Source organism: Solwaraspora sp. WMMB762, assembly GCF_049179115.1.
In the GTDB taxonomy this organism is placed as follows: Bacteria; Actinomycetota; Actinomycetes; order Mycobacteriales; family Micromonosporaceae; genus Micromonospora_E.
Genome location: NZ_JBMHMD010000001.1, coordinates 56,037 through 112,391, shown reverse-complemented (window position 1 = coordinate 112,391; position 56,355 = coordinate 56,037). Strand labels below are relative to the sequence as shown.

Below are 56,355 nucleotides of genomic sequence, written 5' to 3'. Positions count from 1 at the left end.
ATCGAGGTGCCGCGAGCGGCCCTGACGGCCAGCGCGATCGCCGAGGTGGCGGACTTCTTCTCGTTCGGCACCAACGACCTCACCCAGCTGGGTTGGGGCTTCTCCCGCGACGACGTCGAAGGGGTGTTCTTCGGCCGCTACCTGGAGCTCGGCATCTTCCCGGTGTCGCCGTTCGAGTCGATCGACACCGCCGGTATCGGACGGCTGGTCCAGATCGCGGTCGCGGACGCCCGGGCCACCCGGCCGGACCTGGAAATCGGCGTCTGCGGCGAGCACGGCGGCGACCCGGACTCGGTGCGGTTCTTCCACGACGCCGGGTTCGACTACGTCTCCTGCTCGCCGTACCGGGTGCCGCTGGCCCGGCTGGAGGCCGGACGTGCGGCCGTGCGCCTGGCCCACCGGTCCGACACCCGTTGATCAACCGCTCGGTGGGCCGGAGCGCGTTCCGGCCCACCGGGCACCGTCGAGGAGGTCCACGATGATCACAGCCCCGGTCGGCCGTACCCGGTCAGCTCCCCCGCCCGGTCCGGGGGCCGTCGTCGCCGGTCCACAGTCCGGTCCGTTCGGCCCCGTGATCGGCACCGGAGGTCCCGACCCGGCCGTGCTCATCCCGGTGAGCAGCGGCGGCCGGCCGCTCGGCGCGTTCGTGTGCACCGCCGGCCGGGTCCGCTACCGGCCGGTGGTCGCCGCCGACCGGGTCGCTGCGGCGGCCGCAGCGGTGGTGGTCGCGACGGTGAGCGCGGCAGCGGTCGCGGCGGTGGCTCGCCGCCGTCCCTCCGCCGTCGGTACGGTCACCATGGGACCAGGCGGTTGGGTCAGTTTCAAAGGGTTGCCCGGTCCGGCGCCACGGGTCGTCGCCGACAGCCGTCGGCCCTGGTGGGCCCGGCTGCTGGGGGCCCGACGGTTGAGTCGGTGAGCCGGCCCGCCCGGTCGGGACACGGCAGTCCGGCACGGTCGGGACACAGCAGCCATGTGGACGATGTTCACGTATTGGTACTCATATGATTACGCTGTGACAACCCCCGACACGTGGCGCCTTCCGCCCTGGACCCTGCTCAGCAACCACGGACACGTCCTGCTCGCCATCTCCCGCGACCCACGGGCCCGGCTGCGGGACGTGGCGGCGCGGGTCGGGATAACCGAACGCGCGGCGCACACCATCGTCGCCGATCTGGAGGAAGCCGGATACCTCGCCCGGCACCGGGTCGGCCGGCGCAACGAGTACACGGTCAATCCGCACGTGCCGTTCCGACATCCGGCCGAATGCGACCACCTGGTCGGCGAACTGCTCGCGCTGTTCACCGGCGGCCAGCCGGCATCGGCCGGGCCGCCGACGCCGACGCCGACGCCGACGCCGACCGTATCGCCGCCGGCCAATCCACATCCAACCCCGGCCGGGCCGCCGACGCCGGCCGGTCGACCGACGGGACCCCAGTCCCGCAACGGCGGGTCCTTCGCACCTGTCCCCCAGCCGTCGACGGAGGTGGACTGTAGTCAGGTGCAACTGAAGGAGTGAGGACAATGAGCGCCAGTCACCTGATCGTCGTCGGTGTCGACGGCTCCGAGGGCAGCCGCCGGGCTCTCGACTGGGCCGCCCGGGAAGCCGCCGAGCGGGGCGGCGCGCTACGCGCCGTCGTCGCCTGGCGGTGGGACGGTGGAACCACGGTCAGCCCCATCGAGGAGCGGCAACGCGCCAGCGAACTGCTGGACCAGGAGATCACCGCGCTGACCGCCCGGGTCGGATCGGCGTCGCCGGTCGTCGGCGAGGTGGTCGAGGGCCGCGCCGCCGACGTGCTGACCACCGCCGCCCGCGGCGCGGACCTGCTGGTCCTGGGCAGCCACGGACACGGCCGCCTGCAGCACACCGTGCTCGGCTCGGTCAGCGAGGAGTGCATCCGCAAGGCCACCTGCCCGGTCGTGGTGATCCCCGTTCCCGCGCTGGTCTCCTCGGCCGCCGACCCCACTAGCTGAGCCGGAGGTGATCGCCGTGATCAGACCGATCGTCGTCGGGTACGACGGCTCGTCCAGCGCCGACGCCGCAGTCAGCTGGGCGGTCGCCGAAGCCGTCCGGACCGCCACCCCGGTGGTCCTCGCGTTCGCGTTCGAGTGGCCGACCGGGACCGGTCCGCTGGCCCCCGTGGCGACCAGCTGGCCGGACGCGGCCTCCCGGCGCGACGCGGAGACGATGCTGCGGGTCGCCGCCGCCGAGGCCGCCGAGACGCACCCGGACGCCGACATCAGCACCGTCGTCCTCGACGGACCCGCTGCCCTGCGGCTGCGCGAGAAGTCCCGGGACGCGGCGCTGCTGGTGGTCGGCAACCGGGGGCACGGCGGCTTCGCGGACCTGCTGCTCGGGTCGACCAGCGTGGCCGTCTCCGCGCACGCACACTGCCCGGTGGTGGTGGTTCGCGGTGCGGCACACCCCACCGCCCCGGTGGTGGTCGGCGTGGACGGCTCCGAGCCGTCGCTGGCCGCGCTGCGCTTCGCCGTCGAGCAGGCGGCCAGCCGGCTGGTGCCGCTGCGGGTGCTGCGTGCCTGGCACCCACCGGCACAGCGGTGGCAGCCACCGGCCTTCGACCCCCGGGAGATCGTCGCCGCCGAGCGCGCCCTGCTCGACGACGAGCTGACCGGGTGGCGGGAGAAGTACCCCGAGGTCACGATGACCGCCGAGGCGGTCGGCGACAACCCGGGCCGGGTCCTGGTCGACGCGTCGCGTACCGCCAGCCTGGTGGTGGTCGGCTCGCGCGGCCGGGGCGGCTTCACCGGCCTGCTGCTCGGCTCGGTGTCGCAGCAGCTGCTGCACCACAGTCACAGCCCGGTCGCGGTGATCCGCGACACCATCCCGGCCGACGTGCCCTGAGCTGGCGCGCCGACGACCACCCCCGCCGACGCCTACCGCGCCGACGACCACCCGCCCGGCGGGCCGTCCCCGACCCGCCGGGCCTTCCAGCCAATGGAGGCTGACGTGTTCGCCGAGCAGATCCACGATCCGTGGCGGACCTTCCAGGGACGACGGTGGCGGGACACGATCGACGTGGCCGCCTTCGTCCAGGCCAACTACACGCCGTACACCGGCGACGCCGGGTTCCTGACCGGCCCGACCGACCGGACCCGGGCGGTCTGGGACCGGCTACGGGACATGTTCGTCGAGGAACGCCGTCGGGGCGTCTACGACATCGACGCCACGACGCCGTCCACTATCACCGCGCATGCTCCCGGCTACATCGACAAGGACCGCGAGCTGATCGTCGGCCTGCAGACCGACGCGCCGCTGCGTCGGGCGATCATGCCGCACGGCGGGCTGCGGATGGTGGAGAACGCCCTCGCGGCGTACGGCTATCCGGCCGACCCACAGGTGCACCGGATCTTCACCACGTACCGCAAGACCCACAACGACGCCGTCTTCGACGCCTACCCGGCCGACGTGCTGCGGGCCCGCCGCTCACACATCGTCACCGGGCTGCCGGACGCCTACGGGCGGGGGCGGATCATCGGTGACTATCGGCGGGTCGCCCTGTACGGGGTGGACCGGTTGATCGCCGACCGCCGGGCGCAGCGCGAGGCGCTGGACCTGGTCCCGTCCACCGACGACGTGATCCGCGACCGGGCGGAGCTGGCCGAGCAGATCCGGGCACTCGGTGAGCTGGTCGAGATGGCGGCCGCGTACGGCCACGACGTGACCCGGCCCGCCGCAAACGCCCGGGAGGCCGTCCAGTGGCTGTACTTCGCCTACCTGGCCGCCTGCAAGGAACAGAACGGCGCGGCGATGTCACTCGGCCGGACCGCCACGTTCCTCGACGTCTACCTGCAGCGCGACATCGACTCCGGGCAGCTGACCGAGCTGGCCGCGCAGGAGCTGGTCGACGACTTTGTGATCAAGTTGCGGATCATCCGCTTCCTGCGCACCCCCGAGTACGACGAGCTCTTCTCCGGCGACCCCACCTGGGTTACCGAATCCCTCGGCGGGACCGGCACCGACGGACGGACCCTGGTCACCCGGACCACATTCCGCTACCTGCAGACGCTCTACAACCTGGGACCGGCGCCGGAGCCGAACCTGACCGTACTCTGGTCGCCCGCGCTGCCCGAGGGATTCAAGAACTTCTGCGCCCAGGTGTCGCTGGACACCAGCGCCATCCAGTACGAGAACGACGACACGCTGCGGTCCTGGTACGACGACGACACCGCGATCGCCTGCTGCGTGTCGGCGATGCGCCTCGGCCGGGACATGCAGTTCTTCGGGGCCAGGGCGAACCTGGCCAAGGCCCTGCTGTACGCGATCAACGGCGGCCGCGACGAGGTCACCGGCGAGCAGATCGCCCCGGTGAGTCAGCCGGTCGGCGGGGAGATCCTCGACTACGACGAGGTCCTCGCGGCCTTCGACCGGACGTTGGACTGGCTGGCCGCCACCTACGTCACCGCGCTCAACGTCATCCACCACATGCACGACCGGTACGCGTACGAACGGTTGCAGATGGCGCTGCACGACTACCCGGTGCACCGGTTCCTGGCCTGCGGGATCGCCGGCCTGTCGGTGGCCGCCGACAGCCTGTCGGCGATCCGGTACGCCCGGGTCAAGGTACTACGTGACGAAACCGGACTGGTGGTCGACTACGTGGTCGACGGCGACTACCCGGCCTTCGGCAACAACGACGACCGGGTGGACGAGATCGCGGTCTGGCTGGTTGAGACGTTCATGGCGAAGCTGCGCCGGCAGCCGGCCTACCGCGAGGCCGAGCACAGCCTGTCGGTGCTGACCATCACCTCGAACGTGGTGTACGGCAAGCACACCGGGCACACCCCGGACGGCCGGCGGGCCGGCGAACCGTTCGCCCCGGGCGCCAACCCGATGAACGGCCGGGACCGGCACGGGCTGGTGGCCGCGGCGATGTCGGTGGCGAAGCTGCCGTACGACTGCGCCCGCGACGGCATCTCGCTGACCACCACGGTGACCCCGGCGGGCCTGGGGCGCACCCCGGCGGAACGGGTGGCGAACCTGGTCGGCGTGCTGGACGGCTACACCGACGCTGGCGGCTTCCACCTCAACGTCAACGTGTTGGACCGGGCCACGCTGGAGGACGCGATGGCGCACCCGGAGCGGTACCCGCAGCTGACCATCCGGGTCAGCGGGTACGCGGTGAACTTCGTGCGGCTCACCGCCGAGCAGCAGCGCGACGTCATCTCCCGGACGTTCCACGGAGGGCTGTGAGGTGACCACCGGGGCGGTCCACTCGTACGACGTGTCGATCGGGGTGGACGGCCCCGGTACGCGGTTCGTCGCGTTCCTCGCCGGCTGTCCGCTGCGCTGCCAGTTCTGCCACAGCCCGGACACCTGGTTCCGGCGGGCCGGCACCCCGACCACCGACGACGCGCTGGTCGCGCAGGTACTGCGCTACCAGCGGTTCATCTCGGTCGCCGGTGGCGGGGTGACGCTCAGCGGCGGGGAGCCGCTGATGCAGCCGGACTTCGTCCGCGCGGTGCTGCGCCGGTGCCACGACGCCGGGCTGCACACCGCGCTGGACACCTCCGGGTTCCTCGGCGCCCGCGCTGACGACGCGCTGCTGGACGCCACCGACCTGGTGCTGCTGGACATCAAGTCGTCCGATCCGCTGACCTACCGCCGGGTGACCCGCACCGGGCGGCTCGACCCGACGCTGCGGTTCGCCCGGCGGCTGGCCGACCGCGGCACCCCGATCTGGGTCCGGTTCGTGCTGGTGCCGGGGCTCACCGACGCCGAGTCGAACGTGGCCGGGGTGGCCGAGGTCGCGGCCGGTCTGCCGACGGTGCAGCGGGTCGACGTGCTGCCGTTCCACCGGCTGGGCGCGCACAAGTACGCCGAGCTGGGTCTGGAGTTTCCGCTGGCGGCGACGGCACCGCCGGACGACGCGCTGCTGGAGCGGGTCCGGGGGCAGTTCCGCGACCACGGGCTCACCGTCTACTGAGACTTACCGGCCGCTGAGACCTACCGGCTACTGACCGGCCCACCGGCACTACCCGACCACCAGCCCCACCGGCACTACCCGACCACCGGGCTCACCGGCTACCGACCTGGTCGCCGTAGGCCGCGGCGACCGGGCGGTCGGCCCGCCACGCCGGTGACCAGCGGAACCGGTGGGTGCCGCCACGCCAGCCGCCGCCGGCCGCCGACCTGACTGGTGCGGCGGCCAGTTCGGCGGCGATCTGCCGGACCTGGCGGTAGCCGGTGGCCATCAGGAAGGCCGACGCCCGGCCGTAGCTCTTGATGCCGACGACGAAGTAGCCCGGCTCGGGATGGCGCAGCTCGTCGACTCCGGGTGCCGGCGCCGACCAACCCCGGGCCGGCCCGGGGTCGAGCAGGGTGGCCAGGCCACGGCTGGTACCGAGCACCGGGTCCAGGTCGAGGCGAAGCTCGCCGGCGAGCCGGTGGTCGGCACGGAACCCGGTGGCGACCACCACCCGGTCGGCGACGACGGTCCGTCCGTCGCGGCTGGACAGCCGGACCGGGCCAAGGTCGGACAGCTGCTCCACCCGGTGCGTGACGAATCCGGTCTCCAGGGCGATCCGACCGACGTCGACCAGTTGGCGCAGCCGGGTGCCGATCGCCCCGCGTGCCGGCAACGCGTCGGCGGCACCCGGGGCGAAGATCGGATCGGCGGTGACCCGACGGACCGCCCAGGTGATCCGGGTGCCAGGCTGCTGGTCGGCCAGCTCGATCAGGTCGAGCAAGGTGTTGGCGGCCGAGTGTCCGGCGCCCACCACGATGGTGTGCCGGCCGGCATGTGCCGCCCGGTCGGCACCGAGCACATCGGGCAGGGCGAAGTCGAGATGGGCGGCTGCGGCCGGCTCGCCGAGCGCCGGCAGGCCCTCGCCACCCAGGTGGTTGGGGGTGTCCCAGGTCCCCGACGCGTCGACGACGGCGCGGGCCAGCTGTTCGGTGCCGTCGGCCAGGCGGGCCACGAACGGCGCGTCGACGCGTCCGGGGCCGCGCAGCCGGTCGACGCCGAGCCGGGTGATCCCGGTGACCCGGGTGCCGTAGCGGATCCGGTCGGCCAGCACTGGCAGCTTCGCCAGCGGCAGCAGGTACTCCTCGATCAGTTCGGCCCCGGTCGGGTGGTGCCCGGGTTCGGGTACCGACCAGCCGGCGGCGTCGAGCAGTCGGCCGGCAACCGGGTCGATGTTGTCCCGCCAGCTGCTGAACAGCCGTACATGCTGCCAGTTGCGGATCGCGGCACCGGCGGCGGCACCCGCTTCCAGCACCAGCGACGGGACCCGGTGCCCGGCGAGGTGGGCGGCGGCGGCCAGTCCCACCGGGCCGGCGCCGATCACGACCACGGGCAGTTGCCGGGCGGCGTACTCGATGCTCATCTGTCTCCTCTCGACGTGGTGGCGGCCAGCCGAGACGGCAGCACGCAGCGGGGACGTCCGTGAGCCGGCCCGTCACCCCATCAGCTGAATCGATGCCTGTCGAGACAACGCATCATGCTGTACCGCGCCCTGAGCTCCGGCTAGGCGGACACGCTTCCAACGACCACCCCACCGCAGGCGTTCGCACACCGGGTCCGATTACCGACCGGTCACTTCGTCGCGGCCATCACCCGTCGCGGCCATCACCCGTCGCGACCGGGCCGGCGGCCGGCCGGATCCACGTCAGCGGCCGGTCGGGACGGATCCTCGTCGATGGCCGGCGGATAGGCGTACAGCTCGGTGAGCCGGGTCCGGGCGGCGTGCAACCGGTCGACCACGACCCGCATGAATCGGGTGGTCAGCTCCCGGCCCAGGGCGTCGTCCTGGCTGATCAACCGACGGGTACCGGCCGCGTCGAACTCGATCGTCAGGGTCTGGTCCACCGCCACCGCCCCGAACTCCCAGCGGTACGGCGGAAACAGCCACGACCAGCCCAGCACGCTCCCGGCCGCAACCGTCTCAATGTCGATCTCGCCACGGCCCGGCACCTGGAAGTTCAATACCACCTGCCCGGTCCGCAGCAGCCAGAACCGGTCCGCCGTCCGCCCCTGCTGGAAGATCTGCTGCCCGCTGTGCCGGACCCCGGGGCGCGCCTGGTACGACAGCCGCTCCAGCCAGGGCCGGGGTAGGTCGGCCAGGAACGGGTGGGCGTCGAGCAGATCGATGGTCCGGATCATCGCTCCTCCGTCCGCTCACGGACACGTACCACGGACATCCATCGCAGCCGACGGTCCGCCCTGGGCGACAGGGCCGGAGGTCCCGCCCGGGCGGGACGCAGTGCCCGTAGGTAAGCGGCGCAATGCCCCTGCCCCGACGGACCGATCCGGACGAGAGTGGAACCGGGTGAGAGTGGAACCGAGCGAGGCGTGACGTGCGGAAAGGGTGGTGGGCGGCGATGAACGCCGGATGGATCAGGAACGGGCGGCCCGGTCCGCTGATGGCGGCCTGTCTGGAGGCCGCCGCCGCCGCGCCGTCGGTGCACAACAGCCAGCCGTGGCGGTTCCGACCGCACCCGACCGGCATCGAGGTGCTCGCCGACCGGCGCCGACAGGTCGACCTGGTTGACCCGGCCGGCCGGGAGTTGACCATCAGCGTCGGCGCCGCCGTGTTCAATCTGCGGGTGGCGATGCTGGCCCACGGTCGGATACCGGTGATGCGGCTGCTGCCCGAACCCGACGATCCGGACCTGCTGGCCCGGATCGCGGTCGGACCGCCGATCGAGACGGACGAGACGGTGCGGCTGCTCGCCCGGGCGGTAGCGCACCGGCGCACCAACCGACGCCCGTTCGCCGACCTGGCGGTGCCCGGCGAGGTGCTCGACGAACTCGTCGCCGCCGCCCGGACCGAGCACGGCTGGCTGGCCGTCGTCGACCCGATGATGCGCTCGTCGGTTCTGGCGCTGATCGGCACCGCCGAGGACCGCCGCCGGGTCGACCCGGCGTACTGGGCGGAGCTGGAACGGTGGACCCGGGACCGACCGGGCCGGCTCGACGGCGTACCGCCGCAGGCCTTCGGGCCCTGGCCGGTCCCCCGCACCGTGCCGGTGCGCGACTTCGGACTGGTCTGGCCGGCCCCACGGCGGCGGGTCGCCGCGTTCGAGGAGGACCCGGTCCTCGCCGTGCTGTACACCGTCGGCGACAGCCCGCGGGACTGGTTGCGGGCCGGGCAGGCGCTGCAGCGGGTGCTGCTCACCGCGACGGTACGCGGCCTGGCCACCACGCTGCTGACCCAGCCGCTGGAGTTTCCCGAACTGCGTGACCTGCTCGGCTGCCAGCAGGACGGACGGCGGGCGCAGGCGATCATCCGGATCGGCTACGGACCGCTGAGCCCACCGGTGCCCCGCCGGCCGCTCGCCGAGTTGCTCGAACCCGCGCCGGCCCAGGCGGTCGACGCGGTGGGGGTGGCCGGTGCCAGTTGACACGCGACCGATCGTCGATCCGGGCGTACCTGCCGTCGATCCCGGGCCAACGGTCGACCCGGGTGGGCTGGACGCCGCCGAGGTCGCCCGGCGGGTTATCGAGTACGGGCCGAACGTCGTGCCGGGCGGGCCCGGCCGCGCCGGGCTGATCCGGCGGGTGGTTCGCCAACTGAGCGACCCGCTGGTCGTGCTGCTGCTCGCCGCCGGGGTGGTCACCACGGCACTCGCCGACTACCCGAACACGGTGGTGATCCTGCTCGTCGTGGTGGTGAACACCGGCATCGGGGTGGTGCAGGAGGTCCGGGCGGACCGGGCGATCGCTGCCCTGGACCGGCTGGCGGCACCGGTGGCCCGGGTGCTGCGCGACGGAGTCGACCGGGTCGTGCCGGCGGCCGAACTGGTCCCGGGCGACCTGGTCAAGATCACCGCAGGCGACATCGTCCCCGCCGATCTGCTCCTCACCGCCGCGACCCGGCTGCGCTGCGACGAGTCGACGTTGACCGGTGAGTCGGTGCCGGTGCGGCGCGACGACGGTGACGTGGCCCACGCCGGCACCGTCGTCGTCGCCGGCCGGGCGACCGGCACCGTCACCCGGACCGGCGCCGACAGCTCGTTGGGGCGGATCGCGGCGTTGATGCGGCGTACCCGCCCCGGGCCGACGCCGCTGCAGCTGCGGCTGACCCGGCTGAGCCGGGTGCTCGGGGCGACCGCCGTGCTGCTGTCCGGTCTGGTGTTCCTGATCGGCCTGGGCGGTGGGCAGCCGGTCGCCGAGCTGGCGGTCACCGCGGTGAGCCTGGTCGTCGCGGCGGTGCCGGAGTCGTTGCCGGCGGTCGTCACCCTCGCTCTGGCGCTCGGCGCGCACCGGATGGCCCGGGCCCGTGCGGTGCCACGGCGGCTACCGGCGGTCGAGGCGCTCGGCTCGGTGACCGTCGTCGCCGCTGACAAGACCGGCACCGTCACCGAGGGACGGATGGCCGTGCAGCGGGTTGTCACCCCGGTCGCCGAGTACACCGTGGACGGCTTCGGCTACCGGCCGACCGGGCGGATCGTCCGCCGCAGCGCCGACGGCACCGCCGGCGTACCGGTCGGTGTCGCCCCGGACGACCTTCGGCAGCTGGCCCGGGCCGGGCTGCTGTGCAACGACGCGGAGCTGACCGCGCCGGACCGGGACGGCGACGCCGCAGACCGCGACGCGCAGCACGGCGGCACGGCGAACGGCGGTACCCCGGACTGGCGGGCCGTCGGAGATCCGTTGGAGGCCGCGCTGGTCGCCTTCGCCGGCCGGACCGGCCTGGACGCCGACGAGATCCGCCGGGCCTGGCCCCGGGTCGCCGAGCACCCGTTCGACCAGACCCACCGGCGGATGACCACGGCGCACCGCACCTGTGACGGCCGGTACCTGCTCGTCTGCAAAGGCGCTCCGGAGACGGTGCTGACCGCTGAGGTCACCGACGCCGATCCCGGGCAGCTCACCGTACTGCTCGACCAGGCCCGGCGCCTCGCCGACGCCGGGCTGCGGACCCTGGCGGTCGCGGCGGCGGTCGTTACGACCTTGCCCGATCTGGCCCACCCCGGCGGGTTGCGGCCGCTGGGGCTGCTCGGGATCGGTGACCCGATACGGGCCGATGCCCCCGACGTGGCCCGGACCTTCGCCGCCGCCGGGATCCGGCTGCTGCTGGTCACCGGAGACCACCCGGGAACCGCCGCCGCCGTCGGCGGCCGGTTGGGGATCTGGTCCGCCGGTGACCCGGTCGCCACCGACCCGGCCGCTCCGGAGCAGGCGCGGGTGTTCGCCCGCATCCAGCCGGAGCAGAAGCTCGACGTGGTCGCCGCGCTGCAGGCCCAGGGACATGTGGTGGCGATGACCGGGGACGGGGTCAACGACGGCCCGGCGCTGCGCCGGGCCGACGTCGGGGTGGCGATGGGCGGCGGTACCGACGTCGCCCGGCAGGCGGCCGACCTGGTCCTGGTCGACGACCACCTCGGTACGGTGGCGGCCGCCGTCGGTGAAGGGCGGCGAATCTACGACAACGTCCGGCGGTTCCTGCGGTACGCGCTGGCCGGTGGGGTGGCCGAGCTCGCGGTCATGCTGCTCGGCCCGCTGTTCGGGCTGGCGCTGCCGCTGCTGCCCGGTCAGATTCTCTGGATCAATCTGCTCACCCATGGCGTGCCCGGCGTGGCGCTGGGCGCCGAACCGGCCGAGCCGGACGTGCTGCGTCGACCACCCAGACCGCCCACCGAGTCGGTGCTCGGCGCCGGCCTGCTCACCGGGGTGCTCACCACCGGCGCGTTGATCACAGCGGTCACCCTGGCGGCCGGTGTCGCCGCGTACCACGCGGGCCGGCCCTGGCAGACGATGGTGTTCGTCACCCTCGGGCTGGCCCAGTTGGGCGTCGCGCTCGCGGTCCGGGCCCGCCGGGGCACGGCGACGGAAGGCCTCCGACGGGGTACGGCGGCGGCCGGCGACCGGCGGCGGATGGCGAACCCGGCGTTGGTTCTCGCGGTGGCCGGGGCAGGTCTGCTGCAGCTCGCCGGGGTCTACCTCGGCCCGCTGCGCACGCTGCTGGGCACCGAGCCGCTGGCCCTGACCGAGTTGGCGGCCTGTGCCGCTGTCGCGGCGCTGCCCGCACTGGTGTTACATCTGTCCCGGAGCGGGAACGGACGTGGTTCGGGTCCGGATTCCCCGCGTCCCGTCGGCCACGCGCCGGCGGCGGAGCAGACCCTGACCAGGAGGCAGCAGATGGACGAGGCGACCGCCAAGGGGACCAGCACCGGGACCGGGACCGGGATCGGGATCGGAACCGGGACCACCGCCGACACGGCGGTGCCCGGCGTCGACCCCGCGACCGCCGACCGGCCGTTGGCCGCCGTGCTGGCCGAGGCCGCCGCGGCGGCCGGCTACGCGCCGTCGGTGCACAACACCCAGCCGTGGCAATGGCGGGTCCGGCCGGACAGTCTGGAGCTGCGCGCAGCCCGGGACCGGCAGTTGCCGGCCACCGATCCGGACCGCCGGTTGCTGATTCTCAGCTGCGGTGCCGCGCTGCACCACGCGAGGATCGCGCTCGCCGCCCAGGGCTGGACGGCGCAGGTGCAACGGCTGCCGGAGCCGGCCGAGGAGGACCTGCTGGCGGTGCTGCGGCCCACCGAACGGATCCAGGTTCAGCCCGACACCATCCGGATGTTCCAGGCGATGCAGGTGCGGCACACCGACCGCCGACCGGTCAGCGACGAACCGCTGCCGGTCGCGGCGGTCACCGCGATCACCGCCGCCGCCGGAGCCGGCGTCCAGCTGCAGATCCTCTCCTCCGACCAGGTGATGCTGCTCGCGGCGGCAGCCAGCCGGGCGGAGGAGGCCGAGTCGGAGGACCCGCAGATCCGCGGCGAACTCGACTACTGGACCGGGCTGGGCACCCCGCCCGGCACCGGACTGCCCGAGGAGGTCCTGCCGGAGCGGGCCGCGCAGACCACGGTGCCCGGACGTGACTTCGGCCGGGCCGGTACCCTGCCGGTCGGCGGCGGGCACGACCGGACCGCCGTCTACGCCCTGCTCTTCGGCGACGACGACGAACCGGCGTCGTGGCTGGCCGCTGGTGAGGCGCTCTCGTCGGCCTGGCTGACCGCGACCGAACTGGGCATCTCGGTGGTGCCGCTGAGCGGGGCGGTCGAGGTGGCCGCCACCCGACAGACGTTGCGGCACATCCTCGCCGGGCTCGGCTACCCGTACCTGGTGCTGCGGCTCGGCATCGCCAGCCCGGACCACGCCGGCCCGCCGCATCCGCCGAGGATGCCAGCGACGCAGCTGGTGGACACCAGTGAGGTGCACACCACGAACCCTGAGGAGGGCCAATGAATCCCGAGGGACCCGTGCTGGTCGGTGTCGACGGTTCCGAGGCCGCGGTGCAGGCCGCCCGGCTGGCCGCCCGGGAGGCAGCGATGCGGCGGCGCCCGCTGCGGATCGTGCACGCCTTCCTCTGGCCGGCGGTGCAGGCGCCGATGGCCTTGGCACCGGCGGTGCCCCCGGAGGGCGAGGTCGAGCGGTACACCCGGGAGATCGTCGACGAGGCGGCCCGGGCGGCGGCCGACGAGGCGCCGCAGATCGAGATCGCCACCCAGGTGGTCGACGGGGCTGCCGCTGTGGTCCTGCTCGCCGAGGCCCGCTCCGCCGCACTGGTCGTCCTCGGCGACCACGGGTTCGGACCGATCTCCGGTGCGCTGATCGGCTCGGTCGCCTCCCAGGTGGCGACCCACGCCGACGGTCCGGTGCTGGTGGCCCGGGGCGACTGTGATCGCAGCGGTCCGGTGATCGTCGGAGTGGACGGCTCCGAGCTGTCCGCCCAGGCCGTCGAGTTCGCCGCCGAGGCGGCCGACCTGCGCGGTACGGAGCTGCTCGCGGTCCACACCTGGACCCACCCGCCGTCGATCGGCCCGGGTGACATGCAGCCGCTGGTCTACGACGCGGCGGCGCTGCAGAAGGAGGAGGAGGCGCTGCTCGCCGAGTCGGTCGCCGGGGTCCACCAGCAGCACCCCGATCTGACGGTACGGCAGTTGTCGGTTCAGGGTCGGGCGACGAAGGTGCTGACCGAGGAGTCGGCCCGGGGGCAACTGCTGGTGGTCGGCGCCCGCGGGCGGGGCGGCTTCACCGGTCTGCTGCTCGGCTCGGTGAGCAACGCCCTGCTGTACCGCAGTCAGTGCCCGCTGGTCGTGATCAGGTCGGACCGGCACTGAGCGGAACCGGCCCGGACCGGCAGGCACCCCGAGCCGGGCGTGTCCGGCGGCGGGCCGGTTAGCATCGTCGCTGTGAGCGCCGCGATCCCCCCGCCGGACGAGCACCGCGACGTGCCGTCGCTCGGGCTGACCCCGCTGTCCCGGGTCCGACTGGACCAGCTGCTGCAGGAGATGCTCGACCGGGTCGGCGAGGTCGTCACCAGTCGGGAACGGCTCCGTGCGTTGCTCGACGCGGTGGTCGGCATCGGCACCGACCTGGAGCTGCACAGCACCCTGCGGCGCATCATCGAGGCAGCGTGCGGGCTGGCCGGAGCCCGGTACGGCGCCCTCGGGGTGATCGGCCCGGACCGGCAGCTGGTCGATTTCGTCACCCACGGCATCGACCCGCAAACGCACGCCGCGATCGGTGACCTGCCGCACGGTCGCGGCGTTCTCGGCCTGCTCATCGACGATCCGGCACCGGTGCGAATGCCGGACATCACCCGGCACCCCCGGTCGTACGGGTTCCCGCCGCACCACCCGCCGATGCACAGCTTCCTCGGGGTGCCGCTGCGCATCCGCGACCAGGTGTTCGGCAACCTGTACCTGGCCGAGAAGCAGGGTGCGGCCGAGTTCACCGAGGACGACGAGGAGATCGTGACGGCGCTGGCCGCCGCCGCCGGCGTGGCGATCGAGAACGCCCGGCTGTACGAGTTGGCCAACCGGCGCGAACGTTGGCTGGCCGCCACCGCAGAGATCACCGGGGTGCTGCTCGGCACGGTGCGGCGCACCGACGCGCTGACCCTGGTGGCCCGGCGGGCGCGCGAGGTGGCCGAGGCAGAGATGGTCCTGGTCCTGGTCAACGACGACGAGGCGGCCCAGTTTACGGTCGAGGTGGTGGACGTACCACAGGGGTCGACCTCCGGGCTGGTCGGCGCGGTGCTACCGGCCGGTGAAACCAGCTTCGCCGGCGCGATCACCAGCGGTGAGCCGATCATGGTGGAAAGCCTGGCTAAGGCCGCGCCGTGGCCGGTTCCGGTCACCGCCGGACCGGCGGTGATCTCTCCCCTGACGGTCGCGGAGACGCTGCACGGCGTGCTGGTGGTGGCGCACCGGGCAGATGCCGCCGGGCCGACCGACGGGGACGCGCCGCTGCTGGCCAGCTTCGCCGGTCAGGCGGCGCTGGCCATCGAGCGGGCCCGGGCGCAGGAGGAACGCGAGCTGCTGGTGGTGCTGGAGGACCGGGAACGGATCGCCCGCGACCTGCACGACGTGGTGATCCAGCGGCTGTTCGCCACCGGGCTGCAGTTGCAGAGCGCGATGCCGCTGTGCAATGGCCGGCCGGAGATCGGAAAACGGATCAACACCGCTGTCGACGATCTGGACTCCACCATCCGGGACATCCGCCGGGCGATCTTCGAGCTGCGTACGCCGATGAGCGCGGCGCTGCGCACCGAGTTGCGCGAGGCGGTCGACCTGGCCGCCGACGGGTTGGGCTTCCGGCCCGCCCTGCAGCTGGACGGGCCGGTGGACAGCGCCGTGCCGGACCAGATCCGTCCGGACCTGCTGGCGGTGCTGCGGGAGGCGCTGTCCAATGTGGTACGGCATGCTCGGGCGAGTCAGGTGGCGGTACGGGTGTCGGCACTCGAAGGTGAACTCGCGCTGACGGTGACCGATGACGGTGTCGGGGTGGACCCAGCCACCGCCCGGGGCGGGCTGGTCAACATGCGGGAACGTGCCGAACAGCGCGGCGGGGCCTTCTCGGTGGCCGCCGGGGATCCCCGCGGCACCATCCTGACCTGGAAGGTCCCGTTACGGGACTGATCTCACCCGGCAGAATGCCGCTGGCCCAGGGTCAGTGCCGCGGGCCCAGCAGCCGGGTGGCGAGCACCGCCGCCTGGGTCCGCCGCTCCAGGCCGAGCTTGGCGAGCAGGCTGGAGACATAGTTCTTCACGGTCTTCTCGGCAAGGAACATCTTGCCGGCGATCTCCCGGTTGGTCAGCCCTTCGGCGACGTACTCCAGGATTCGGCGTTCCTGCTCGGTGAGCGACTTCAGCTCGTGCGGCTCCTCGACCCCGCTGCGGATCCGCTCCAGCACCCGGCGGGTCACCGCCGGGTCGAGCAGCGACTGGCCGGCCGCGACCCGGCGCACCGCGTCCACCAGGTCGGTGCCCCGGATCTGCTTGAGCACGTAGCCGGCGGCACCGGCCATGATCGCCGCGAAGAGCGCTTCGTCGTCCTCGTACGAGGTGAGGATGAGCCCGTTGATCGACGAGTCGACGGCCCGCACGTCCCGGCAGACGTCGATGCCGTTGCCGTCCGGCAGTCGGGCGTCGAGGATCGCCACGTCCGGACGCAGGGCCGGAATGCGCCGGGCCGCCTCCTGCGCGGACCCGGACTCGCCGATCACCTCGATGTCACCGCTGCTCTGCAGCAGGTCGGCAAGGCCACGGCGGACGACCTCATGGTCGTCGAGCAGGAAGACGCGGATCATCCCCTGTTTCTACCCTGTCGCGGGGCGCCGCGGCCAGGGACCAAAGTCCCGGGTGCCAGGGCCGGCCAGGACCGGGTGCCGGTGACGGTGGGGTGCGGCAGGCGACGGTGGGGTGCGGCAGACGAGACGGACGGGCCCGGTGGCCCGGGAGAATCCGGGACGTACGACCCTGCCGGTGCCGCCCCGGACCGGGCACCGTGTAGTCATGCTGACCACCACGTTCACCATGGCCCAGCTGCGTACCGCGGTGACCGCGGCGGTCCGCGCTCCGTCGCTGCACAACAGCCAGCCGTGGCGGTTCCGGCTGGTCGACGGCGCGATCGAGCTCCGGCTCGACCCGGACCGGCTGCTCACCGCCTGCGATCCGACCGGCTGGGCCGCCCGGATCGGCTGCGGGGCCGCCCTGTTCAATCTACGGCTCGCCCTGGTCGCCGCCGGCACACCGGCCGAGGTCCGGCTTCGCCCCGAGCCGGCCGACCCGTGGCTGCTGGCCCGGCTGGTGCCCGGACCGCCGCGGCCGGCCACGCCGGCCGAGTCCCGGCTGTACGCCGCGGTGCCACGCCGGCACAGCAACCGGCTGCCGTTGCGGCCGGACCCGGTGCCGCCGCCGGAGCGGCGGCGGCTGATCGAGGCGGCCCGGGCCGAGGGCGGCTGGCTGGAGCTGGTGGTCGGCTCAACCGCCGTCACCGCCGTAGCGGAGATCGCCACCAGCGCCAACCGGGTGCTCGACCGGGATCCCGGGTACCGGGCGGAAGTGGCCCGGTGGACCCGGCACTTCCCGGCACCGGACGGGGTGCCGGCGGCCGCCGGTGGACCGGTCGCGGAGCCGCACGACCTACTTCCCCGACGACCGTTCGGTAGCACCCGCCGCGCCCCGGGACGCGATTTCGAGTCCGAACCGCTGGTGGCGGTGCTCGGCGCGACCGGCAACACGCCGAGCGACCAGCTCACCGCCGGGCAGGCGCTGCAGCGGGTGCTGTTGACGGCCACCGACGCTAGCCTGGCGGCGTCGATGCTGTCCCAGCCGATCGAGGTCGCTCAGGCCCGCGAGCAGCTCCGGCTGGCGCTCGGACGGTTCGGAACACCACAAATGGTCATCAGGATCGGATACGGTCAGCCCGGCCGACCGACGCCACGTCGGGATCCGGCCGACGTGATCGACACGGTCCGGGAGGAACGATGAGTGACCCGATCGTCGCAGGGGTGGACGGATCACCGGCCAGCCTGTGCGCCGCCCGACACGCCGCCGAGGCCGCGGTCCGGAACGGCGCGCCGTTGGTGCTGGTCCACGGCTATCTGCACGCCTTCGGGTACGGGATCCCGATCAATCCGTACGACGGTGAACTGCCCGGGCCGAACGAGGAAGGTGAGCGGATGCTCGCCGAGACCGCCGCGCAGCTGCGCGCCGAGCGGCCCGGCATCACGGTGCAGACCCGGCAGGTGGCGGCCGGTGGGGCACCGACGCTGATCGAGGAGTCCCGGCACGCGGAGCTCGTGGTGGTCGGCAGTCGGGGTCTCGGCGGTTTCGCCGGGCTGCTGCTCGGCTCGGTCAGTTCACAGGTGGCCGGGCACGCGCACTGCCCGGTGCTGGTGGTCCGACCACCGGACGCGCCGGTCGAGGCGGACGGCCCGGTGCTGGTCGGCGTCGACGGGTCGGCGCACGCGGAACAGGCCCTGCACGTGGCGGCCGACGAGGCCGCCGCGCGCCGGGTCGGGCTGGCCGTACTCCATGTCTGGTGGCCGAGCCCGATGCGGGACAGCACCGAAGTCGCGGCGCCGGCCGACAGTGCCCGCCGGGAGGCCGACGAACTGCTCGACGCCGCGGTCGCCGCCGTCCGGCGACGCCATCCGGACCTGCCCATCGAGCAGCGGCCGTTGGAAGGGGTCGAGGCGGACGCAGTGATGGTCGAGGCGAGCCGCAAGGCAGGTCTGGTGGTGGTCGGTTCCCGCGGTCGGGGTGGCTTCACCGGGCTGCTGCTCGGCTCGGTCAGCCAGACGCTGGTGCACCACGCGCACTGCCCGGTGCTGGTGGCCCGCCCGCATTCGCACCGCTGACCGGCCCGCCAGCCGGGTCGGACGTCCCGGCCACCCGGGTCCCGGCCGCCCGGTCAGACGGTGTAACGCAGGATCGCACCGATGCCGTCGGGCACCTGGTCGGCGAGCTTGTCCGGCACCACGACCAGCCGGGCGCCGCCGGCGAGGGCGGCCCGCACGGCGGCGTCACCCAGCGGCACCTCGACGGGGTCCGTCACTCCGAAGACGGCTACCGCGCCGGTCGTGGCACCGACCTGGTCGGGCTGCGGACCTGCGTACGCCGAACGGGTCGTCAGCTGCGGACCGTCGACCAGCAGCAGGGTGTCGACCTGGCGGCGGGCCAGCGTCGCGAGGGTGTCCGACGCCCCACCGGCGGCCCGGTCGGCCTGGCCGATCTCCCGCCGGTACGCCGCCACGGCGGCGGCCACGTCCGCGTCGGCAATGTCTTCCACCACGTCGACGGCCTGTTCGACCGCCGCGTCGGTGGTGTCGTAGGCGCCCTGCACCTCGTGCAGCAGTTCGGCGACCCGGGTCGGTGACTTGTCCCGCAGGAACTGCACCGCCCGGACGTCCCCGGTGACCACGACCGCCCGGGGGCGGACCTCGTCGACCAGTTCGGTGAGCCGCTCGGCCACCAGCGTCGCGTTGGCCTCCCACCGGTCCTCGGCCCGCTGCTGGTACCGCCGCTGGGACCAGCCACCCGGATGCGACCGGGTGATGTGCAACGTCTCCCCGGCGACCGTCTCGGTCACCTCCACACCGTCCGGCTGCAGGGCGACGATCTCGGCGCCGACCCGGTCGGTCGCCACCACCAGCACGGGCAGCTGCCGCTGCTCCCAGCGCAGCAGCGGCAGCAGGTGCGCGGCCGGACCGTAGCTGGCGATCTCCCGCTCCGGTGGTTCCGGCAGTTGGCGTACCAGCCGCACCCGGTCGGCGTCGGCGACCACCACCAGGGTGTCGCCGTCGGGATGGGCCCGCCCGGTCAGCCCACCGATCACGTCGAGCAGGTGGTCGGGCGCGCCTGCGTCGGCCAACCGCCGACGGGCCGCCCGCCAGCGCAGTTGGACCTGCTCGGGGGTGTCTGGGGCCCGGCCGCTGGTGTCCAGGTAGAGCGACACGAACGGGCCGGGGGCGGTGGCCAGGTCGGCAAGGGCGGTATGGGTCATGGTCGAAGTCACCGTTGGTCCTTCCCTTCGTCGTACGGGTCGGTCACGTCGTGACTTCGCGGTACCCGGTCGCCGGCTCGGCTACTCCCCCGCCGCGCCGCCGGCGACCGTGAGTGACCGATGGGTCAGTGCCCGCGCGGGTCAGTGCCCGCGGCCGAACGCGTCGACCAGGCCCCAGCGGCCGGGAATGTCCAGCAGCTCGATCCGGCCGATGTCGCGCGGTAGGTGCGGGCGGACGATCAGGTGTTCACCCTTAGGGTTCAGGCCGAGCATGGAGCGCAGGAACATCAGTACCGCCCCGGCCGACCAGGCGTGCGGGCTGCAGGCAGCTGGAAACTGCACCGGGTACTTGGTCAACGCCCGGTCGTATCCGGTGAACGCGCCGGGCAGCCGGCCGTCGAAGAACTGCGCGGCCTCGATCATCGCTCCGGCGACCTTGGCCGCCTCCTCGTCGAAGCCGTAGCGACGCATTCCGAGGGCGATGAGCGAGTTGTCGAACGGCCAGATCGTGCCGTTGTGGTAGCCGACCGGGCTGTACCGCCCGTCGCCCTCGGCGAGGGTACGGATGCCCCAACCGGAGAACAATCGCCGGCTCATCAGGTGGTCGACGACGTGCCGGGCCTTGTCCCGATCGGCGATGCCGCTCCACAGCAGGTGCCCCATGTTGGAGGCGCAGGCGTCGATCAGGTTGCCGTCGGCGTCCATGCCGAGCGCGTAGTACCTGCCGTCGGGGATCCAGAATTCCTGGTTGAACCGACGCTTGAGCTCGGCCGCCTCGCGTTCCAGTCGGTCGGCGTACGCCGCGTCGCCCCAGAAGCGGCGGGCCAGCCGGGCGCCGCGCCGTTTCGCGTCGTAGGCGTAGCCCTGCAGTTCGCAGGTTGCCCGGGGGCCGACCGGCAGCCGGCCGTCGCTGTAGGAGATGGCGTCGGCGGAGTCCTTCCACCCCTGGTTGCGCACCCCGAGGCGTTCGTTGCGGCAGGCGTACCAGATGTATCCGTCGCCCATGATGTCGCCGTACGCGTCGATCCAGTCCAGGGCGAGCCGGGCATGGAACTCGAGTTCCCGGACCAGGTCCGCGTCGCCGGTCCACCGTTCGTACTCGTCGAGCAGGACGACGAACAGCGGGGTGGTGTCGGCGCCGCCGTAGTAGGGGCAGGCGGCGATTTCCTCGTAGCCGGCGCGTTCGCCGTACCGGAACTCCTGCAGGATCTTGCCCGGTTCCTCCTCGGCGAAGTCGTCGAGCCGGCTGCCCTGCGCGTCGGCGAGGGTGTGCAGCACACCGGGGGTGAGCTGCGGGGCGAACGGCAGTGCCTGCAGACAGGTGATGAGCCCGTCCCGGCCGAAGTTGCCCATCAGCCAGGGCAGCCCGGCGGCGAAGATCATCTCGCCCCGGGTGTTTCCCCGGAACCGCAGTGCGGCCAGGTCGGTGAGGCTGCGGCGGTACGCCTGGTCGAGGCTCGCCGAGTCGCAGGTGAGGGTCGGCGCGTCGGCCAGCCATTCGTCGAGCGCCTTGCCCATCTCCACCTTGGCAGGGGTGTCGTAGGTGGGCACCGCCTCCCGGATGTCCCGCCCTTCGGCTCCCCGGCTCCAGAGCACCACCTGGAATGTGGTGTTCCAGGCGTCGTGCGGACCGACCTGGATCTCGAAGGTCATGCCGTGGTCGTCGATGGCGGCGTCGGCGCTGCTGCAGACCACCACCTCACGTCGCTGGTTGTCCCGCTGGTAGAGCAGGTGCAGCGTGCCGTCCTCGACGGCGACCGAGAGCTTGCCCTTCTTCTGTACGTCGGCGATTTCGGTGATGTCCGCGAAGTCGGTGCCGATGTCGAGACGAATCCGGAGGTCGACCGGCACTTCCTGGTGGTTGAGGACGGTGAGCTGCTCCAGGAACAGGCCGCCGCCGACCGACCGCTGCCGGATCACCGAGAGATTCGCGTCCACGTAGTGGGTCGGTTCGCCGGGCACCAGGAAGTACCGCGACTCGAAGTACTGCAGGTCGTCGACGGACAGGGCGGTGAGCCGTTCGCCGTTGACGGTGAGGTCCCAGGTGGAGAGCACCCGCATGTCGAACGCGAAGAGTCCGGTCGGCAGTTCAGCAGACGGCAGGATGTCCCCTCGACCGTCGCTGATCATGAACATCATGCCGTCGAGGATGCTGGTGTAGTTCAGGTTCCTCACCGGGACCTCCCCCAGCCCTCGGCCAGCTGCCGGGGGTGACGGGCACCGACGGTGTCGGGCAGCAGCCACTCGAACGCCGGCACCTTGGTGAAGTCGCCTTCGATGGTGATCGCGTACCGGACGAACGCCGCGGGCAGCCGGTCCTCGCCGCGCAGCAACCGCTCGAACAGCGGGCCGTCGATGACGGCGACGCAGTCCGCGTCGGCACCGGCCCGTTCGGCCTGTACGCCGCCGGCTGCGAAGCGCAGCAGCCACTGCTCGGTGTGGTCGCGGTACCGCACGTCGAACCGCACCGTGCCGTCGATCGTCGGCGGTATCCGGGGAGCGCGTTCGTCGAGACCGGCGAAGAAGGCCTCCGTGGTCGCTGACAATCCGCCACCTCCGTCGTCCGCTACGAAGCGAGCTTCCCGGCTGGGCCGCCGGGGTGCAGGCGGTTGCGCCGAGAATCACCCGGCCGGCGGACGTGTTGACTTGATCGGTGCATGTCAATACCCTGCGAGGAAAGCGCTTTCTCCTGCCATGGCAGACCTGCCGTGGTCCGTCCCCGGAGGTATCGCACAAGATGACCAGAAGCACCGCCGCCCCCGGCGGCACCCGCCAACGCCGACGGATGGCGATCCTCGCCGGCGCCACCGCCGCGATCACCGCCGCCGCCATCGGCGCGATCGGCGTCACCACCGCGTCGGCCGCCACCGTCGACACCAACGCCACCTACGTGTTCGTCAACCGGCACAGCAACAAGGCGATGGACGTCTACAACTGGGCTACCAACGATGGCGCCGAGATCCGCCAGTGGGCCCGCAACGACCAGGCCGTCCAGCAGTGGCGGTTCGTCGACGCTGGCAGCGGCTACTACAAGATCCGCTCCGTGCACAGTGGCAAGTACCTCGAACTACCCGACGCCAACGACGGCACCCGGCTGGTGCAGAACTCCGACAACGGCACCACCCGCCAGCACTTCCGCCTCGCCGACTCCGACAGCGGATACGTCCGCTTCGTCAACCGGCACAGCAACAAGGTGATCGACGTCTGGGAGTGGTCCACCGCCGACGGCGGCTACCTCGCCGGGTACAGCGACCTCAACGGCTGGAACCAGCAGTGGCAGCTGAACACCGTCGGCGGCGGCAACCCCGACCCGACCACGCCACCGCCGGGTCCGACCCCGACCGGCATCGTCGGCTGGGCCACCCACAACGGCGGCACCACCGGCGGCGGCAACGCCGGCACCACCACCGTCACCACCGCCGCCGCCCTCGAATCAGCCGTCGGCTCCTCCACCGCCGCCGTCATCCGCGTCTCCGGCACCATCAACTGCTCCGGCATGCTCCGCGTCCGCTCCAACAAAACCATCCTCGGCGCCGGCAACTCCGCCACCATCTCCGGCTGCGGCCTCAACATCAACGGCGACCGCAACGTCATCATCCGCAACATCAACTTCCGCAACTGGAACGACGACGCCATCAACGTCCAGGAATCCGCCACCAACATCTGGATCGACCACAACAACTTCACCAACGGCTACGACGGCGCCGTCGACATCAAACGCGGCTCCGACTTCATCACCGTCTCCTGGAACCGCGTCTTCGGCCACGACAAGTCCATGCTCCTCGGCCACTCCGACAGCAACGCCGGCCAGGACGTCGGCCACCTGCGCGTCACCTACCACCACAACTGGTTCGACGGCTCCGGCACCCGTCATCCGCGGGTCCGGTTCGGCAACCCCGTGCACGTGTTCAACAACTACTACTACAACAACGAGTACGGCGTGGCCTCCACTATGGATGCCGGTGTCCTCGTCGAGGGCAACTACTTCGAGAACGTCGACGACCCGACCCTGGTCGGCTACGCCGCCTCGGACCCCGGCGACCTCGTGCAGCGCAACAACCACTTCGTCAACTCCGGTAGCCCGCAGTCGGCAGGCAGCACGGCGGGCATCCCGTACGGCTACACGCTGACCACCGCGAGTCAGGTCAAGTCCGTCGTCACCAACGGCGCCGGCACCGGCAAGATCGGCCTCTGATTCGAATCGGCGGCAGGGACGGGCGGTCCGCACCACCGACCGTCCCTGCCGCCAGCAACCGGCAGGGCTCCACGAAGCCCCATTGACAAAGATCAGTTTCGATGTGATCCTCGGGTGGGACGACTTCGGGAGCCGACAGCTACGGCGGGGAGCAGGGCAACTCTCCGCAGGACCGTACTGAGTAGCGACGGCCACGCGCCCCTTGCGGGCAATCATCCGTGCTTTCCTAACGCGCCGCTCCGGCGCGCACCAACCGATGTTGGAGTCCGTAATGCCCACTCTCACCACCGCCGGTCGCCGACCGCTGGGGCTGTACGCCCTGGTCGTCGCCGTCACCGCCGGGTTGCTACTGACCACGGCGCTGGCCAACGTCGCCTCGGCGCACGGTTCGGTCGTCAGCCCCGCGTCCCGCACGTACGGCTGCTTCGAGCGCTGGGGCGACCGCCACATGGCGCCGGAAATGGCCACCGAGGACCCGATGTGTTACCAGGCCTGGCAAGCAGACCCCCAAGCCATGTGGAACTGGAACGGCCTCTTCCGCGAAGGCGTCGGCGGCAACCACCAGGGCGCCATTCCGGACGGTCAGCTCTGCAGCGCCGGACGCACCCAGAACGGCCGCTACAACGCGATGGACACCATCGGCAACTGGCAGGCCACGTCAATCAACAACTCGTTCAACGTCCGACTGTTCGACGGGGCCAGCCACGGTGCCGACTACATCCGGGTGTACGTGACCCGGCAGGGCTTCAACCCGATCACCCAGGCACTGGGCTGGGGCGACCTGGAGCTCGTCGCCCAGATTGGCAACACGCCAGCGTCGCAGTGGCAGAGCGCCCCCGACGGGGTGCAGATCGACATCCCGGCGACCGCCCCCGGACGCTCCGGCCGGCACATGGTCTACACCATCTGGCAGGCCAGTCACTTCGACCAGTCCTACTACTTCTGCAGCGACGTGAACTTCGGCGGCAGCAACCCGCCGCCGACCACCGCCCCACCGACCACGCCGCCACCGACCACCGCTCCGCCGACGACCCCACCGCCGACCACGCCGCCGCCCAGTTCGGCCGGCTGCACCGCCACCTACAGCGTCGCCTCGACCTGGTCCGGTGGCTTCCAGGGCGACGTACGGGTGACCGCCGGCTCGTCGGCGATCAGTGGCTGGACGGTGACGCTGAACTACCCCAGTGGGCAGACCGTGCAGCAGGCGTGGAACGCCACCGTCTCGGCCAGCGGCTCGACGGTGACCGCCCGCAACGTCAGCTACAACGGCAGCCTCGCCGCCGGAGCCAGCACCAACTTCGGCTTCATCGGCTCGACCGCCGGCGGCACCCCCTCGGTGGCCTGCACGGCCTCCTGACCTGACGACCTGACCCTGACGGTCAAACTGACGGCGGCGGTGCGGTGTCGCGGATCCGCGACACCGCACCGCCGCCGTCGCATTTCCAGCAAGATCGACATCGGTCGAGGGAGGTTGACCACATTACACGTTGGAAACAGTAGGTAACACGGGCATGATTGTCTGCGACCGTCGGCGTCGATACAGTCGTAGCTTCCCGAGGCCGGGAAGCACCAGGTCACCGCCGGTCATCCGGACCAGCCATGTGCTCCGGAGTGGACCCGACCGCGCCGGAAGCCGGTAGCGCAGGGAGGATCAGCCATGCCAGGAGTCGTCCGCGCCGCCATCGTCCAGACCACGTGGACAGGCGACAAGGAATCCATGATCAAAGCGCACGAGGAGTACGTCCGGCAGGCCGCCGCCCAGGGCGCGAAGGTGATCTGCTTCCAGGAGTTGTTCTACGGGCCGTACTTCTGCCAGGTGCAGGAGAGCGAGTACTACGCCTACGCCGAGTCGATCCCCGGGCCGACCACCGAACGGTTCGCCGCCCTCGCCGCCGAGCACAACATGGTGATGGTGCTGCCGATGTACGAACGCGAGCAGGCCGGGCTCCTCTACAACACCGCCGCTGTGATCGACGCCGACGGCAGCTACCTGGGTAAGTTCCGCAAGACCCACATCCCCAACGTCAAAGGCTTCTGGGAGAAGTTCTACTTCCGCCCCGGCAACCTCGGCTACCCGGTCTTCGACACCGCCGTCGGGCGGATCGGCGTCTACATCTGCTACGACCGGCACTTCCCCGAAGGCTGGCGGGCGCTGGGCCTGGCCGGCGCGCAGATCGTGTTCAACCCGTCGGCGACCAGCCGCAGCCTGTCGTCATATCTGTGGAAGCTGGAGCAGCCGGCGGCGGCCGTGGCCAACGAGTACTTCATCGCCGCGATCAACCGGGTCGGCGTCGAAGCCGACTACGGCGACAACGACTTCTACGGCACCTCCTACTTCGTCGACCCGGAAGGCAAGTTCGTCGGCGACACCGGGGACCCGTACCAGCCGGAGCTGATCGTCCGCGACCTCGACCTCGACCTGATCGAGACGGTCCGCAACCGCTGGGCCTTCTACCGCGACCGCCGCCCGGACGCCTACGGCGACCTGGTTCAACCCTGACCCGGCGGAGGAAGCCATGAGTCTGCTGATCACCGGCGGCACCGTCGTCGGACCGACCGGACCGTACGCCGCCGACGTGCTCGTCGACGGCGAGACGATCGCCGCGATCTTCGCCCCCGGCACCGGGCCCGCCGACGGCGTCGACGTCCTCGACGCCAGTGGCAAGTACGTCATCCCCGGCGGCGTCGACGTGCACACCCACATGGAGCTGCCGTTCGGCGGCACGTTCGCCAGTGACACCTTCGACACCGGTACGAAGGCCGCCGCCTTCGGCGGCACCACCACGATCGTCGACTTCGCGGTGCAGCGCGCCGGTGAGGTGGTCGGCGACGGGCTGGCCGCCTGGCACGCCAAGGCCGAGGGCAACTGCCACGTCGACTACGGCTTCCACATGATCATCGGCGGGGTGGACGACGAGTCGCTCAAGGCGATGGATTCCCTGGTCGCCACCGAGGGGATCACCAGCTTCAAGCTGTTCATGGCGTACCCGGGGGTGTTCTACAGCGACGACGGCCAGATCCTGCGGGCGATGCAGAAGGCCCGCGACAACGGCGCGATGATCATGATGCACGCCGAGAACGGCATCGCGATCGACGTCCTCATCGGCCAGACCCTGGCCCGCGGTGAGACCGACCCGATCCACCACGGGTTGACCCGACCGGCCGCGTTGGAGGCCGAGGCGACCAGCCGGGCCATCGCCCTGGCCGGGGTCGCCGTCGACTGCCCGCTCTACATCGTGCACCTGTCCGCCAGCGAAGCCCTCGCCGCCGTCGCGACCGCCCGCGACGCCGGCCGCAACGTCTTCGCCGAGACCTGCCCGCAGTACCTCTACCTGACCCTGGAGGACCAGCTCGGCGCGCCCGGTTTCGAAGGCGCCAAATGGGTCTGCTCGACCCCGCTGCGCAGCAAGCACGAACCCCACCGCGCCGACCTGTGGCGTGGCCTACGCACCAACGACCTGGCGGTGGTCTCCACCGACCACTGCCCGTTCTGCTTCAAGGACCAGAAGGAACTCGGCCTCGGCGACTTCTCCAAGATCCCCAACGGGATCGGCGGCGTCGAACACCGCGTCGACCTGGTCTACCAGGGCGTCGTCGACGGCAAACTGTCCCTGGCCCGCTGGGTGGAGACGATCGCCACCACCCCGGCCCGGATGTTCGGCCTCTACCCCCGCAAGGGCGTCATCGCCCCCGGCTCCGACGCCGACATCGTCGTCTACGACCCGGCCGGGCGGACCACCATCTCGGCGGCCACCCACCACATGAACATGGACCACTCGGCGTACGAAGGGTTTGAGATCACCGGCAAGGTCGACACCGTACTGTCGCGCGGCACCGTCCTGGTCAGCGGCGACGGGGCGTACCACGGGCGCGCCGGCCACGGCCGCTACCTGCGCCGCGGCCTGTCGGACTACCTGCTGTAAAGGAGGCGAGCATGGACTTCGGCGTCGTGTTCCAGTGTGACCCGCCTGGCCGGGAGCTGGTGTCGCTGGCCCAGCAGGCCGAGCAGGCCGGCTTCAGCCATGTGTGGACGTTCGACTCGCACGTACTGTGGCAGGAGCCGTTCGTCATCTACAGCCAGATCCTCGCCGCCACCTCGTCGGTGATGGTCGGGCCGATGGTGACCAACCCGAGCACCCGGGACTGGACCGTCACCGCGTCGACGTTCGCCACCCTCAACGAGATGTACGGCAACCGTACGGTCTGCGGCATCGGCCGGGGCGACTCGGCGGTCCGGGTCCTCGGCGCCCGCCCCACCACCCTCGCCGAGCTGCGCGAATGCGTCACCGTCATCCGCGACCTGGCCGCCGGGCGGACCGTGCGCTACCGCGACCGCGACATCACCCTGCCGTGGGTCAGTGACGGGGCACCGGAGGTGTGGGTCGCCGCGTACGGGCCGAAAGCGCTCGCCCTGGCCGGTGAGGTCGGCGACGGCTACATCCTGCAGCTCGCCGACCCGGACATCGCGGCCTGGATGATCGGCGCGGTCCGCACGGCGGCGGAACGCGCCGGCCGCGACCCGGACGCGGTCACCTTCTGCGTCGCCGCCCCCGCCTACGTCGGCGACGACCTGGCCCATCAGCGGGAACAGACCCGCTGGTTCGGCGGCATGGTCGGCAACCACATAGCCGACATCGTCGCCCGCTACGGCGGCGACGGCAGCGCGGTGCCGACGGTGCTCACCGACTACATCGCCGGCCGCCAGGGTTACGACTACGCCGAACACGGCCGGGCCGGCAACACCCACGCCGACTTCGTGCCCGACGAGATCGTCGACCGGTTCTGCCTGCTCGGGCCGGTCGACGAACATCTGCGCCGCCTCGCCGAGCTGCGTGACCTCGGCGTCGACCAGTTCGCCGTCTACCTGCAACACGACGCCAAGCAGGAAACCCTGGCCGCGTACGGTGAGCAGATCATCCCCGCGTACCGCCAGGTGGTCGCGTCTTGACCAGCGGCTCGACCAGCGGCTCGACCAGCGGCTGGGCGCGCCGGGCCAGCGTCGCCGGGGCCGCGCTGGCCGCGCTCGCCCTCGCCGCCGCAGCCTGGGAAGGCTACAAACTGGTCGGCGACCCGGACGGTACGGACCTGTTCGGCGTACCGCTGCTGCCGCGCGCCGACGACGCCGCCATGCCGCACCTGGCCGACGTCGTCGCCGGCCTCGGCGCCGTCGACGTCGCCGCCGGGCAGCCGGTCTGGCGGGTGGTCGTCGACGCCTGCCTGTTCACCCTCGGGGTGACCGGCGTCGGGTTCGCCGCCGGCACCCTGGTCGGGCTGGTCCTGGCGGTGGCGATGCAGCGGCTGCGGATCGTCGAACGGGGACTTCTGCCGTACGTGGTGCTGTCGCAGACCGTGCCGCTGGTCGCCCTCGCCCCGGTGATCGCCGGCTGGGGCGGGCGGCTGTCCATCGGCGCCTACCCGTGGCAGCCGTGGATGTCGGTGGCGGTGATCGCCGCGTACCTGGCATTCTTCCCGGTCGCCGTCGGCATGCTGCGCGGCCTGCAGTCGCCGCCGGCCGCCGGGGTCGAGCTGATGCGCAGCTACGCCGCCGGCTGGTGGCGCACCCTGTGGAAGCTGCGCGCTCCGGCCGCGCTGCCGTACCTGTTCCCGGCGCTGCGGCTGGCCGGGGCCGCCGCCGTGGTCGGCGCGGTCGTCGGGGAGATCTCCACCGGCACCCGGGGCGGCATCGGCCGGCTGATCCTGGAATATTCCCGGCAGGCCACCAGCGCCCCGGCGAAGGTGTACGCGGCGATCCTCGGCGCCGCCGCCCTCGGCCTGGTCGTCGCCGCCACGGTGACCCTGCTGGAGCTGGGGCTGACCCGGCACCAGCGGCGGGTGGCGGTGACCGGATGAGCAGTGCATTCGCCGTCGAGATCACCGGGGTCGACAAGGTCTTCAACGCCGGCCGGGCCGACGCGGTCACCGCGCTGACCGGGGTGGAGCTGACCATCGGCCGGGGCGAGTTCGTGTCGCTGATCGGGCCGTCCGGCTGCGGCAAGAGCACCCTGCTACGGCTGATCGCCGACCTGATCACCCCGACCGCCGGCACGGTCACCGTCAACGGCAAGGCCGCCCGACAGGCCAGACTCGACCAGGAGTACGGCATCGCCTTCCAGCAGGCCGGTCTGTTCGACTGGCGGACGATGCGGCGCAACGTGGAGCTGCCGCTGGAGCTGCGCGGGGTGCGGCGGGCACAGCGCCGGACCCGGGTCGACGAGATGCTGGCCCTCGTCGGGCTCGCCGACTTCGCCGGCCACTACCCGGCTCAGCTCTCCGGCGGCATGCAGCAGCGGGTGGCGATCGCGCGGGCGCTCGCCGTACACCCGCCGTTGCTGTTGATGGACGAACCGTTCGGTGCGCTCGACGAAATGACCCGCGAACGCCTGCAGGACGAGCTGCTCGGCATCTGCGCGCGCACCGCGACCAGCACCGTCTTCGTCACCCACTCGATCTCCGAGGCGGTGTACCTGTCCGACCGGGTGGTGGTGATGTCGGCCCGGCCGGGGCGGATCACCGCCATCGTCGACGTCGACCTCGGTGCGCGCACCGAGCAGACCCGGCAGTCGGCGGAGTTCTTCGCCGCCGTCACCGAGGTCCGCCGGGCACTGCGCGGCAGCGGCGCTGCGGCCACCGAGCCGGCAGCGACGTGAGGTCGCTGCGGGCGGCCGGGCCGCCGGTCGCCGTCGGGCTCGTCGGGCTGGCGCTGTGGGAAGCGACGGTACGGCTGGGCCGGGTCGCCTCGTACGTGCTGCCGTCGCCGTCGGCGATCGCCGAACAGTTCTGGGCCAGCCGTACGGTGGTGCTGTCCGCCGGGCTGGCCAGCGGCACCAACGCGCTGATCGGACTGCTCGCCGGGGCGGCACTCGGGGTGCTGGTGGCGTTGGCGGTCAGCCGGCTGCGGCTGCTCAGCGAGGTGTCGGTGCCGCTGGCGGCGCTGGTCAACGCGCTGCCGATCATCGCGCTCGCCCCGGTGCTCAACAACATGTTCGACGCGGCGAGCAGTGTGCCCCGGCGGATCGTGGTCGGGCTGGTCGCGTTCTTCCCGGTCTTCGTCAACACGCTGCGCGGGCTGCGTCAGGTGCAGCCGATCCACCGCGAACTGATGGCCAGCTACGCCGCCGGCGGCTGGACCTTCGCCCGGCTGGTCCGGCTGCCCGGTGCGCTGCCGTTCGTCTTCACCGGGCTGCGGCAGGCGTCGTCGCTGGCGGTAATCGCGGCCGTGGTCGCCGAGTACTTCGGCGGGCTGCAGGACGGGCTGGGGGCGCGGATCACCTCGGCGGCGTCGCTCACCGCGTACCCCCGGGCCTGGGCCTTCGTGGTCGGCGCCTGTCTGCTCGGCCTGGTCTTCTACCTGGCGACCCTGGCTCTGGAACGCCTCGCGATGCCGTGGCGCACCGGCCAGACCCCGTGACCTCTGCTTCCCCTGGCGCTCCCGTCCGCGCGCCGCAGTCCCCCGCTCCATCATCGCGACCAGGAGGAACACGAAGATGAGAAGACGGTTGGCCGCCGCGGCGGCATTGACGGGCGCCGCGCTGCTGATCAGCGCCTGCGGTACGGCGGACGAGGAACCGGACGCCGGTGGCGGTGCCACCGACGGCACCACCACGGTGAAGGTCCAGTTGCAGTGGTTCTTCCAGGCCCAGTTCGCCGGCTACATCGCCGCCGTCGAGAAAGGCTTCTACGAAGAGGAAGGGCTCGACGTCGAGCTGCTCGAAGGCGGGGTGGACATCGTCCCGCAGACGGTGCTCGCCCAGGGCCAGGCCGACTACGCCATCGCCTGGGTGCCGAAGGCACTCGCCTCCCGGGAGCAGGGGGCGCAGATCACCGACGTCGGGCAGATCTTCGCCCGCTCCGGCACCTACCAGGTGGCGTTCGCCGACTCCGGCATCAGCGGGCCGGCGGACCTGCGCGGCAAGAAGGTCGGCAACTGGGGCTTCGGCAACGAGTTCGAACTGTTCGCCGCGATGACCCAGGCCGGGCTGGACCCGGGGTCGGATGTGACCCTGGTGCAGCAGCAGTTCGACATGCAGGCGCTGCTGCGCGGCGACATCGACGCCGCCCAGGCGATGAGCTACAACGAGTACGCGCAACTGCTGGAGGCGGAGAACCCGGACACCGGTGAGCTGTACACGCCGGAGGACTTCACCGTGCTCGACTGGAACTCCGTCGGCACGGCGATGCTGCAGGACGCCATCTGGGCCGACACCACCAAACTCGACGACCCGGCGTACCAGGAGCAGACGGTCAAGTTCCTCACCGGCACGATCAAGGGCTGGGCGTACTGCCGGGACAATCCGGAGGAGTGCCGGGATCTGTCGGTGGCGGCCGGGTCGACGCTGGGCGCGAGCCACCAACTGTGGCAGGTCAACGAGGTCAACAAGCTGATCTGGCCGTCGACCGGCGGGATCGGGCTGATCGACGAGGCCGACTGGGCCCGTACGGTCGAGTTGTCGTTGGCCACGAAGAACCAGGACGGCCAGACGGTGCTGACCGCCGAGCCGGAGGGGCTGGCCTACACCAACGACTACATCACCCAGGCGCTCGAAGCGGCGGAGGCGGACGGCATCGACGTCACCGGGGCCGACTTCACCCCGCTGACCGTTACCCTCAACCCCGGCGGTGCCTGAGCACCTGCTCTCTGCGGAATCGACGAGAACGCAGGCGCACATCGATGCGGTGAACGGGCCGGTGGCGACCGCCATCGGCCCGGCCGTCGATCCCGTAGGCGTCCTCCGTCGAGGCAGGGTGGTGGTGCCACCCGGGTTTCTGGACTACGCGACGTCCAAGCGGACGTTCCCGATTCGCGCAACTATGTCGAGGTGCCCGCCAAGGCCCGTGACGTAGGCTCTCAGTGACTCGAGGTTCGTGGCCTCACCGTTCTCGATCTGGCTGATGCGCGCTTGCGACAGACCCGCAGCCTCGGCCAGCTGTACCTGGGTGAGGCCCAGCTGCTTTCGAATCTCGGCGAGCTGGGCACCGCTCACGGAAGCCAGCATCTGCTGACGCATCGCGGCGCGTTGGGCAACGCGGTCAGGGCTGTCCCACTCAGGGTCGGCCGCCCGCGCCTTGGCTTTGACGTCTCGCCAGTTCGTCGGACTCAAGAGCTTCTCCTTCGCAGGGAGGACTGTTGAGAGGTCCGCAGCAGGTACAGGGCCGAATTCAGGCACAGCGGGCAAGAGCACTGGGGTCACCAGTGCCCTCGATTCAACATCCGTGATCCGTGGGGGCCGGGATCCTTGGCCGACTGACCAGCGCAGGAACCTCAAGTAAGCAGAGCTTATAATGATTGTGATAAGGATGCAAGTGGCGTTGGCCAACAAGGTTCCCCACCCAAGTACGGTCAGTGAGCCAAGCCGCCACGCATCCGGCACCATGATCGGAGGCAGCAACCGGAGGCAACCATGACAGACCAAGGCTGGACCAGCAGCTCAGACCCGTACCTCGTCGCGCAGCAGGACGACGCGTGGTCCGCCGAGGCCGCCGGCCGGGGACGCGTCGGCACCCAACAGCTACTCGGCGTCGAGACCGTCGACGCGGACACACAGGTCAGACGCGCACTCGGACTCGCCGCCGGCGAACGAGCCGTCGTCCGCCGCCGCCTCATCCTGGAAGACGATCGGCCCGTCGAACTCGCCGACTCCTTCTACCCGGAGCCCATCGTCGCCGGCACCCCACTCGCCGACAACCGCAAGATCAAAGGCGGCGCGGTACGGGTCCTCGCCGACCTCAACCTCGCACCCCACCAGGTCACCGAACACGTCACCGCCCGACGGCCGACCGACCACGAACAGGAACTCCTCGACATCGCCGCCGACGAACCACTCCTCGTCCTCACCCGCATCAGCCGCGCCGCCACCGGCCAACCCGTCGAGTACGCCGTCATGCGCACCGTGACCAGCCGCTCCACCGGCCACACCTACCAGATGCAGGTCCCACCCGCATGACCAACGAACCCGACCCCGCCGCCGCCAATGACGTACGCGACCGCCAGCGCCAGATCGCGGCCGATCTCCGCCGACAGATCCTCACCGGCGAGTTCAAGCCCGGCGACAAGGTGCCCTCCACGGCCCAGCTCTGCGAGCGGTACGGCGTCTCCAACCTCACCACCCAACGCGCACTCGCCATCCTCAAGAAGCAAGGATTCGTCCGTGGCGAGTCCGGGGTCGGCGTGTTCGTCACTGCCAACCAGCCGATCGTGGTCGAAGCGAACCACTACCCGGGCCAGACCAGCAGCGCCAATCCGTACCCGTGGATCAGTGAGATCGCAAGTCACGGCCGCCGCAAGACCAGCCGCCTGCTCTCCGTCGACGAGGTGACACCGCCGGTCGCGGTCGCTGCGGCGTACGACCTCGAACCCGACGCCCGCGTCATCCGTCGGCGGCTGCTACTCCTGCTCGACGACACCCCGGCCGAACTGGTTACCAACTACTACCGCACCGACCTCGCGCATGGCACCTCGCTCGCCGAGCACCGCCTGATCAAAGGCGGATCCCTTTGGGTGCTCGCCGAACTCGGCAAGCACGCCGGACCAGCCGTCGACGACGTCGAAGCCACCATGCCCACCATCGACGAGTTCATCGCCCTACAGATGCCCGACGACATGCCCGTGCTGCGCCAGTTCCGCATCATCTACACCACCGACGGCGAACCCATCGAAGTGACCGAGATGATCAAAGCCGCCCACCGGCACAAGGCCAGATACCTCCTACCCGGACCGCAGGAAGGCTGACCCTTCGGTGCTTCCTGCCGGACCTGGAAAGATCGACGGCGCCAAGGTGGCGACTCAGTCAACCAGGTCAGCGCGGGGGTCGATCACCCAATGGTGCGACCGGATGACGCGGTCGGCGAACGGCACGCTGGTCTCGCCAAGCAACGTGAATCCGAGGCTTCGGCAGACACCGTTCGACGCGACGTTGGTCACCGCCGGGTACGCGTGCACGCTGCCCCAACGGCCGTCGGCGGCAGCCCGGCGCAGCAGCGTACCGGCCGCCCACCTGGCAAGCCCTCGGCCCTGGAACTCGGGCAGCACCATCCACCCGATCTCGGACACCGGCCCGTCGTCGAGGTCATGGGTCCACAGAGCCACCGAACCGGCGACCGTGGTCGGGTCGGCCGCGTCCGGCACGATCATCTTGATCCACTGGGTGTCGGCGGCCGCCGACTGGACGTCCCGCTCGACCTTGGCCGCGATGCCGTCGACCGGCAGTGGCCCGCCGAGGTCGGCCATCATCACCGGGTCGCAGCGCATCCGGACGTACGCGTGGACATCATCGGGCCGTACGTCTCGTAGCAGCACGCTGACTCCCCCTGCTTCGTCGAGCAACGCCTTCAGGTTGGCACACCGTATGCACCCATGCCGGGCCGGCTGGTCGGACCCTCGATAGAGTCGAACGCGGTACCCGCACCCACGGAGAAGGTGACCGATCACATGGCGACGCAGGTCATCGTGCTCAACGGCGGATCCAGCTCCGGCAAGTCCGGGATCGTCCGGTGCCTTAAGCACCTGCTGCCCGGCCCGTGGATCAGCTTCGGCATCGACGACCTGATCGAGCGGCTACCGCCGACCATGGTGACGTTCGGCGCGCAGGGTGAGATCATCCTCGGCGACGGCTTCGACGAGATGCAGCACGCCTGGCGGGTGGGCGTCGCGGCGATGGCGAAAGCCGGGGCACACGTCATCATCGACGAGGTCTTCCTCGGCGGCAGCGTTTCCCAGGAGCAGGCGCGTCGATATCTGGACGGCCTGACCGTACTGTGGGTCGGGGTGCGGTGTGCTGCGGACATCTCGGCGGCGCGAGAGATCGCCCGTGGTGACCGGGTGGTCGGGATGGCAGCCTTGCAGGCCGAGATAGTCCATCAGGGAGTCGAGTACGACATCGAGGTGGACACCAGCCACCTGGAGTCGCTGGACTGTGCCCGAATGATCGCCACGCGGGTGATCTGACCCGGATCAGGCATACGGCTTTGGATCCTCGATGTACCTGACCGGGCTGATCTGCGGCAGGAGCAGAAGGACGTCCACGGATCGACCGAGGTCGTCGAGCGCGGAGTAGTGTCGCTCGTCCTCGTCGGGGCGGTACATGCCGGAGATGAGGCGTACGGCGTGCCGACCGGCCAGCCACCGCCGTACCGCGTCGGGTTTCGGCGCTGCGGTCAGGTCGACCGCGTAACCCGCGCCCAGCCTGGTCGCGACGTGATCGAGGGTCTGGTCCAGGCTGCCGGGACGGGGTGTCGGCAGGTGGAAGCCCCGGATGCGGCCGGAGCCGAAGGTGGTCAGCAGGCAGCGGTAGCCCGTCCCGAGGTGCTGGCGGAGTCGGGAACCGAAGCCGGTCCCCCGGGCGGACAGGTGACCGATCCCGTCCCAGACGACGGCTCGCCGGCCGCTGGTCCGCAGGTGTTCGACCAACTGGTCTGCCGCAGTCGTCTCGTCGTCGCCGCTGCGGCCCCGGCTGAGTGAGGCGGCGTGGAACCGTACGATGCGGTCGAGCGCCGCGAGCGCACGGGTCGCGGCGTCGGAGCCGGGGTCGAGCACGGCCGCCGTCACGCTACGGGCCTGCCGGGCCAGGTCGACGAAGGGCTCGCCGGTCCACCTGCCGTGGGCGCGTTCGACGTGTTCGCCACCGTCGTGCGCGACCCGGATCGTCGCCAGCAGCGCCGATATCCGCTCGTGGTCGCGGGTGCCCGCCGTCAGGGCGAGGACCCGGTCGTAGTCGGCGGGCTCCGCCGTGGGGCGGGTGATCCCGCGGATCTCCACCTGGTCCGCCGGGTGGGTGGCGTTGTGGGCACGTAACCAGATCAGCGCGCGGCGCAGCGACTCGGTGCGCCACGGCCCCCAGGCGTCGGCGAGTATCGCCTCGGGACCGTTCGTCGACCGGTCTCCGGCCCTGGCCCAGTGATCGAGTCGTGCACCGATCTCGGTGGTGTCCTGCAGGACGACGGTACGCACGCCTCGGGTCACCAACGCCTGGAGCAGGTCGACCTGCAGCTCGCTGACCTCGGCGCTCTCCCTGGTCGTCGGCGCGAGCCCGATGACCGTCGGCGTATCGGCCGCCTCGCGGTCTGCCCGGCGCGGCAGCAGGTCGTCGGCGATGCCGGTCACGACGTCCCACCACGGAGTGTCGCCGTACGGCCGCATCGGTCGCGCGTGCGTGGACAGCCAGTCGACGACCTCAGTCGGTGCCACGGCGCTCATCGGATGCTTCCCTCAGCGGCAGGGGCAGGCCCGACGCTGAGTCCCCCGGCCAACTCGGCCAGCATCCGGGCGTGGGTCTCGACGTCGCCAGCCCTGGCCGCGTACCGGCCGTCGGCAACCTGCTGCGGCGAGAGGTGCAGCGACGTTCCCACTGGCCGCATCCGCAGCTCCTCGGCCACCTGACGTAGCTGCGCCACGGCTCGGCCGCCGCCGGTGATGCCGTAGCCGACGAAGGCCACCGGCTTGTCGGTCCACTCGGCGTACAGGTGATCGAGGGCGTTTTTCAGCACGCCCGGGAAGGAGGCGTTGTACTCGGGGACGACCATGACGTACGCCTGGTAGCTGGCGATCGCGGCAGCCCAACGGCGGGTGGTCTCGTGCTCGTAGGTGCCGAAGACGGCGGCGCGGGGTTCGCCGAGCATCGGCAGGTCGAAGCTGGCCAGGTCGACCACCTCCAGGCGGAGCTCCGGCTGGCTGATGTCCGTTGCCACCCATTGGGCGATGGCGGGTGACCGCCGGGTGGGGCGGGTGCTGCCGGCGATCACGCCGACCCGCAGCGGTCCGCTCGGGACGGTGACGTTGTCCGTTTCCATGCCGTCAACGCTAAAACTTGAACAATGGTTGAAGTCAAGCGACGATGTGTCCCATGGCCAACGCGACCGTCTCCCCGGCGACCCTGAGCGTGGGTGAGGTCGCGGCAGCCAGCGGCGTGGCGACCTCGGCCGTCCGGTTCTACGAACGTCAGGGGCTGCTGACCTCGGTCCGCACCAGCGGCAACCAGCGCCGCTACGACGAGTTCGCCCCGTGCGTGGTGCGGATCTGCCGGGTGGCCCAACGGGTCGGGCTCAGCGTGCAGGAGATCGTCGCGCTGTTCGCCGCCCTGCCGGCCAGCCCGACCGAGGCCGACTGGCAGGGGCTCACCCGGGCGCTCGTCGCCGAGGCGGAGCGCCGCATCGCCGAACTGCACGACGCGCTCGACGACATCGCCTCCGGCGAACCGCTCTGCAAGCTACCGGCCGGCGGACGCGCGCGCTGACTCCAGAAGCCGGTTACCCGGGCACCAGGTGGTAGCCGACGCCTCGGACGGTGCGTACCCGTGGCCCGTTCGGCAGCGCCGCGAGCTTGCGCCGCAGTCGCTTCACCGTGGCGTGCAGCGCGGCCCGGTCGCCCAGATAGGCGCCGCCCCAGACCGCGGCACCGGTGCTGCGGTTCCGCACCGACGCGCGAATCGCCGGCAACGGCGACGTCGCCGCGATCGACGTCTCCACCGACGGCACCGAATGGGTCAACGTCAGCCAGGTGACCGAGAGCGTACGCGGGCCGCAGTTGGTGGAGATTCCGCTGGCACCGGTGGCCGGTGCCGACCAGGTGCAGGTCCGGTTCCGCTACCGGGGCGGGTACAGCTGGTGGTGGCAGGTCGACGACGTGGCGATCGTCGACCGCACCTGCACGCCGGTCGACGGCGGGCTGATCGCCGGATTCACCAGCGACGCGAACACCGGGGCGCCGGTGGTCGGGGCGCGGGTCGCCGACCCGCAGCGGCCGGACGAGTACGGCACGTCGACGGCCACCCCCGCCGACGAGACGGTGCCGGACGGGTTCTACTGGTTCTTCGCCAGCGGGGCCGGGCAGCAGCGGTCGTTCGTCGCCGAGGCGGCGCCGTACCAGCAGCGGAAGCGGACCGCGTCGGTGATCGCCGGCGGCACCCGGCGGGTCGACTTCGACCTGCGCAGCGGGCAGTTGGCGGTCAGCGGCGCGCCGGTCGGGGCGGAGCTGCCGGACGGCGGCAGCGGCAGCGGCGAGTTCACCGTCCGCAACACCGGGACCGCCCCGGTGACGGTGACGGTGCTGGAGCGGCCGGCTGCGTCGGCCACGCCGCCGCTGTCGGGGCAGCCGCCGTGGCAGCGGTTGGCCGACGCGCCGGACGGGCTGTCCGACAACGCCGCCGTGGTGCTCGACGGCATCGTCTACTCGATCGGCGGCGGCACCCACCTGGGCACCACCCGGCAGGCGTGGGCCTACGACCTGGCCGCCGACTCCTGGCAGCGGCTGCCGGACCTGCCCCGCGACCGGGGCAAGCCGGCGGTGGCGGCGGTCAACGGCAAGGTGTACGTGTTCGGCGGCTGGGACACCGAGTTCCGGCCACAGTCGGCGGTCGAGGTGTTCGACCCGGCGACCGGGGAGTGGCAGACCCTCGCCGGGGTGACCAACCCGGCGCCCCGGGCAGCGGCCGCGGCGGTGGTCGTCGAAGGGCTGATCTACCTGGTCGGCGGCTGCCGGGACGACCTGTGCCGGGCGTCGGCCGACGTGCTGGCGTTCGACCCGGTGACCGGCACGTTCCGGGCCCGCGCCGACTACCCGCACGAGGTGGCGTGGCATGCCTGCGGGGCGATCGACCTGCGGATCTACTGCGCGGGCGGGTACAGCCACGACGGCGAATACGCAGACACCCTCGCCTACGACCCGGACACCGACCGCTGGTCGGCTCGCGCGGCCATGCCGGAGCACGTGACCGGCGCGGCGTACTCGGTGGCCGCCGGCCGCCTGGTGCTGGCCGGCGGCATGCTCTCCGCCGGGGAGATCACCGATCAGACCATCGGGTACGACCCGGTGGCCGACGCCTGGCAGGAGCTTGCCCCGACCGGGCAGGCCGCGTCCCGGGGTGCCGGGGCCTGCGGCGGTTTGGCGATCGGCGGCATGTCGCCGCAGTGGGCGGCCCTGCCGTCGATCTCCCGGTGGTCCGGGGCGGACGGCTGCGCGCCGCAGGCCGAGGTGCCCTGGCTGCGGGTACGCCCGGCCAGCTTCACGTTGGCGCCGGGCGCGTCGAAGGCCGTCACGTTGCGGTTCACCGCTGACGCCGCGACCGGGGTCGACGGGCCCGGCCGCTACACCGCCACGTTGGCGCTGCGGGCACTGACCCCGTACCCGGTGCCGACGGTGCCGGTGGAGTTGACGGTGCGGCAGCGGTAGGTCGTACCCGGTGAGTCGTCCGGAGTAGCTGGTGCGGGGGTGTCCGAGCGGATACCCCCGCACCGCCGGTCGTCGGTACGGCACGAGACGCAGCCGGCCATTAACCGGCTTGTTGCTGCACCGCAACCGTACGTTGCGGAAACACCCAGCTACCCCGGATAGTTTCGGCCGCCATGCGTGTCAGTCCGCCCCTGCACGACAGCGAGCAGGAGGCGCCTACCCAGGTGGCCTCGCCGCGCCCGACACGCGAGCGCAGCCCGTACATCGACGCGCTGCGGGCGTTGGCGATCCTGCGGGTCTACCTGCTGCACACCCTCTGGCTGACCTGGCTGCCGCTGGCGTTCCCGGCGATGCCGGTGATGTTCGCGCTGGCCGGCTACCTGACTGCCGTGTCACTGGACCGGGGAGCGCCGCTGCGGGTCGTCGGCTCGCGGCTGCGCCGGCTGCTGCCACCGCTGTGGGCGCTCGCCGCGGTCGCCGTACCGCTGATGGTCCTGGTCGGCTGGCGGCCCAGCCTGCTGGACGTGACCTGGTGGGTGGTGCCGCTGAGGAACCCGCCGAACAGCGAGTGGGGCGGGCCGTTCTCCCTCGGACTCTGGTACATCCGCGCCTACCTGTGGCTGGTGCTGCTCTCCCCGCCGCTGTGGTGGGCGTTCCGCCGCTGGCCGGTCGGCGCGCTGCTCACCCTGCCCGCACTCGCGGTACTGCTCTCCTCCCCGCTGGTCGACCTGTCGGTCAACCCGGTCACCGACGTGGTCTGGTCGATGGCCGCGTACGGCACCTGCTGGCTGATCGGCTACGCCCGGCACACCGGGCTGCTGGACCGGGTCCCGCTGAGGTGGTACGCGCTCGGCGTCGGCGCGCTGGCGCTCGGCGCCATGATGTGGCTGGCCGAGCGGGGCGAGGACGACCGGCTCGGCGCGCTGGTGTGGGGCTGGGCAGTGGTGCTGCTGCTGATGCGGGCCCGGCCCCGGCTGGACTGGCTGGCGCAGGTGCCGTGGCTGGCCCGGCTGATCCGCATGATCAACGCCCGCGCGGTGACCATCTACGTCTGGCATCTGCCGGTGCTGTACGCCGCCAGTGGGCTGCTCACTCTGACCGGCCTCGACACCGGCAAGGCGGCCATCCTCGGCGTCGGCACCGTGCTGCTGATCGGCGTGGTGCTGGCCCTCGGCTGGGTCGAGGACCTGGCCGCCCGCCGCCGCCCGTCGTTACTGCCGCCCAATTGACGCCGTTCATCGGTCGACTGACTGGCAACTCCCTCGACTCCTGCTACGTGGGCTCCTGCGGCTCGCCGAGGAGTTGCTCGCGCCAGTCCGCGAATCGCCCGCGCATCGCTGCGATGTCCTGTGGAACAGTGCCGTAGGCCGCAAAGCGGCGGTCCGGGTAGCGCGGCAGCATGTCGAACAGATCGGCGAGAATCCGTCGGTCGAACCCAGCATCGGCCTGCTCGGCAAGTTCGAGGATTCGCTCACGGGAGTACCGACCAGTCTGCACGGCAGCATCGACGTCGAGGAAATCTCTCGGTTCGGCGCGGGTGAACAGGGCAGACATTTTTCCTGCGACGACATCGTCGATGTGCAGGACCGGACCGATGTCCATGGTCACCGGCGGCAACGCACGCCAGTTCGCGGCGAGTTCGACCTTGTACGGCCGGTCAGGTTCAACAGGTTCGGTAACCGCCAGCCGGGCGAAGGTCTCGAACTGCTGGGTGATCTCGACGGCGTAGCCGCCCGAACGGTAGGCCGTGACAACCGCGTCGACCGCGACCTCGAAGTCGTCGCGCCGTTCCCAGGCGGTGAACAGGTCGATGTCCTCACTCGGTCGGTCGAGGATCCCGTGCGCCTGCACGGCATAACCGCCCGCTAGGGCGAAACCATAATGACCAGCGACCCGGAGCCCGATCTCCGCCAGCCGGAGGTGGACCTCTTCCATGATCAGCCAGCCAGCGTCCGCGGCGGGGCGGCCAGTTCAGGGAACCGCGCCTGCCACAGCGCGCGCAGCCGCGCTGGCAGCCACAAGCGTGGCCACACTTGACGTAACGTGTCCGCGTCGAGCCACCGGTTCAAATCAGCAACACTGGCAGCCTGGTTCAGCACCGTCTGATACATCAGCTGGAGATCACCGGCGTCGTCGAGGTCGTAGTCACTGTCACCGGACCAGTCCAACCAGCGATCAAGAGTCACCACCCCGGTCACCGGCCCCCGCAGATCGGCCAGGCGCGCGGGGATGACGTAGTGCCGCTGGTCGGCGTACCGCGAACCAACCGGCGCACCTTCTGCCCTCGCCATTGCCGCACCTCCTCAGCCCGATCCTACGGCCGGCCCGACTCTTGACGACATACCACGGACCATAAGTTGCTGAGGCTGACGAAAGGCGCCCCGGTAGGCGTACGGGCTGGTGCCGACGATCCGTTTGAAGCTGTCCCGGAACGCGGTCGGTGAACCGAAGCCGACCCGGCGGCTGATCTGCTCGACCCCGTCGTCGGTGGCTTCCAGCAGGTGCTGGGCCTGCCGGATCCGGGCCTCCTGCAGCCAGCGCAGCGGCGGGACGCCGGTGTGTTCGCGGAAGCGTCGGTTCAGGGTCCGGGAGCTCATTCCGGCCCGGTCGGCGATCCGGGCCAGCGTCAACGGTTCGGCCGCCTGTTCACGCAGCCAGCTCAGCAGCGGCTCGATCGCCGGCTCGGGCGGTGCCGGTGGTGACTGGGCGGGGATGAACTGGGCCTGCCCGCCGCTGCGTTCCAGCGGCATCACCGACAGCCGGGCGGCGTCGGCCGCCGCCGCCGAGCCGTGGTCGCGGCGGACCAGGTGCAGGCATAGGTCGAGGCCGGCGGCGGCCCCGGCGGAGGTGAGGATCTGCCCATCGTCGACGTAGAGCACGTCCGGGTCGACCCGGACGGCCGGGTAGCGGGCGGCCAGGTCGGCGGCGGCCCGCCAGTGGGTGGTGGCCGGTCGGCCGTCGAGCAGGCCGGCGTCGGCCAGGACGAACGCGCCGGAGCAGATCGAGGCGATCCGGGTGCCGGCGTCGGCGGCGGCCCGTAGCGCGGCCAGTACCGGCTGCGGCACCGGGGCCGACAGGTCGGCGCAGCCGGGGACGATCACCGTGTCGGCGGCGGCCAGCGCGGTCAGGTCGGCGGCCGGCCGCAGAGTGAACGCGCCGGCGTCCACCTCGGCGGTGGCCGCGCAGACCACCACCTGGTAGGCGGCCCGGCCGTCGGGCAGCCGCAGCCGGCTGAACACCTCGATCGGGGTGGACAGGTCGAACGGGATCACCCCGTCGAGGGCGAGGATCGCGATCCGGTGCATGCCGAGGACGGTACGCCGGCCGTGGCGAGAATCCGTTGACCTGTGTCCTTCCTGCCACTCCTCGCGTCACGAAACCACCCATACCGTCGCGTCGTGACGAAATTTCTGCTCTCCGTACATGTGCTAGCGGCGATCGTGGCGATCGGCCCAGTGACCGTCGCGGCCAGCATGTTCCCGGCCGCCGCCCGGCGGGCGATCGCCGACCCGCACGACGCCGCCGCCCGCACGACGCTGCGGACGCTGCACCGGATCTGCCGGGTGTACGCCGCCGTCGGGATCGTCGTGCCGGTCTTCGGCCTGGCCACCGCCACCAGCCTCGGGGTGCTCACCGACGCCTGGCTGCTGGTGTCGATCGCGCTCACCGCGATCGCCGCCGCGCTGCTGGTGCTGCGGGTCCTGCCCCGCCAGGCGACGCTGCTGACCGGAGTCGACGCGACGAAAGCCGGGGCGGCCCCGGGGCGGCTGGCGGCGTACACCGGGGTGTTCAACCTGCTCTGGGCGACCGTCACGGTGCTGATGATCGTCCGTCCCGGCTCGACCACGGGGGTGTGAGGGTGTCGGGCAGTCTGCGGCTGTTGCGCATCGCCGCCGGAGTCGAACTCGCAACCCTGATCGTGATGCTGGCCAACCTGGTGACAGTGCACTGGTCGGCGGTGTCGTCGCTGCTCGGCCCGGCCCACGGGGCGGCGTACCTGCTGGTGGTCGTCGCCACCGCGCAGCAGCCGGCCGCGCCGCGATCGACCCGGCTGCTCAGTCTGCTGCCCGGCGTCGGCGGCCTGCTGGTGCTGCGGCGGCTGCCCCCCAACCCCAGCGGTGTGCCCAGCTGACCAGTGGATGCAGCACCTGGATCAGCTCCCGGCCGGCGTCGCTGAGGGAGTACCGCACCTGCACCGGATATGTGGGGGTCACCTCCTTGCGGACGAGCCCTTCCCGGGTCAGTTCCTGCAGCCGCGCGGAGAGGAGCCGGTCCGAGATGCCGTCGACGTTGGCGCGCAGTTCCGAGAAGCGTTGATGGCCGCGATGCAGGCTCATCAGGATCGCGGCGTTCCACTTGCGGCCCGCGAACTCGGCCACCCGACGGAACTCTCCGCACGCCTTTTCGCTGACCCGGCTGTCATGAGATGCCGTCACTAACAAATGGTAAGCGGCTAACGCTGTGTTTGGCAACGGCGGTCCCGACGCCGACAGTGGGTGTCGCGCACCTGCACAGCAGCACCCGCCCCAGCTGATCACCACCAGGAGACCGTCAGATGAGAATCGTCGTTGTGGGCACCGGCTTCGCCGGCTCCGCCCTCGTCCGGGAGTTCGCGGCGCGCGGCCACGACGTCGTCGCCGTCTCGCGCAGCGCAGCGGGCACCTGGCCGGCGGGTGTCTCCTGTGTCACCGGCACCGTGTACGACCCCTCCTTCGCGGCGCGGATGACCAGCGACGCCGACGTCCTCGCCGTGGCCCTGCCGGCGCTCAGTGCCGAGGGTGGGATCGTCGCCAGCGTCCGGGCGCTGCTTCCCGCTGTCCACCGTCGCGTCCGGCTGGGCATCGTGGGTGGCTCGGCCGTCCTGCCGCTGCGGACGGGAGGGCCTCGCCTCGGCGACACCGACTCGTTCCCCGACGCGCTGCGGCCCCGCGTCACCGCCCACCAGCAGGCACTCGACACGCTGGAGGCGTCCCCCGGCGAGATCGACTGGTTCGTGCTGGTGCCCGCCGCCGAGTTCGGCCCGCATGCGCCCGGCACCCGCCGAGGCACGTACCGGACGAGCCGGACCGCGCTGGTGTCCGACGCGAACGGCCGTTCGGCGATCGGCGTCGAGGACTACGCCTGTGCGTTCGCCGACGAGATCGAGGCTCCCACGACGCACCGCTCCTGGCTCACCGTCGGCTACTAGCAACCCGGTGCGGCACTCAGCGGAGGGCGTCGTCGGCGAGCCGGGCGTGCACGCCGACCACGCCGTTGACGATCTGCGTCACCCGTACGTCGACGACGACGCTGGCCAGGGCGACCGCGTCGCCCCGGGACAGCCCGTGCCGGCGGGACATCAGGGTGATCATCGCGTCGAGCGCGTCGGCGGTGGCGGCGTCGAGGGTGTCGCCCAGGCCGAGGGTCAGCCAGGCACCGTCGACCCGGGCCACCGGGCCGGTCAGCGGCCGGTCGTCGACCAGATCGAAGGTGAGCTGGACCCGGTCCATCGGGCATTCGATCGCCGTACCGCAGATCTCGCCGTCGCCCTGGGCGGCGTGGCCGTCGCCGACGGAGAACAGCGCGCCGTCGACGGTGACCGGCAGCAGCAGGGTGCTGCCGGCGACCAGGTCCTTGCAGTCCAGGTTGCCGCCGCAGCGCCGGGGCGGGATCGTCGAATGCTCGCCGGGCTGCGCCGGCGGCATGCCGAGCACCCCGAGGAACGGCCGCAACGTCACGGTGTGGCCGAGCTGGTTGCGCCCGGTGTTGGCGACCGGGTCCAGCTGCCAGGTGTGCACCGTCTCGGTGCCGGCGATCCCGTACCGCTCGCTGTGCGGGGTCAACGCGCTGCCGGCGAGGGTGGTGCCCCACTCGGCCGGCAGTACCTCGTCGACCCGTACCGACAGGGTCGTCCCGGGCCGGGCACCGCGCACCGCGACCGGCCCGACCAGCGCATGGCCGAACCCCGGCCGGTACGCCGGCACCCGGGGCCGCTGGTCGTGCGGCCCGCCGGCGTACGGCCCGGCCGACCACCAGCAGTCCAGGGTACGGAAGATGACCGTGTCGCCGGGGTCGATGGTGAGCACCGGCGGATAGCCGGGTGAGAAGTAGCCGTGCAGGGTCCGGGTGTTCGGCTCCAGGGTGTGCCGCATCGCCGCAGGTTACCGCCGCCGGTCCAGGTGACGCAGCTAGCGCCGCCGGTCCACGTGACGCAGCTACCGCCGCCGGTCCACGTGACGCAGCTACCGCCGCCGGTCCAGGTAGCGCAGCGACCGGCGCAGGTAGCTGCGCGGGTTGGTGTCCAGATGCCGGGCCCAGCGGGGCGGCAGGTCGTCGCGCAGCCAGGCGTACCGGCCCAGCGCGTAGCCGTACATCGGCTCGGTGAGATAGCCGAGCCGGCTCGACTGCCAGCCGCCGGCCCGGCCCCGGAAGTCGAAGGCGGCGTTGGCGGTGAAGATGCCGAGTCCGAAGAAGACAGTGGTGAGGTCGGTGAGCGGCTCGTGGTCGGCGGCGTCGGGGCGGTGCCGGCCCTCGCCGATCAGGCGTTCGTGGGCCAGCTCGTGCGCGATGGTGGCGACCAGCGCCGTCGGCTGGCAGGCCTGCGCCCCGGCGATGGTGATCACGCCCCGGCCGCCCCGACGTACGTAGTGCCCGGCCGCGCCGGAAGCGGCCTGCGCGTACGCCGGCAGGCTGGCCAGTAGCGCGGCTTCGGAGTCGTCGGCCGGCTCGAAGACCAGCTCGACCCGGTCGGGGTCGACGGCCATGTGCCATGCGACGCGGTGCAGCACGGCCGCCACGTCTGCCTCGCTGCCGTGGTAGGCGCCGGGGAAGAACTCGTCGGTGGGCAGCACCACCGGTCCGCGCAGCGCCGGCTCGCCGAACTCGCGGATCAGCCAGGACAGTGACTCGTCGATCCAGTCCCGCTCGGTCTCCCGGACCGGGCACGCCGCGCTGAACAGCATCGGCACACCTCCCCGTACGGTTTGCTGCCGTCAGGATCCCCGACCGGGGACGGCGCCGGGTGCCCGGCGGCGGTCGGATAGGCGACAGCGGTCGGGGCCCGGTGACCGGCGTATCGTCGGGCGCTGTGACTGCCGTGCCCTACTCGTTCTGCTCGTCCTGCGGTACCCGCTACCCGGCCGACGCCGGCTGGCCCCGGTCCTGTGGCCACTGTGGGCAGCAGGTCTGGCGCAACCCGACGCCGGTGGCGGTCGCCGTGGTGCCGGTGACGACTCCACAGGGGATCGGCGTGGTGGTGCAGCGACGCGACATCGAACCGGCGCGCGGCGAACTGGCTCTGCCGGGCGGGTTCATCGAGTACGGCGAGGACTGGCGTGACGCGGTGGTCCGCGAGCTGCGCGAGGAGACCGGCCTGACCGGGCGGGCCGACCAGGTGCGGCTGTACGCGGTACGCAGCGTGCCGAGCGGCGCCAGTCTGCTGGTCTTCGGTGTGCTGCCGCCCCGTCCGGCGCAGACGTTGCCGGCGTCGGTGGCGACCGAGGAGGCCACCGAGTGGCTGGTGGTGACCGAGCCGGTCACGCTCGCGTTCCCGTTGCACACCGAGGTGCTGACGCGCTATCTGACCGATCCGACGGACCCGGCGCCGCTCGGTACTCTGTGGGCGTGAGCGACCTTCCTGACCGGCTGCCACCTGACCACCTGCCTCCTGACGGGCTGCGGGCCTCCGACGCCGACCGCGAGCAGGTGGCGGAGGTGCTGCGGGCCGCGGCCGCCGAGGGCCGGATCGATCTGCCCGAGTTGGACGAACGGCTGGTCCGGGTGTACGCCGCCCGGACGTACGCGGAGTTGGAGCCGCTGACCCGGGACATCCCCCGGGCGGTGTCCGACGCGGTGGCCCGGCGCGGCGAGCACGGTCTGGCGCCGTCGCGGCCGTCGCAGTGGGCGATCGCGGTGATGAGCGGTTTCGACCGGCGTGGCCGGTGGGTGGCACCGGGCATTCTGCGGGCTTTCGCCTTCTGGGGCGGCGGCCGGATCGATCTGCGGGAGGCGCGGCTCGATGCGAACGCGATCCGGATCCGGGCCTGGGCGATCATGGGCGGGATCGAGATCGTGGTGCCGGACGACGCCGAGGTGTCGATCTCCGGTGTCGGCCTGATGGGCGACTTCGGTCAGCGGGCCGCCGGGCTGGGCAGCCCAGGCGGGCCGAGGATCCACATCAACGGGTTGGCGTTCTGGGGCGGTGTGACGGTCAGACGTCGGGGCCGGCCGGGACGCTGATCGCGGCGACGATCAGGCCGTTACGGGTCAGCCACCGGCCGGTGAACCCGGTCAGCGGCGTGCCGTCGGGCAGCGCCGGTCCGGGCACCAGCAGCCGGGCGGTGAAGTCCCCGTCGGTGGCGGCGCCGGAGCCGGAGGTGGCGGCGCCACCGGAGCCGGGGGTCGCCTCGACGTACGCCTGCTCGAAGCCGAGCCAGCGTTCCGCCAGCGGATACCACGCCTTGTAGACGGCTTCCTTGGCGCAGAACAGTAGCCGGTCCCAGTGCACCTGCGGGTGGGTGTCCCGGCGGGCGGTCAGCCAGGTGAGTTCGTCGGGAACGGTGATGCTGTTCAGCACTCCAGCGGGCAGCGGCTCGTGTGGTTCGGCGTCGATGCCGACCGTGGTCAGGTCGACCGACCGGGCCACCACTGCGGCGCGGTAGCCGGCGCAGTGGGTGATGCTGCCGACCACCCCGGCCGGCCAGCGGGGTTCGCGGCGTGCGCCGGACGGCACCGGTACGCCGGGGAAACCCAGCTCGGCGAGGGCTTCGTGGGCACAGCGGCGGGCGGTGCCGAACTCGCGGCGGCGCTTGTCCACCGCGTTGCCGAGCACCGCCGACTCCTCGGGGAACAGGGTGACCGGGACGCTGTCGTCGAACGCCTCGCGGGCGACCGCCGTGGTTGGCAACAGTGCCTCGATCATCCCGCTCCGCCCTCCGTCACCGTCGTGGCAGGTGGTCGGGTGTCACTGGCAGACCCGCCATTCGCCGTTCTCCTCGACCAGTCTGACGGCCTCCTGCCGCTGCGCGCCACCGTCGTAGGTGACTTCGACGGTGACAGTGCCGGATGTCCGCCCGTTGGTGGTCGACACGTTGACGCCGACGATGTCGTACCCGGCGATCTGTCCGGCGGCGGACTCCTGCCGGACGTACTCCGTCTCGGACAGGGTGTCCCGGCGGTCCTGGCACAGTCGCTGGTAGGCGCCGGCGTAGTCGCCGGCGGACAGCGCGTCGAAGTGGGCGGTGGTGGCGTCGCGGGCCGGCTCGGTGGCCGCCGACACGGTCCGGTACAGCAAGAAGCCACCCCCGGCGACGCCGACGCAGCAGAGCAGGACGACGGCGAGCACGACAGCGACGATGATCACGGTCGTCCGCCGACCACGGCTCGGCCCGGCGGGTGACGGTGGTGGTGGTGGTGGTGGCCCCGGCGGTTGGTAGCTCATGATCCGGATGCTAGAGGCCGCCCGCCACCTGCCGGACGGGCAGACGGCTACCCCGCATGGGACCGGGCGAGACGCCGGTGTGTCCGGTCGTCGGTACGCCGGGCGAGCGTCCGCAGCTCGGCGGTACCGCTCTGCGGCTGGTTGGCGCACCAGGCGGTCAGCAGCCGGTCGGCGCTGTCCGGATCGCTGTCGGCGGCGACCGCCACCACCACCTCGGCGGTCTCGTCCAGCAGGTCCGCGACGGTCGGCACCACCACGCCCTGTTCGCGCAGGTGGTGCCTGACCAACGCGGCACCGAGCGGCGTCAGGCTGATCTCGTCGTCGGTGAGCCGGACCGCGCCGAGGTCGGCCAGCTGCGCGAACAGCCGGTCGGCGTCGTTGTGGGCGAACTGGCGCCAGGCCTGCTGCTGCTCCTCGGTGCCGCCATACGGCACCAGCATCGACTCCTCCAGCGCCTGGTGCAGCAGATCACGCAGAGCCGGGACCGGCAGCGGTTCGGCGGACGAGTAGAGGGTGAGCGCCGCGATGACGACGGCGTCGTCGAACCGCCACCGCATCAACGATTCGCTCCAGCCGCTGCCGCACACCGCCGCCCCGATCTCGGGCAGCGCAGCGTACAGCCGCCTGGCCAGGGCGAGCGGGTCGGTCAGCAGCTTCGCCGCGCTCTTGACCGGAACGAGCCGGCCCTTGACCGGCCGGACCACCCGAGCGGCCCGGGCCCAGGCGACGACGACCGAGAGCCCGTACAGCTCCTCGCTGCTGCGGGTCTTGAACACCCGGTCACCGATGGCCGGATCGATCACGTCTGCGGTGCCGAGCAGCGGGATCAGTTCCCGGGCGTCGGCCAGCCGCAAGTTGCCGTTCGGGGTCAGGGTACGGCCCTGGCCCACCCAGGCCACGAACTGCCGGACCCGGTGCAGGATCGTCGACGCTTCGGCCGCCGGGCGCAGCTCGGCGTCGTCCGGGACGACCACCAGTGGCAGGGTCGGTGGGCGTTGGGCGCGGTCCGACGCCGCCAGGTGGTTGGCCATGATCTGGTTGAGCAGGTCCCGGTCGACGGGGATCCGGCCGGCGTGCACCTCGGCGATGAACGCCTGGGCGGCCGCGTTGTCGGTCGGGTCGACGCCGTCGCGCATCATCCGGGTGGCCCAGTACTTCGCCGGACCGTAGCGCCGCTCGTCGGCCAGTGCCTCGGCGACCGGTCCGGTCAGCTCGTCGAGCGTCTTGTGCAGCAGGTCCCGGTCGGCGCAGTGCCGGTCGGCGAGCCCTTCGTCGAACAGGAAGTCGACGAATCCCCGTACGCTCGGCACGACGGCGTCCCAGTCGTCCGGGTGCATGGTGACCTGTCGGGGAAACCAGTCGAGCAGAGCGGCGGTGAGATCGTCAGGGTGCCACCGTCCGAGCAGACCGTCACCGTGACTCCACCGGTGCTCCAGCAGTGTCTCGATCACGAACGGGTCGAGCCCGGTGCGCCGCTGCCGACGCGCCCACTTGCCGACCTGGCCGACCAGCCGTTCCCGGGCGGGGTGGAAGGTGTCGGGTTCGGCTGACGTGTAGACCGTCCTCATGCCGCGCGACCCTACCGTCCGCTACGGCCGACCGACGCACGACCGGGGCTGGCAGACCCTTGACGACGAGGTACGCCCCGGTTAACACTCTCGCAACTGCCGTGTCACGGCGACGAATCGGGCGAACGCTGACCGGGGTGTCGCCCGACGCACATTGTTAGCGCTAACATCGGCTCATATCAAGTGTCAACCCAGCAAACCGGACGCCTCCCAGGAGGAGACAGTCATGCCGCAGCGGGCTCGACCGCGTACCACCGGACCACGACGAACAGCCCTGGCGTCGCTCGCCGCACTCGCTCTCACCACCGGTCTGCTGGCCGCCGGGCCGACCACCGCCACCGCGGCCGGACCCACCGACGGCCTCGTCCTGTGGTACGAGCTGGACGCCACCGCCGGAACCGTCGCCACCGACGCGTCCGGCAACGACCGGCACGGCACCGTGCACGGTGCCGCCGACTGGTCCGGTGCCGACGGCCTGGGCCTCAACGGCAGTGACACGTACGTGGACCTGCCCGACGACGTGCTGCGCGACCTCGACTCGGTCACCGTGGCGATGGACGTGTTCATCGACCCGGCCCAGGTCACCCCATATTTCATCTTCGGAATGGGCAACACCAGCGGCGGCACCGGCGACGGATACCTGTTCGCCACCGGTGACCAGTTCCGCGCCGCCATCGCCAGCGGCAACTGGTCCACCGAGCAGAACACCCGACCGAACCCGTCCCGCAACCTCGCCCGGGGCGTCTGGAAACACCTCACCTACACCCAGACCGGCAACACCGCAGTGCTCTACGAGGACGGCGTCGAGGTCGGCCGCAACACCGCGGTCACCATCACCCCGGCGTCGATCGGTGGCGGCGCCACCACCGCCAACTACATCGGACGCTCGGTCTACACCGGCGACCGCCACCTCGCCGGCCGGGTGCGTGACTTCCGCATCTACGACCGGGCGGTCACCGCCGACGAGGCCGCCCAGCTCGGGGAACGCGCAGCCGCCGCGGTCGTCGCCCACGACGCGGCCGCGCTGGACCTCGGCGACACCAGCCGGATCACCGCCGACCTCACCCTGCCGGCCACCGGGCCCGGCGGCTCGGGCATCGACTGGACCTCCAGCGACCCGACGGTGGTCGCCACCGACGGTACGGTGACCCGACCGGCCGTCGGCGAACCAGACGCCCAGGCCACGCTCACCGCCACCCTGCGCCGGGGCACCGTCACCGACACCAGGAGCTTCGAGGTGACCGTACTGGCTGAATTCGACGACGCGCGGATCGTCGCCGACGCCGCCGCAGCGCTGACCGTGCACGACGTCGACGACGTACGCGGAAACCTGACCCTGCCCACGACGGGCGCCGACGGCACCGCCGTGACCTGGGCATCGGACGACCCGACGGTGGTCGGCACCGACGGAGTGGTGCACCGGCCCGCGCCCGGAGCCGGCGGCACCACCGTCACGCTGACCGCCACCGTCACCCGCAACGCGGCCAGCGCCACCCGCGAGTTCACCGCCAGCGTCCCCGAACTGCCGGCACCGGCCGACCGCACCGGCTACCTGTTCAGCTACTTCACCGGCGAGGGCACCGCCGACGGCGAGCAGGTCTACTTCGCCCTCAGCCAGGGCAACGACCCGCTGCGCTGGCAGCAGCTCAACGACGGCCGGCCGGTGCTCACCTCCACGCTGGGCGAGCAGGGCCTGCGGGACCCGTTCATCATCCGCTCCCCGGACGGCGACAAGTTCTACCAGATCGCCACCGACCTGCGGATCCACGGCAACGGCGACTGGGACGGCGCGCAGCGCCACGGCAGCAAGTCGATCATGGTGTGGGAGTCCACCGACCTGGTCAACTGGACCGACCAGCGCCTCGTCCAGGTCTCCCCGGACACCGCCGGCAACACCTGGGCGCCGGAGACCTACTACGACCCGACGATCGGCGCGTACGTCGTCTTCTGGGCCTCGAAGCTCTACCCGGCCGACGACCCGGACCACACCGGGAACACCTACAACAAGATGTTGTACGCCACCACCCGCGACTTCCACACCTTCTCCGAACCGCAGGTGTGGGTCGACCCCGGCTACTCGGTCATCGACTCGACGGTGATCGACCACGACGGCGTCTACTACCGGTTCACCAAGGACGAACGCAACAACTCGTCGTCGACGCCGTGCAGCAAGTTCATCCTCGCCGAGACATCGACGTCACTGCGCGACACCAGCTGGGACTTCCTGGCCGACTGCATCGGCCAGGGCGTGATGTCCCAGGGTGAAGGGCCCACCATCTTCAAGTCGAACACCGAGGAGAAGTGGTACCTGTTCATCGACGAGTTCGGCGGGCGCGGCTACCTCCCGTTCGAGACCGCCGACCTCGCCTCCGGGGTGTGGACGCCGTCGACTGACTACGCGCTGCCGACCAGCCCCCGGCACGGCACCGTGCTGCCGGTCACCCAGGCCGAATACGACGCGCTGCTCGCCGCGTACGGACCGGACCCCGGGCCGGAGCCGACCGACGGGCTGCTGCTGCACTACGAGTTCGACGAGACCGGCGGCAGCGTCGCCACCGACGCCTCCGGGCAGGGCCGGCACGGCCGCTACGAGCGGACTCCCGCGTTCGGCACCGGGGTGCACGGCGGCTCGTTCAAGATGAGCGGCGGCGCCAGCACCTCCACCACCGCGCCGTACGTCACGATCCCCAACGGCGTGTTCGCCGGGGTCACCAGCACCACCGTGGCGACCTGGGTCAAGTGGGACGCCTCCAGCACCGCCAACCAGTGGATCTACGGGTTGGGGCCGGACAGGAACCGTTACCTGTTCAGCGGCCCGAACACCGGCGGGGTGCTGTTCTCGGCGATCACCACCGGCAGCTGGCAGGCCGAGAAGCAGCTGCGGGCGTCGTCGGCGTTGCCCGGCGGCAAGTGGAAGCACCTCGCGGTGACCGTCGACTCGGCCACCCGTACCGCCGTGATGTATCTCGACGGCGTCGCGATCGCCCGGGCCACCGACGTGGCCGTACGCCCGGCGGACCTGCACGACGCCGCCGGCAGCAACGCCGGCTACATCGGACGGTCGCGGTACGGGGAGGACCCGTACTTCGCCGGTGAGGTCGACGACTTCCGGATCTACGGCCGGGCGTTGACCGCCGACGAGGTGTACGCCCTCGGCGGCGACCCGGCGGCGATCACCGACGCGACCCTGCCGCAGCTGAAGGTGGACGCGATCGTCGACGCCGACGACCGCCGGGTGATCCTGCCGGTCCGGCCGGACACCGACCTGACCGCCCTGGCCCCGGAGTTCACCCTGGCCCCCGGCGCCAGCGTCGCACCGGCGTCGGGCACCGTCCGGGACCTGAGCGCACCGGTGGCGTACACGGTCACCGGAGCCGACGGCTCCACCGCGACCTGGACCGTCGAGGCCGGGCTGATGCGCTCCCCGGTGCTGCCCGGCCTGTACGCCGACCCGAACATCGCGGTCTTCGGCGACCGGTTCTACCTCTACGCCACCACCGACGGCTTCGCCGGCTGGAGCGGCACGAAGTTCTCGGTGTTCTCCTCGGTGGACCTGGTGAACTGGACCGACCACGGGGTCATCCTGGACCTGGCGACCGACATCTCCTGGGCGGACAACAGCGCCTGGGCGCCGACCATCGCCGAACGCGACGGCAAGTGGTACTTCTACTTCAGCGGCGGCAGGGCCACCGGCGACACCGGTAAGCACCTCGGGGTCGCCGTCGCCGACTCACCGACCGGGCCGTTCCGCGACGCGCTCGGCGAGCCGCTGGTGCCGGCGGGCACCTACCCCGGTCAGATGATCGACCCGGCGGTCTTCACCGACGACGACGGCCGCTCCTACCTGTACTGGGGCAACGGCTACGCCTACCAGGTCGAACTCAACGACGACATGGTGTCGTTCGACCCGACGAAGGTGACCTCGCACCGGCCGGCCGGGTACAACGAGGGTGCCTTTGTCATCAAGCGCGACGGTCGCTACTACTTCATGTGGTCGGAGAACGACACCCGCAGCGAGGACTACCAGGTGGCGTACGCCGTCGGTGACTCGCCGCTCGGGCCGTGGAGCGAGCGGCGCGGCACCATCCTGCGTAAGGACCTGTCGTTGGGAATCAAGGGCACCGGCCACCACTCGGTTGTGCGTGTCCCCGGCACCGACGACTGGTACGTGGCGTACCACCGGTTCGCCATCCCGGACGGCGACGGCACCCACCGGGAGACGACCATCGACCGACTGGAATTCGCCGACGACGGCTCCATCGTCCCGGTGGTGCCGACCTTGGAAAGCGTCGCGCCGATCCGGCCGGTCAACACCGCTCCGGTGGTGATCGCGGTCACCGGTCCGGCCGGTCCGGTCGCGGCCGGCACCGAGGTCGGCGTCACCGCGACCTTCACCGACTCCGGCACGGACGACACGCACCGCTGCGTGGTGGTCTGGGGCGACGACACCGTGGACGCCGGCACGATCGACGGGTCCGCCTGCGTCGCGGCGCACACCTACGCCGAACCGGGGGTGTACCGACCGACGGTCACGGTGATCGACGACCGGGCTGCCGCGCACACCCTGACCGGTGGCTATCTGGCGGTACACCGGGCCGGCGGCGGGTACGTCGCCGGCTCCGGCTGGGTCATCTCACCGGCCGGGGCGTACGTCGCCGACGAGGAGCAGGCCGGGCGGGCCGAGTTCGGGTTCGTCGCGGCCACCGGGCCGGAAACGACCGGGCCGGGACCGGCGGCGCTGCGGCTGCGCCTCGGCGAGTGGGAGTTCGCCGCCACCAGCCACCGTGGGTACGTCGTCGACGGTCCACAGGTGCGGTTCAACGGCCGGGGCACGGTCAACGGTGCCGGCGACTACGAGTACCTGGTCGGGTTGAACGACGAGGCGCTGCGGGAGCCGGTACCGGGCGACGGCGGCAGGGACCGGTTCTGGATCCGGATCCGGGAGGCGGACACCGGGACCGTCGTCTACGACAGCCGGATCAACGCCGACACCACCGCGCTCGGCGGCGGAGCGGTCGTCGTCGACGTCTCATGACGCGGCTGGGGCGCTACCCGTACGGGTAGCGCCCCAGCCTGCGGGCCTCGCCGATCACTTGGCCAGCGGCTGGCCCTGCTTGTCGGTGAACTTGCCGATCAGGATGACGATGAAGTCGATCAGCGCCCAGAGGCCCAGTCCGCCGAAGGTGACCAGCATCAGAACGCCGGTCCCGATCTTGCCAACGTAGAACCGGTGCGCTCCGAACCCGCCGAGGAAGA

General features: G+C 71.6%; 53 protein-coding genes and 2 pseudogenes (2 of these 55 running past the window's edge). 34 read left to right on the top strand and 21 right to left on the bottom strand.

Annotated elements, in window-relative coordinates; genetic code table 11:
- From ppdK to pflA, 7 genes and pseudogenes are all read left to right on the top strand, one after another.
- Window positions 1–417: the final stretch of a pyruvate, phosphate dikinase gene (gene ppdK / locus ACN27J_RS00555; RefSeq protein WP_421362219.1), read on the top strand. The gene continues 2,277 nt to the left of window position 1, outside the view; only the last 417 of its 2,694 coding nucleotides appear in the window; the start codon falls outside the window, past its left edge; it ends in the stop codon at window positions 415–417.
- Window positions 418–478: 61 nt separating this feature from the next.
- Window positions 479–916 (top strand): hypothetical protein, encoded by a 438-nt coding sequence (locus tag ACN27J_RS00550; RefSeq protein WP_421362216.1) that lies wholly within the window; start codon window positions 479–481, stop codon window positions 914–916.
- A 96-nt stretch (window positions 917–1,012) separates the two neighbouring features.
- Window positions 1,013–1,303, top strand: a pseudogene (locus tag ACN27J_RS00545) (helix-turn-helix transcriptional regulator); the annotation flags it as partial.
- A gap of 218 nt (window positions 1,304–1,521) precedes the next feature.
- Window positions 1,522–1,971 (top strand): universal stress protein, encoded by a 450-nt coding sequence (locus tag ACN27J_RS00540; RefSeq protein WP_421362213.1) that lies wholly within the window; start codon window positions 1,522–1,524, stop codon window positions 1,969–1,971.
- Window positions 1,972–1,987: 16 nt separating this feature from the next.
- The gene (locus ACN27J_RS00535; RefSeq protein WP_421362210.1) at window positions 1,988–2,860 is read left to right on the top strand and encodes a universal stress protein; all 873 of its coding nucleotides are present in this window, start codon (window positions 1,988–1,990) and stop codon (window positions 2,858–2,860) included.
- Between the two features lie 105 nt (window positions 2,861–2,965).
- Window positions 2,966–5,209, top strand: a complete 2,244-nt coding sequence (pflB, locus tag ACN27J_RS00530; RefSeq protein WP_421362207.1) for a formate C-acetyltransferase — start codon at window positions 2,966–2,968, stop codon at window positions 5,207–5,209.
- A gap of 1 nt (window position 5,210) precedes the next feature.
- Window positions 5,211–5,942, top strand: a complete 732-nt coding sequence (gene pflA / locus ACN27J_RS00525; RefSeq protein WP_421362204.1) for a pyruvate formate-lyase-activating protein — start codon at window positions 5,211–5,213, stop codon at window positions 5,940–5,942.
- Between the two features lie 91 nt (window positions 5,943–6,033).
- Here pflA and ACN27J_RS00520 read toward each other — a convergent pair whose 3' ends face one another.
- Both ACN27J_RS00520 and ACN27J_RS00515 read right to left on the bottom strand, forming a co-directional pair.
- Complete coding sequence (locus ACN27J_RS00520; RefSeq protein WP_421362201.1) at window positions 6,034–7,344, bottom strand: FAD-dependent oxidoreductase; 1,311 nt, start codon at window positions 7,342–7,344, stop codon at window positions 6,034–6,036.
- A gap of 242 nt (window positions 7,345–7,586) precedes the next feature.
- On the bottom strand, window positions 7,587–8,120 hold the full coding sequence (locus ACN27J_RS00515) for a cyclic nucleotide-binding domain-containing protein (protein ID WP_421362199.1): 534 nt from the start codon (window positions 8,118–8,120) through the stop codon (window positions 7,587–7,589).
- A gap of 218 nt (window positions 8,121–8,338) precedes the next feature.
- Between ACN27J_RS00515 and ACN27J_RS00510 the strand changes: the two genes are divergently transcribed.
- From ACN27J_RS00510 to ACN27J_RS00495, 4 genes are all read left to right on the top strand, one after another.
- Entirely contained in the window at window positions 8,339–9,361 is a 1,023-nt protein-coding gene (locus ACN27J_RS00510) for an Acg family FMN-binding oxidoreductase (RefSeq protein ID WP_421362196.1), read from the top strand.
- On the top strand, window positions 9,351–13,211 hold the full coding sequence (locus ACN27J_RS00505) for an Acg family FMN-binding oxidoreductase (protein ID WP_421362194.1): 3,861 nt from the start codon (window positions 9,351–9,353) through the stop codon (window positions 13,209–13,211). Before ACN27J_RS00510 ends, ACN27J_RS00505 begins: the two co-directional genes overlap by 11 nt.
- The gene (locus ACN27J_RS00500; RefSeq protein WP_421362192.1) at window positions 13,208–14,086 is read left to right on the top strand and encodes a universal stress protein; all 879 of its coding nucleotides are present in this window, start codon (window positions 13,208–13,210) and stop codon (window positions 14,084–14,086) included. Before ACN27J_RS00505 ends, ACN27J_RS00500 begins: the two co-directional genes overlap by 4 nt.
- A gap of 126 nt (window positions 14,087–14,212) precedes the next feature.
- Window positions 14,213–15,889, top strand: a complete 1,677-nt coding sequence (locus tag ACN27J_RS00495) for a GAF domain-containing protein (RefSeq protein WP_421372063.1) — start codon at window positions 14,213–14,215, stop codon at window positions 15,887–15,889.
- A gap of 31 nt (window positions 15,890–15,920) precedes the next feature.
- On the opposite strand, the gene ACN27J_RS00490 is transcribed toward ACN27J_RS00495, so the two are convergent.
- On the bottom strand, window positions 15,921–16,559 hold the full coding sequence (locus ACN27J_RS00490; RefSeq protein WP_123600861.1) for a response regulator: 639 nt from the start codon (window positions 16,557–16,559) through the stop codon (window positions 15,921–15,923).
- A gap of 205 nt (window positions 16,560–16,764) precedes the next feature.
- Here ACN27J_RS00490 and ACN27J_RS00485 point away from each other — a divergent pair, with 205 nt between their 5' ends.
- Window positions 16,765–17,742: an Acg family FMN-binding oxidoreductase gene (locus tag ACN27J_RS00485; RefSeq protein ID WP_421362189.1), complete on the top strand. Its 978-nt coding sequence runs from the start codon at window positions 16,765–16,767 to the stop codon at window positions 17,740–17,742.
- The gene (locus tag ACN27J_RS00480) at window positions 17,739–18,614 is read left to right on the top strand and encodes a universal stress protein (RefSeq protein WP_421362186.1); all 876 of its coding nucleotides are present in this window, start codon (window positions 17,739–17,741) and stop codon (window positions 18,612–18,614) included. Before ACN27J_RS00485 ends, ACN27J_RS00480 begins: the two co-directional genes overlap by 4 nt.
- 53 nt (window positions 18,615–18,667) lie before the next feature.
- On the opposite strand, the gene ACN27J_RS00475 is transcribed toward ACN27J_RS00480, so the two are convergent.
- From ACN27J_RS00475 to ACN27J_RS00465, 3 genes are all read right to left on the bottom strand, one after another.
- Entirely contained in the window at window positions 18,668–19,759 is a 1,092-nt protein-coding gene (locus ACN27J_RS00475; protein WP_421362183.1) for a Vms1/Ankzf1 family peptidyl-tRNA hydrolase, read from the bottom strand.
- Between the two features lie 141 nt (window positions 19,760–19,900).
- Window positions 19,901–21,898: a glycogen debranching N-terminal domain-containing protein gene (locus ACN27J_RS00470; protein WP_421372062.1), complete on the bottom strand. Its 1,998-nt coding sequence runs from the start codon at window positions 21,896–21,898 to the stop codon at window positions 19,901–19,903.
- A 32-nt stretch (window positions 21,899–21,930) separates the two neighbouring features.
- Window positions 21,931–22,305, bottom strand: coding sequence for an SCP2 sterol-binding domain-containing protein (locus ACN27J_RS00465; RefSeq protein WP_421362180.1), 375 nt, complete (start codon window positions 22,303–22,305; stop codon window positions 21,931–21,933).
- Between the two features lie 191 nt (window positions 22,306–22,496).
- Between ACN27J_RS00465 and ACN27J_RS00460 the strand changes: the two genes are divergently transcribed.
- The 9 genes from ACN27J_RS00460 to ACN27J_RS00420 all read left to right on the top strand — a co-directional run bounded on the left by ACN27J_RS00460 (window position 22,497) and on the right by ACN27J_RS00420 (window position 32,578).
- Window positions 22,497–23,954, top strand: a complete 1,458-nt coding sequence (locus tag ACN27J_RS00460) for an RICIN domain-containing protein (protein ID WP_421362178.1) — start codon at window positions 22,497–22,499, stop codon at window positions 23,952–23,954.
- Between the two features lie 271 nt (window positions 23,955–24,225).
- Window positions 24,226–25,311, top strand: coding sequence for a lytic polysaccharide monooxygenase auxiliary activity family 9 protein (locus tag ACN27J_RS00455; protein WP_421362176.1), 1,086 nt, complete (start codon window positions 24,226–24,228; stop codon window positions 25,309–25,311).
- 300 nt (window positions 25,312–25,611) lie between these two features.
- On the top strand, window positions 25,612–26,454 hold the full coding sequence (locus ACN27J_RS00450) for a nitrilase-related carbon-nitrogen hydrolase (protein WP_278168285.1): 843 nt from the start codon (window positions 25,612–25,614) through the stop codon (window positions 26,452–26,454).
- A gap of 16 nt (window positions 26,455–26,470) precedes the next feature.
- The gene (gene hydA, locus ACN27J_RS00445; RefSeq protein WP_421362173.1) at window positions 26,471–27,877 is read left to right on the top strand and encodes a dihydropyrimidinase; all 1,407 of its coding nucleotides are present in this window, start codon (window positions 26,471–26,473) and stop codon (window positions 27,875–27,877) included.
- Between the two features lie 11 nt (window positions 27,878–27,888).
- A complete protein-coding gene (locus ACN27J_RS00440) occupies window positions 27,889–28,902 on the top strand; it encodes a TIGR03842 family LLM class F420-dependent oxidoreductase (protein ID WP_421362170.1) in 1,014 nt (337 codons plus the stop codon).
- The gene (locus tag ACN27J_RS00435; protein WP_421362168.1) at window positions 28,899–29,804 is read left to right on the top strand and encodes an ABC transporter permease; all 906 of its coding nucleotides are present in this window, start codon (window positions 28,899–28,901) and stop codon (window positions 29,802–29,804) included. Before ACN27J_RS00440 ends, ACN27J_RS00435 begins: the two co-directional genes overlap by 4 nt.
- Entirely contained in the window at window positions 29,801–30,601 is an 801-nt protein-coding gene (locus ACN27J_RS00430; protein ID WP_421362166.1) for an ABC transporter ATP-binding protein, read from the top strand. Before ACN27J_RS00435 ends, ACN27J_RS00430 begins: the two co-directional genes overlap by 4 nt.
- On the top strand, window positions 30,598–31,362 hold the full coding sequence (locus ACN27J_RS00425) for an ABC transporter permease (protein WP_421362163.1): 765 nt from the start codon (window positions 30,598–30,600) through the stop codon (window positions 31,360–31,362). Before ACN27J_RS00430 ends, ACN27J_RS00425 begins: the two co-directional genes overlap by 4 nt.
- A 76-nt stretch (window positions 31,363–31,438) precedes the next feature.
- The gene (locus ACN27J_RS00420; protein WP_421362160.1) at window positions 31,439–32,578 is read left to right on the top strand and encodes an ABC transporter substrate-binding protein; all 1,140 of its coding nucleotides are present in this window, start codon (window positions 31,439–31,441) and stop codon (window positions 32,576–32,578) included.
- A gap of 144 nt (window positions 32,579–32,722) precedes the next feature.
- On the opposite strand, the gene ACN27J_RS00415 is transcribed toward ACN27J_RS00420, so the two are convergent.
- Window positions 32,723–33,052, bottom strand: a complete 330-nt coding sequence (locus ACN27J_RS00415; RefSeq protein ID WP_282230112.1) for a helix-turn-helix domain-containing protein — start codon at window positions 33,050–33,052, stop codon at window positions 32,723–32,725.
- Between the two features lie 300 nt (window positions 33,053–33,352).
- Here ACN27J_RS00415 and ACN27J_RS00410 point away from each other — a divergent pair, with 300 nt between their 5' ends.
- Entirely contained in the window at window positions 33,353–33,895 is a 543-nt protein-coding gene (locus ACN27J_RS00410; RefSeq protein ID WP_421362158.1) for a GntR family transcriptional regulator, read from the top strand.
- On the top strand, window positions 33,892–34,680 hold the full coding sequence (locus tag ACN27J_RS00405; RefSeq protein ID WP_421362156.1) for a GntR family transcriptional regulator: 789 nt from the start codon (window positions 33,892–33,894) through the stop codon (window positions 34,678–34,680). Before ACN27J_RS00410 ends, ACN27J_RS00405 begins: the two co-directional genes overlap by 4 nt.
- A gap of 54 nt (window positions 34,681–34,734) precedes the next feature.
- On the opposite strand, the gene ACN27J_RS00400 is transcribed toward ACN27J_RS00405, so the two are convergent.
- Window positions 34,735–35,247 (bottom strand): GNAT family N-acetyltransferase, encoded by a 513-nt coding sequence (locus ACN27J_RS00400; protein ID WP_421362155.1) that lies wholly within the window; start codon window positions 35,245–35,247, stop codon window positions 34,735–34,737.
- 132 nt (window positions 35,248–35,379) lie between these two features.
- On the opposite strand from ACN27J_RS00400, the gene ACN27J_RS00395 reads away from it, so the two are divergent.
- Window positions 35,380–35,895 carry a chloramphenicol phosphotransferase CPT family protein gene (locus ACN27J_RS00395; protein ID WP_421362154.1) on the top strand — a complete coding sequence of 172 codons (516 nt, stop codon included), beginning with the start codon at window positions 35,380–35,382 and terminating at the stop codon, window positions 35,893–35,895.
- Window positions 35,896–35,901: 6 nt separating this feature from the next.
- On the opposite strand, the gene ACN27J_RS00390 is transcribed toward ACN27J_RS00395, so the two are convergent.
- Both ACN27J_RS00390 and ACN27J_RS00385 read right to left on the bottom strand, forming a co-directional pair.
- Entirely contained in the window at window positions 35,902–37,143 is a 1,242-nt protein-coding gene (locus ACN27J_RS00390) for an erythromycin esterase family protein (protein WP_421362153.1), read from the bottom strand.
- On the bottom strand, window positions 37,140–37,736 hold the full coding sequence (locus ACN27J_RS00385) for an NADPH-dependent FMN reductase (protein WP_421362151.1): 597 nt from the start codon (window positions 37,734–37,736) through the stop codon (window positions 37,140–37,142). Before ACN27J_RS00385 ends, ACN27J_RS00390 begins: the two co-directional genes overlap by 4 nt.
- Before the next feature lie 53 nt (window positions 37,737–37,789).
- On the opposite strand from ACN27J_RS00385, the gene ACN27J_RS00380 reads away from it, so the two are divergent.
- The gene (locus ACN27J_RS00380; RefSeq protein ID WP_421362150.1) at window positions 37,790–38,179 is read left to right on the top strand and encodes a MerR family DNA-binding transcriptional regulator; all 390 of its coding nucleotides are present in this window, start codon (window positions 37,790–37,792) and stop codon (window positions 38,177–38,179) included.
- 13 nt (window positions 38,180–38,192) lie between these two features.
- On the opposite strand, the pseudogene ACN27J_RS00375 reads toward ACN27J_RS00380, so the two are convergent.
- Window positions 38,193–38,345: pseudogene (locus ACN27J_RS00375) on the bottom strand (helix-turn-helix domain-containing protein); the annotation flags it as partial.
- 1 nt (window position 38,346) lies between these two features.
- Between ACN27J_RS00375 and ACN27J_RS00370 the strand changes: the two are divergent.
- Window positions 38,347–40,113, top strand: coding sequence for a Kelch repeat-containing protein (locus tag ACN27J_RS00370; RefSeq protein ID WP_421372061.1), 1,767 nt, complete (start codon window positions 38,347–38,349; stop codon window positions 40,111–40,113).
- Window positions 40,114–40,286: 173 nt separating this feature from the next.
- Entirely contained in the window at window positions 40,287–41,342 is a 1,056-nt protein-coding gene (locus ACN27J_RS00365) for an acyltransferase family protein (RefSeq protein ID WP_421362149.1), read from the top strand.
- A gap of 43 nt (window positions 41,343–41,385) precedes the next feature.
- On the opposite strand, the gene ACN27J_RS00360 is transcribed toward ACN27J_RS00365, so the two are convergent.
- From ACN27J_RS00360 to ACN27J_RS00350, 3 genes are read right to left on the bottom strand one after another with little or no spacing between them, the layout of a single operon-like run.
- Complete coding sequence (locus ACN27J_RS00360; RefSeq protein WP_421362148.1) at window positions 41,386–42,048, bottom strand: nucleotidyl transferase AbiEii/AbiGii toxin family protein; 663 nt, start codon at window positions 42,046–42,048, stop codon at window positions 41,386–41,388.
- A gap of 2 nt (window positions 42,049–42,050) precedes the next feature.
- Window positions 42,051–42,404 (bottom strand): hypothetical protein, encoded by a 354-nt coding sequence (locus ACN27J_RS00355; RefSeq protein WP_421362147.1) that lies wholly within the window; start codon window positions 42,402–42,404, stop codon window positions 42,051–42,053.
- 12 nt (window positions 42,405–42,416) lie between these two features.
- Window positions 42,417–43,418: a GlxA family transcriptional regulator gene (locus ACN27J_RS00350; protein ID WP_421362146.1), complete on the bottom strand. Its 1,002-nt coding sequence runs from the start codon at window positions 43,416–43,418 to the stop codon at window positions 42,417–42,419.
- Window positions 43,419–43,511: 93 nt separating this feature from the next.
- Between ACN27J_RS00350 and ACN27J_RS00345 the strand changes: the two genes are divergently transcribed.
- Together ACN27J_RS00345 and ACN27J_RS00340 are read left to right on the top strand one after the other, a co-directional pair.
- Window positions 43,512–43,970 (top strand): hypothetical protein, encoded by a 459-nt coding sequence (locus tag ACN27J_RS00345; RefSeq protein WP_421362144.1) that lies wholly within the window; start codon window positions 43,512–43,514, stop codon window positions 43,968–43,970.
- A 2-nt stretch (window positions 43,971–43,972) separates the two neighbouring features.
- Window positions 43,973–44,245 carry a DUF3817 domain-containing protein gene (locus ACN27J_RS00340; RefSeq protein ID WP_421362141.1) on the top strand — a complete coding sequence of 91 codons (273 nt, stop codon included), beginning with the start codon at window positions 43,973–43,975 and terminating at the stop codon, window positions 44,243–44,245.
- Here the strand turns inward: ACN27J_RS00340 and ACN27J_RS00335 are convergent.
- Window positions 44,169–44,549, bottom strand: a complete 381-nt coding sequence (locus ACN27J_RS00335) for a winged helix-turn-helix transcriptional regulator (RefSeq protein ID WP_421362139.1) — start codon at window positions 44,547–44,549, stop codon at window positions 44,169–44,171. The two genes, ACN27J_RS00340 and ACN27J_RS00335, sit on opposite strands and share 77 nt — an antisense overlap.
- Window positions 44,550–44,668: 119 nt before the next feature.
- On the opposite strand from ACN27J_RS00335, the gene ACN27J_RS00330 reads away from it, so the two are divergent.
- Entirely contained in the window at window positions 44,669–45,301 is a 633-nt protein-coding gene (locus ACN27J_RS00330; protein WP_421362137.1) for an NAD(P)-dependent oxidoreductase, read from the top strand.
- A gap of 16 nt (window positions 45,302–45,317) precedes the next feature.
- On the opposite strand, the gene ACN27J_RS00325 is transcribed toward ACN27J_RS00330, so the two are convergent.
- Together ACN27J_RS00325 and ACN27J_RS00320 are read right to left on the bottom strand one after the other, a co-directional pair.
- Window positions 45,318–46,244 (bottom strand): acetamidase/formamidase family protein, encoded by a 927-nt coding sequence (locus ACN27J_RS00325; RefSeq protein WP_421362135.1) that lies wholly within the window; start codon window positions 46,242–46,244, stop codon window positions 45,318–45,320.
- Window positions 46,245–46,334: 90 nt separating this feature from the next.
- Entirely contained in the window at window positions 46,335–47,054 is a 720-nt protein-coding gene (locus tag ACN27J_RS00320) for a hypothetical protein (RefSeq protein WP_421362133.1), read from the bottom strand.
- A gap of 125 nt (window positions 47,055–47,179) precedes the next feature.
- Here ACN27J_RS00320 and ACN27J_RS00315 point away from each other — a divergent pair, with 125 nt between their 5' ends.
- Both ACN27J_RS00315 and ACN27J_RS00310 read left to right on the top strand, forming a co-directional pair.
- Window positions 47,180–47,719: an NUDIX domain-containing protein gene (locus tag ACN27J_RS00315; RefSeq protein ID WP_421362131.1), complete on the top strand. Its 540-nt coding sequence runs from the start codon at window positions 47,180–47,182 to the stop codon at window positions 47,717–47,719.
- Window positions 47,716–48,330 carry a DUF1707 SHOCT-like domain-containing protein gene (locus tag ACN27J_RS00310; RefSeq protein ID WP_421362130.1) on the top strand — a complete coding sequence of 205 codons (615 nt, stop codon included), beginning with the start codon at window positions 47,716–47,718 and terminating at the stop codon, window positions 48,328–48,330. Before ACN27J_RS00315 ends, ACN27J_RS00310 begins: the two co-directional genes overlap by 4 nt.
- On the opposite strand, the gene ACN27J_RS00305 is transcribed toward ACN27J_RS00310, so the two are convergent.
- From ACN27J_RS00305 to ACN27J_RS00295, 3 genes are read right to left on the bottom strand one after another with little or no spacing between them, the layout of a single operon-like run.
- Entirely contained in the window at window positions 48,302–49,012 is a 711-nt protein-coding gene (locus tag ACN27J_RS00305; RefSeq protein ID WP_421362128.1) for a 4'-phosphopantetheinyl transferase family protein, read from the bottom strand. The genes ACN27J_RS00310 and ACN27J_RS00305 overlap by 29 nt on opposite strands.
- A gap of 42 nt (window positions 49,013–49,054) precedes the next feature.
- Entirely contained in the window at window positions 49,055–49,531 is a 477-nt protein-coding gene (locus ACN27J_RS00300) for a DUF4878 domain-containing protein (protein ID WP_421362125.1), read from the bottom strand.
- Between the two features lie 47 nt (window positions 49,532–49,578).
- A complete protein-coding gene (locus ACN27J_RS00295; protein ID WP_421362122.1) occupies window positions 49,579–51,099 on the bottom strand; it encodes a hypothetical protein in 1,521 nt (506 codons plus the stop codon).
- 226 nt (window positions 51,100–51,325) lie between these two features.
- Here ACN27J_RS00295 and ACN27J_RS00290 point away from each other — a divergent pair, with 226 nt between their 5' ends.
- The gene (locus tag ACN27J_RS00290) at window positions 51,326–56,134 is read left to right on the top strand and encodes a family 43 glycosylhydrolase (RefSeq protein ID WP_421362120.1); all 4,809 of its coding nucleotides are present in this window, start codon (window positions 51,326–51,328) and stop codon (window positions 56,132–56,134) included.
- A 54-nt stretch (window positions 56,135–56,188) separates the two neighbouring features.
- Here ACN27J_RS00290 and ACN27J_RS00285 read toward each other — a convergent pair whose 3' ends face one another.
- Window positions 56,189–56,355, bottom strand: partial view of a TM2 domain-containing protein gene (locus ACN27J_RS00285; protein ID WP_278168251.1) — the 3' portion only. 67 nt of this gene lie beyond the right edge of the window; only the last 167 of its 234 coding nucleotides appear in the window; its start codon lies beyond the right edge, outside the window; its stop codon occupies window positions 56,189–56,191.

Excerpts from the sequence above, each read along its gene's own strand:
- ACN27J_RS00550 (WP_421362216.1), top strand. The coding sequence starts at position 479 with ATGATCACAGCCCCGGTCGGCCGTACCCGGTCAGCTCCCCCGCCCGGT.
- ACN27J_RS00540 (WP_421362213.1), top strand. The coding sequence starts at position 1,522 with ATGAGCGCCAGTCACCTGATCGTCGTCGGTGTCGACGGCTCCGAGGGC.
- ACN27J_RS00520 (WP_421362201.1), bottom strand. The coding sequence starts at position 7,344 with ATGAGCATCGAGTACGCCGCCCGGCAACTGCCCGTGGTCGTGATCGGC.
- ACN27J_RS00515 (WP_421362199.1), bottom strand. The coding sequence starts at position 8,120 with ATGATCCGGACCATCGATCTGCTCGACGCCCACCCGTTCCTGGCCGAC.
- ACN27J_RS00510 (WP_421362196.1), top strand. The coding sequence starts at position 8,339 with ATGAACGCCGGATGGATCAGGAACGGGCGGCCCGGTCCGCTGATGGCG.
- ACN27J_RS00500 (WP_421362192.1), top strand. The coding sequence starts at position 13,208 with ATGAATCCCGAGGGACCCGTGCTGGTCGGTGTCGACGGTTCCGAGGCC.
- ACN27J_RS00490 (WP_123600861.1), bottom strand. The coding sequence starts at position 16,559 with ATGATCCGCGTCTTCCTGCTCGACGACCATGAGGTCGTCCGCCGTGGC.
- ACN27J_RS00485 (WP_421362189.1), top strand. The coding sequence starts at position 16,765 with ATGCTGACCACCACGTTCACCATGGCCCAGCTGCGTACCGCGGTGACC.
- ACN27J_RS00480 (WP_421362186.1), top strand. The coding sequence starts at position 17,739 with ATGAGTGACCCGATCGTCGCAGGGGTGGACGGATCACCGGCCAGCCTG.
- ACN27J_RS00475 (WP_421362183.1), bottom strand. The coding sequence starts at position 19,759 with ATGACCCATACCGCCCTTGCCGACCTGGCCACCGCCCCCGGCCCGTTC.
- ACN27J_RS00470 (WP_421372062.1), bottom strand. The coding sequence starts at position 21,898 with ATGATGTTCATGATCAGCGACGGTCGAGGGGACATCCTGCCGTCTGCT.
- ACN27J_RS00460 (WP_421362178.1), top strand. The coding sequence starts at position 22,497 with ATGACCAGAAGCACCGCCGCCCCCGGCGGCACCCGCCAACGCCGACGG.
- ACN27J_RS00455 (WP_421362176.1), top strand. The coding sequence starts at position 24,226 with ATGCCCACTCTCACCACCGCCGGTCGCCGACCGCTGGGGCTGTACGCC.
- ACN27J_RS00450 (WP_278168285.1), top strand. The coding sequence starts at position 25,612 with ATGCCAGGAGTCGTCCGCGCCGCCATCGTCCAGACCACGTGGACAGGC.
- hydA (WP_421362173.1), top strand. The coding sequence starts at position 26,471 with ATGAGTCTGCTGATCACCGGCGGCACCGTCGTCGGACCGACCGGACCG.
- ACN27J_RS00440 (WP_421362170.1), top strand. The coding sequence starts at position 27,889 with ATGGACTTCGGCGTCGTGTTCCAGTGTGACCCGCCTGGCCGGGAGCTG.
- ACN27J_RS00430 (WP_421362166.1), top strand. The coding sequence starts at position 29,801 with ATGAGCAGTGCATTCGCCGTCGAGATCACCGGGGTCGACAAGGTCTTC.
- ACN27J_RS00420 (WP_421362160.1), top strand. The coding sequence starts at position 31,439 with ATGAGAAGACGGTTGGCCGCCGCGGCGGCATTGACGGGCGCCGCGCTG.
- ACN27J_RS00410 (WP_421362158.1), top strand. The coding sequence starts at position 33,353 with ATGACAGACCAAGGCTGGACCAGCAGCTCAGACCCGTACCTCGTCGCG.
- ACN27J_RS00405 (WP_421362156.1), top strand. The coding sequence starts at position 33,892 with ATGACCAACGAACCCGACCCCGCCGCCGCCAATGACGTACGCGACCGC.
- ACN27J_RS00395 (WP_421362154.1), top strand. The coding sequence starts at position 35,380 with ATGGCGACGCAGGTCATCGTGCTCAACGGCGGATCCAGCTCCGGCAAG.
- ACN27J_RS00390 (WP_421362153.1), bottom strand. The coding sequence starts at position 37,143 with ATGAGCGCCGTGGCACCGACTGAGGTCGTCGACTGGCTGTCCACGCAC.
- ACN27J_RS00385 (WP_421362151.1), bottom strand. The coding sequence starts at position 37,736 with ATGGAAACGGACAACGTCACCGTCCCGAGCGGACCGCTGCGGGTCGGC.
- ACN27J_RS00380 (WP_421362150.1), top strand. The coding sequence starts at position 37,790 with ATGGCCAACGCGACCGTCTCCCCGGCGACCCTGAGCGTGGGTGAGGTC.
- ACN27J_RS00365 (WP_421362149.1), top strand. The coding sequence starts at position 40,287 with ATGCGTGTCAGTCCGCCCCTGCACGACAGCGAGCAGGAGGCGCCTACC.
- ACN27J_RS00360 (WP_421362148.1), bottom strand. The coding sequence starts at position 42,048 with ATGGAAGAGGTCCACCTCCGGCTGGCGGAGATCGGGCTCCGGGTCGCT.
- ACN27J_RS00355 (WP_421362147.1), bottom strand. The coding sequence starts at position 42,404 with ATGGCGAGGGCAGAAGGTGCGCCGGTTGGTTCGCGGTACGCCGACCAG.
- ACN27J_RS00350 (WP_421362146.1), bottom strand. The coding sequence starts at position 43,418 with ATGCACCGGATCGCGATCCTCGCCCTCGACGGGGTGATCCCGTTCGAC.
- ACN27J_RS00330 (WP_421362137.1), top strand. The coding sequence starts at position 44,669 with ATGAGAATCGTCGTTGTGGGCACCGGCTTCGCCGGCTCCGCCCTCGTC.
- ACN27J_RS00325 (WP_421362135.1), bottom strand. The coding sequence starts at position 46,244 with ATGCGGCACACCCTGGAGCCGAACACCCGGACCCTGCACGGCTACTTC.
- ACN27J_RS00320 (WP_421362133.1), bottom strand. The coding sequence starts at position 47,054 with ATGCTGTTCAGCGCGGCGTGCCCGGTCCGGGAGACCGAGCGGGACTGG.
- ACN27J_RS00305 (WP_421362128.1), bottom strand. The coding sequence starts at position 49,012 with ATGATCGAGGCACTGTTGCCAACCACGGCGGTCGCCCGCGAGGCGTTC.
- ACN27J_RS00300 (WP_421362125.1), bottom strand. The coding sequence starts at position 49,531 with ATGAGCTACCAACCGCCGGGGCCACCACCACCACCACCACCGTCACCC.
- ACN27J_RS00295 (WP_421362122.1), bottom strand. The coding sequence starts at position 51,099 with ATGAGGACGGTCTACACGTCAGCCGAACCCGACACCTTCCACCCCGCC.
- ACN27J_RS00290 (WP_421362120.1), top strand. The coding sequence starts at position 51,326 with ATGCCGCAGCGGGCTCGACCGCGTACCACCGGACCACGACGAACAGCC.